The organism is Pectobacterium sp. S5 (assembly GCF_051707265.1).
GTDB lineage: Bacteria > Pseudomonadota > Gammaproteobacteria > Enterobacterales > Enterobacteriaceae > Pectobacterium > Pectobacterium polare.
In genome coordinates, this window is the sequence record NZ_JAULSZ010000009.1 from 1 (window position 1) to 57,671 (window position 57,671).

Consider the following 57,671-nt stretch of genomic DNA (forward strand, 5'->3'; position numbering starts at 1 on the left):
CTGACGGTTCCCCATAAATAAAGACAGGCATAGAAGGTTGTGATCTACTTAGTGTTCCACCAAAAAGTAAGGTCACGCCTCTATGCCTGCTTCACAAGTTTGCCATAAATTTTTTAGCCAGTCCCTGAACTCACTTCATCAGTACCGTAAAAATGCTCTGCTCGATATGACCGTCGCACTGACGCGTGGCGCATCGCTCTCTCTTACCAGCATCGGCAGGTATCTGCCAGGACCGGCACGGGTTAAGCACAAGATTAAGCGTGTTGACCGGCATCTCAACAGTAACCTGATGTTTAGCGATGTCCCCGCTGTTTATCAGAAGCTTGTATCCCGCCTCACCAGCAGCCTTTCATTATGCGTTATTGCCGTGGACTGGAGCGGYTATCCGTCATCGGAGCTCAGCGTTTTGCGGGCGAGTCTACTGTGCGATGRAAGAGCTATCCCKCTGATGAGTAAAGTCATTTCCTCTCAATACCAGAACAACGCTACCGTTCAGAACGACTTTCTCGATCAGATGGCTGCCGCCATCGGCAAAGATAAGCAGGTCATTGTTGTGACTGATGCAGGCTTTCGCAGCAGTTGGTTTCATCACATTCGCTCTCTGGGCTGGCATTTTGTCGGACGTGTCAGAGGTCGCCTTTACTTTCAGATAATCGGGGATGAGGAATGGAAAATGGCGCGGGATATTACGTCAAGAGCGAAGTCATGCTATCTGGGATTTGGGCGACTGGCACGCAACGCCAGCCGTGACTGCCTCGGGCATTTCTATACCGTGCATAAGCGGGCAACGGGCAGGAAAGGCAACCAGAGCTTCCCTAAAACGGACAAGATGTATCGTAAAAGCGCGCGTGAACCGTGGCTGCTTTTTACCAGCCTGATGGGATATAAACCACGTGAGATAGTTAAAATTTACAGTCGCCGTATGCAGATAGAGCAGAATTTCAGGGATGAGAAAAGTGAGCGCTATGGATTGGGGCTTAGGGCAAGTAAAAGTCGGGGCGAAAAGCGAATATCAGTGCTTTGCCTGATAGCGACACTCTACAGCATCATCATGTGGCTGACGGGTTATTATCTTGAAAGCAAAGGAATAAATAGATGGTTTCAGGCGAACARTGAGAAATCTCGGAGGGTGTTGTCGTATCTGACATTGAGTGAAAATGTCATCCGTCAATCACCGAGGATCCTGTCGGGGATGAACCCCGACAGGGTATACGACGATATGGCGAGAGCCTATCGAAACATCATCATGGTGTATTGATGATGTTTCTGGGGATCTCTCAGNTATCAGTGCTTTGCCTGATAGCGACACTCTACAGCATCATCATGTGGCTGACGGGTTATTATCTTGAAAGCAAAGGAATAAATAGATGGTTTCAGGCGAACAGTGAGAAATCTCGGAGGGTGTTGTCGTATCTGACATTGAGTGAAAATGTCATCCGTCAATCACCGAGGATCCTGTCGGGGATGAACCCCGACAGGGTATACGACGATATGGCGAGAGCCTATCGAAACATCATCATGGTGTATTGATGATGTTTCTGGGGATCTCTCAGCACTGATGTGGCCTTTTGCGATCTTAACGTACCAACGGCTGCATTATTCCAGCGCTTTAGCCATCTGCTGTAGCCAAGCATCCACGCCGGTGCTCGGCACATTCAACTGACGGTAGGTCGCGGTTGCAACAGGATAGCCGCCGACGTCTTCCTGACTATTCACGAAGCCACCTTTACGCTGTTTGAAATTCTCCACGATACGTTTATCAACGGCATCACGATCTTTAGGTCGTGCGCCTGCGCTTTGCAGTACCTGATTGGTGACGGCGCTGGCCGGTGATGCTGTTAAGCCCGCAGGCCAAATAGGGGACACTTTGAGTAAATTAATCCCGCTGCCTGACGTTTGCGGTGCGGCTTTGCCCTTGGCATCGTACGCGAGGTTATCTGACATCCAGACATCGCCGGAGGTGTTGCTTCCTACCAGTCCTAAACCTGCTTTGGTATTGACACCGTAGTGCATCACGTTACCCGCAACGGAGACTCGTGGGCTGGCGGGCATGGTTTTCCCTTCCCACTCTTTCGCTACTCCACCGACGCGAAGACCCCAGATGCCGGGGTTATAGATCAGGTTATTGACCATGACGCCCGTAGAGCCAGCCTTGAACCAGGCGTTGCGCTCGTTGTTGTGCGCATAGAGGCTGCCCACGATCGATACGTCGGTCACGTTATCGTGAACCAGCGTCCCCATCGAGTGAATACCTTTGGTGTGAGCCGAATCGTATAGGCCTTCAGCAACGATATTATTCGACAGTGTGATGCGGTGCGCGGTGCCCTGCGGCCCGTCATAGCGTGGGCCGGAAATAGACAGGTTTTCGTCCGTACCCCAGGCGAAACTAGAATGGTCGATCACGACGTTGTAGGCATCTTTGCCGTTGATGGAAACATCGCGTTCAAAGCCGCTTTTTTTACCCGTACCGGCATCGCCGATGCGGAAACGAATATGCTGCATCAGCACATCATGTGTGCTGATTCCCATTCCGCCGCGAATGATGGTGATACCGGGAGAGGGAGCGGTCTGGCCGGCGATGGTGACAAACGGCTCTGCTAACCGGAGGTCACTTTTATTCAGGTCGATAATGCCGCCAACCTCAAAAACGATAATGCGCGGCCCTTTGGCGGCCAGCGCTTCCCTGAGTGAGCCTGCACCGGAAGAAGCCAGCGTTGTGACGCGAATAATACGTCCACCGCTGCCTGCAACGGTATCCGTTCCGAATCCTTTCAACTCTGGTGCTGCCGGTGTGGCGGCGCTAGCCATCGGTATGCCGACACTGAATACTAATCCAGTGCTGAACAGTGCGGCGAACAGAAGAGAACGTTTCATTTCATTTCCTTGAATATTAACGATAAAAATGAGCGAGCCCTTAGGACTCGCTCAAGTGCAGCCCGAACGATAAACCGACGGGCGTTAAGCTTGTTTGCAGGCTCCGGTTAGCACAGGACAATGAGGGACGGAGCCTGCAATTCGCTTATTTACCTTTCACGCTTTGCAACTAGTTGCAATTTGCTGCTGTCAGCACGGCAAGGTTTTTGTTCACGCCGGCATAGTTCGCCAGTTTGTCCTTCACGCACTGTGGAGAAACTGGAGAGTAGCTGTAAGGAACAGAAGCGAACGTACCGGTGCTTTTCCAGTCTTCCGCATTCACGTAGGGCTTGGAATCTTTATCCCAGGTGATGTTGTATTTAGCGAAGTCGGCTGGGCTCATGACGTTGTTATTACGCAGTTCCCAGGTACCGAAGTTGGAACCGTCATAACGTGAGGTCACTGGGTTTTTCGCATTCTCGAACCAGTTACGTTCGATCAGCGCAATCCCTTTCTGACGCACGTTCAGGCCAGAACTGGTGATGCCAGTATACAGGTTGTTATACGCGTGAACTTGGCCGCCACGTTGCAGCGGAAGGCGAGCGTTAACGTCGTCGTAAATATTGTGATGGTAAGTCAGGTCACGGCCCGTATCGCTGCTGCTGAAGCCGCTCAGCCCCACTTTTTTGATGCCATGAATGTAGTTGTACGAGATGGTCACGTTGGTCGAGGCTTTCTTAATATCAATCGCGGATTCGAATGTCGTGTCACCGTCTTTTGTACCTGCGCATTCAAAGTTTTTCGCGAAGATCTCGTTGTGGTCAATCCAGACGTTCGGCGTGTTATCGATACGAATGGCATCGCCATCCTGCGCGCCGCCCGGCATGTAACCAAAACGCATATTGCGTATGACGATATCGGATGATTTTGTCAGCCAGATCCCGAAGTTGGCGGACGATCCGTTAGTTCCAAGGATGGTAATCCCTTTGGTGAACTCTTTGATTTCTACACCTCGGGCATCCTTACTCCACTGGCCGCAGATGTTGGCCTCAGCGGCTTTGATCAGCGCGTCTTCATTACCGTTATAGGTGATGACGAGCGGGTAAGCGCCGCCTTTGACTTTCTTACCGTTTGCGTCCTTTTTCGCTTCTTCGATGATATCAATAATATCTTGCATGGAGCGCGCTGTTTTTTTCACGGCACCGGCAACGTCACCACCGTCAGTGGTGGCATAACCCCCCGTATTTGCCGCCATCGTTGGTTGGGCCGCAAGCAATAACAGCCCAGCGGCTGCAGAAGGCAGTAGGTATTTCATTAGGGTACTCTCCTTGGAATTGAATTTTTGTTTGGGCATTTATGATCCACATAGCCCAGATTATATTATTTTGGTGTTTCAATAAAAATGAAATCAAGGTTTATTGAAATCCCAATTAATTCTTACCATAAAAGTAAAAGAATTCAATATTTCGATATTAAATATATAGGGTGAATAACGTCGTAAATCCAAAAGACTAATAAGTGCCTATTTTAAATGATAATATTTTTTTTCATTTTTTCTAAAATCAGGTAATTGAGAGTTTTATGAAAAATAAAATCATATTTCGTTTTATTACTCGTTGTTGGATGCGATTTGATAGAGGTGATAACTGTGAGCGACATCAATAAATAAGTAAAATTTCCTCGTTGAGAGGATGGCGTCAGAAATAGTTGATGCCGATCAAGTTATTAATTAATCACGTGTTGATGGGCTTTTTTTATTTCTATCGATTAATCCTTAATTAAAGGATGGTTTTTTTATTAATAAATCAAACTATTAATTTATTAAATAAATAATTAGCTTGATATTTAATTTGTGCATGCGCTTTAGGAATACATATCCATTCTCATGCGTGGGTTCCATAAAAAACAAGCGAGCTCTTAGAGCTCGCTTGGGGAGAACCATGCTTCTGTATGAAGAGTCACGGCCACGGGATATTCAGGCTTATTGCTTCCTGTCTTGCTGCGACGGAGAAAGCCTGACCGCGTTTATTTGCAGTTAGCTGCTGTCAGTACTGCCAGGTTTTTACCGACGCCAGCATAGTTTGCCAGTTTATCCTTCACACACTGCGCAGAAACGGGAGTGTACTTATAGGAGACGGTAGGGAATTTGCCTGTGGTCTTCCAGTCATCCGCATTGATGTGAGGAGAGGACGGTTTGCCCCAGGTGATTTTGTATTTAGCGAAGTCTGCCGGTTTCATGATGTTGTTGTTACGCAGATCCCAGGTACCGAAGTTGGAACTGTCGTTACGTGCCGTCACTGGGTTCAGCGCATTTTCGAACCAGTTGCTTTCGATGAGGGCTTTCCCTTTCTGACGGACGTTAAAGCCTGAACCGGTGATGCCGTCATACAGGTTGTTGTACGCATGAACCAGACCACCACGCTGTAGTGGCAGGCGTGAGTTAACATCGCGGTAGATATTGTGATGGTAAGTCAGGTTACGCGCTGTCGTATCCGAGCTACTTGAACCGCTCAGGCCGACTTTCTTGATGCCGTGGATGTAGTTATAGGACACCGTGACGTTCGTTGACCCTTTCTTGATATCAACCGCTGATTCAAAGGTGGTGTCATCGTCTGGCGTGCCTTTACACTCAAAGTTCTTGGCAAAGATCTCGTTGTGGTCGATCCAGACATTCGGTGAGTTATCGATACGAATGGCATCGCCGTCTTGCGCGCCGCCCGGCATATAGCCAAAGCGCATGTTACGTACCACGACGTTAGAAGAATTCACGATCCAAACACCGAAGTTGGCGGATGAGCCATTGGTGCCCTGAATCGTAATGCCTTTGGTGAACTCTTTGATTTGTACGCCGCGAGCGTCTTTACTCCACTGGCCGCAGATATTCTTTTCAGCCGCTTTGATTAATGAATCTTCATTACCGTTATAGGTGATGATGAGCGGATAAGCACCGCCTTTGACTTTCTTGCCTTTTGAATCCACTTGCGCGGCTTCAATAATATCCACAATCTCTTTCATAGAGCGTGCCGTTTTTTTCACAGCACCGGATACTTCCCCACCATCCGTGGTGGCATAGCCGCCCGTATTTGCGGCCATCGCGGGTTGAGCAGCGAGTAATAACAACCCAGCGGCTGCCGTAGGCAATAGATATTTCATTATGACTGTCTCCTTGGAATAGAATTTTCATGGGCATTTATCGATCCCTATGCCCGATGTAACAGGTACACATTTTTCAACAAAAATGAATGTCAATTTTGGTGAAAAACCAAGGGAGTGTGGTCAAAAAATAAGTTCAGTTCAAGGGTGAAATGTTAAATGTATCAGGGCTGAAACATTTTGTAATACTGATGATTGGATAATTTGGATTTTATAAGAAACGATTTTCTTTTAAAGTAACCGAAAATCATAAGGTTATTTTTTTTTGGTAGAGAATAAATGCACTCAGGTTTCTTTATTGATTGGTTTTTAATTTGTTATTTTTCCTGTAGTAATCGCTGCCGCTAACGTAAGAAAGCCATCTTAAGTCAAAATATACTATCACAGGCATATTCAATATTGTTTACGTGATGAATCAATTTTATCGTGAATTTTAGTTTGTTAAAAAATAATTATTATTAGTCGCTATATGGCATTTCTTTATGTGATAAGCAAAAAAATAGACCTCATTATTCATTGCGGTTTATTAGCTAAATGATCATTAGCATGACGTCTATTTTCATGAAGGCCACGCTGACAATCTTGTGTGGATCTCTTAAAAATGAGCGAGGCCGAAGCACTCGCTCAGGAAGAACCCGACGCAGAATGAATGCGTCGGGCTTAGCGCGTTTATTTACAGTTGGCTTCTGTCAGTACTGCCAGGTTTTTACTTACGCCTGCGTAGCTTGCCAGTTTATCCTTCACGCACTGTGCAGAAACTGGGGTGTATTTGTACGGAACGGCCGGGAATTTACCGGTGCTCTTCCAGTCATCCGCATTGATGTGCGGGGTAGATGGTTTACCCCAGGTGATCTTGTATTTAGCAAAATCAGATGGGCTGGTAATGTTGTTGTTACGGAGTTCCCAGGTACCGAAGTTGGAATCGTCGTTACGTGCGGTCACTGGGTTGAGTGCATTTTCGAACCAGTTACTTTCGATCAGCGCGATCCCTTTCTGACGGACGTTAAAGCCTGAACCTTTGATACCGTCATACAGGTTGTTATAAGCATGCACTTGGCCACCACGTTGCAGCGGCAGACGTGAGTTAACATCGCTGTAAATATTGTGATGGTAAGTCAGGTTACGACCGGTATCCGTGTTGCTTGAGCCGCTCAACCCTACCTTTTTCACGCCATGGATATAGTTGTACGACACGGTGACGTTGGTTGAGGCTTTCTTGATATCAACCGCTGATTCAAAGGTGGTGTCGTTGTCTGGCGTACCAGCACATTCGAAGTTCTTGGCGAAGATCTCGTTATGATCGACCCAAACGTTCGGTGTGTTATCGATACGGATGGCATCGCCATCTTTGGCACCGCCAGGCATATAGCCGAAACGCATGTTACGTACGACAACGTTGGAAGAGTTAACCATCCAGATACCGAAGTTAGCGGAAGAACCGTTGGTACCGAGGATGGTGATCCCTTTGGTGAACTCTTTGATTTCTACACCGCGTGGATCTTTGCTCCATTGGCCGCAGATGTTAGCTTCAGCCGCTTTGATTAGCGCATCTTCATTACCGTTATAGGTAATGACGAGCGGGTAGGCGCCACCTTTGACCGCTTTACCGCTTGAGTCCTTTTTCGCGGCCTCAATGATATCGACGATCTCTTGCAGAGAGCGTGCGGTTTTTTTCACAGCGCCGGAAACGTCGCCGCCGTCAGTGGTGGCATAACCTCCCGTATTTGCCGCCATTGTCGGTTGGGCAGCGATCAGCAACAGCCCAGCGGCTGCAGAAGGCAGTAGGTATTTCATTATGTACTCTCCTTGACATAGAATTTTTTTGGGTATTTACCACTACACACCCTGTGTAATAAAAAGGCTGTTTCAACAAAAATGAAATTAAGGTTTGTCTATAAAGCCGAGCTAAGTGTTAACAGAAAAAATAAACAATACAAGATGGGGCGTTAAATATATTAATTAAATAACAGAGGACAGCTGAGAGGATTTGTGTCTATTACTTTTAAATAGAAACCAATTTCCATTTAAATTATTTAAAATCATATGCTTATGTTTTTTGATATTTATTGTTTCAATCTGGATTCTTTATTTTTTATCCATTCTACATGCATGGCTTATTCGCTGCATTAGCAATTGTGATCGGCATCAAAAATATCACTTTAAAGCTAATCTTCTTAGCTCTTCTGTCTTTTTTTAAAAATATGAATTAATTCATAGGCGATTTTTTGTTTATTATTTTTTTTGTTAAAAATAATTTCAAGGTAATCGTTTACTGTGAGTAGAGATAATAAATAAGGCCTATTAATAAAGATTTTTACTGATGAAATAAATGATTTGTGATCGATATAATTATTATCATGCTAATTTCTTAAATGGCAAGAGCGATCCCTTTGTCTTTGATGGTAACGAGGGGTGGGTACCTGACGCGGATTTCATGTATGTTAGTACGGCTTTTCCGACTAACAGTGCAATGACTATGCTGCTAATTATCGATAACTACGACTCCTTTACCTACAACCTTTACCAATACTTTTGTGAGCTCGGCGCACAGGTTGTGGTGAAGCGTAATGATGAGCTGACGCTGCGTGAGATTGAACAGCTTGCGCCTAAGCGATTGGTCATTTCACCGGGCCCTTGTACGCCGGACGAGGCGGGCATTTCACTGGCTGCCATTCGTCACTTTGCCGATAAATTGCCTATTCTGGGCGTGTGTCTTGGTCATCAGGCGATGGGGCAGGCGTTCGGTGCGCGCGTGGTGCGGGCACGGCAGGTCATGCACGGGAAAACCTCAGCGATTGCGCATCGCGATATGGGGGTTTTCACGGGGTTGGCTCAGCCTTTGACGGTCACCCGTTACCATTCACTCATTATTGATTCCGCCTCACTACCCGATTGCTTTGAAGTCACGGCCTGGAGCGAACATGAAGGGAAGCGTGATGAGATTATGGGGATCCGCCATCGCACATTGCCGCTGGAAGGGGTGCAGTTTCACCCAGAGAGCATTCTTAGCCAGCAAGGGCATCAGCTTTTGGATAATTTCCTTAAAATTTAGCGATATAGAAAGTTATTCTCCTCAGTAGCCGATTTAATATTGCCTGTAATTGATTTTTTATGCATATTTATTGACTATATTTTCATTCCGACATGATGGACAGCAGAGTGAGGCAGCAAATGGCAGCAGAGCAGAAAGCAGTGACACGGGATACTCACGATAAAGTGATTTTGCCAGTTTATGCACCCGCGAAGTTTGTACCCGTGAAAGGTAAAGGGAGCCGCGTCTGGGATCAGGACGGCCGCGAGTATATCGATTTCTCCGGCGGTATTGCGGTTACGGCGCTGGGTCACTGCCATCCAGCATTGGTGAACGCGTTGCAGCAGCAGGGTGAAACGCTGTGGCACACCAGCAATATTTTCACTAATGAGCCTGCGCTACGCCTCGCCAGCAAATTGATTGATGCTACTTTTGCCGACCGCGTGTTCTTTGTTAACTCCGGTGCGGAGGCTAACGAAGCGGCCTTTAAGCTGGCGCGTCACTATGCGGTTAAACGCCATAGTCCGTATAAAACCAAGATCATCGCCTTCTACAATGCATTCCATGGTCGGACGCTGTTCACCGTCTCGGTCGGCGGACAGCCTAAATATGCCGACGGTTTCGGGCCTAAACCTGCCGATATTGTTCATGTTCCCTTCAACGATCTGGCTGCTGTTAAAGCGGTGATGGACGATCACACCTGTGCAGTTGTGCTGGAGCCGATTCAGGGTGAAGGGGGGATTACGCCTGCTACGCCTGAGTTTTTACAAGGCGTTCGCGATCTGTGTGACCAACACAAGGCACTGCTGGTGTTTGATGAAGTGCAGAGCGGAATGGGGCGTACTGGCAAACTATTCAGCTACATGCACTACGGCATTACGCCGGATATTCTCACAACGGCTAAAGCATTAGGCGGTGGTTTCCCAATTAGCGCGATGCTGACGACGGAAGAGATCGCATCGGCCATGACGGTTGGGGTACACGGCACCACCTATGGCGGCAACCCGCTGGCCTGTGCGGTGGCGGAAGCCGCACTGGATATTATCAACACGCCGGAAGTACTGTCAGGCGTGGCGGATCGCCACGATCGCTTTGTCAGTGAGCTTGAGAAAATCAATCAGCAGTACGGGGTATTCGAACAGGTTCGCGGTATGGGGTTGCTGCTGGGTGCAGAACTGAAACCGCAATGGCATGGTCGTGCGGGCGAGTTTCTGGCGGCGGCAACGGCTCAGGGGCTTATGGTGCTGATGGCAGGACCGAATGTGATCCGCTTTGTACCGTCGTTGATCATTGATGAAGAGGATATTGCGCAGGGGATGGCGAAATTCACTGAAGCCGTCGCGCAGGTCGTTAACGCAGCAAACTGATTAGACATAAAAAACGTAGGGAACGTTTTTCAACGTCGCTTGCGACGGCCCGTAGGGTGGCGAGCAGGAAGCTCTCCATAAAAAAAGCGTGAGGCCGAGGCTTCACGCTTTTTTATTGGTAGGGTACCGCGACAGGGGTTTAGCGAGTGCCGTAAACGACAATCGTTTTACCGTGTGCAGAGATCAGGTTCTGGTCTTCTAACATTTTCAGAATGCGGCCCACGGTTTCACGCGAGCAGCCAACGATTTGCCCAATTTCCTGACGGGTAATTTTTATTTGCATGCCATCTGGATGCGTCATGGCATCAGGTTGTTTGGCCAGGTTGAGTAGGGTTTGGGCAATACGGCCGGTCACATCAAGGAAGGCGAGGTTGCCTACTTTCTCAGAGGTAACCTGAAGTCTGCTTGCCATTTGCGCAGACAGACGCATGAGGATATCCGGGTTAACCTGGATGAGCTGGCGGAATTTTTTATAGGAAATTTCAGCCACTTCACAGGCGGTTTTTGCCCGAACCCAGGCGCTGCGTTCCTGACCTTCTTCAAACAGGCCGAGCTCGCCGATAAAATCGCCCTGATTGAGGTAGGAGAGAATCATTTCCTTGCCTTCTTCATCTTTGATTAGCACTGCGACAGAGCCTTTCACGATGTAGTAAAGCGTCTCTGCTTTTTCACCTTGGTGAATCAGCGTGCTCTTCGATGGATACTTGTGGATATGACAATGGGAAAGGAACCATTCGAGAGTTGGATCTGTTTGCGGTTTGCCGAGAACCATTCGCTATCATCCTCTGTTGTAATTCACTGCGCAAATTACAGGGGTCAGAGTTCCCTGTACGGCGTGTTTAACTGCTAAAAAAATAAAATTCAGTCTAGGCAGAATGACGTCAGGGAATATACTGAAACCTCTGTACCCTTTATTTTCCGGTTGCTGCCTTGCCGCACCGTAAACATGGCTGGGGTATGTCTGGCCAGGTCATCATCTTCTTCGTTTCTGGGTTTGTCCAGAAAAGGTCTATTCTATTTTCGTTTTAACACAGCTTTAAGGACGTGTCTTGTGTTGTCTCGCTTCAGCATGACAAAGCGCTGATTAACGCTGGTTTTTGTACAGTAACGGTATAAATTTTCAAAAAATTTTTAGTGGAGAGGCATCATGCAGGCACGGGTAAAATGGGTTGAAGGCTTAACGTTTTTGGGCGAATCCGCATCAGGACATCAGATATTGATGGACGGCAATTCCGGTGATAAAGCGCCGAGTCCGATGGAAATGGTGTTGATGTCCGTAGGGGGATGCAGCGCGATTGATGTGGTGTCTATTCTGCAAAAAGGCCGCAACGATGTAGCGGATTGTGAAGTGAAATTAACGTCAGAACGTCGGTCTGAAGCACCGCGTTTATTCACCCATATCAATCTGCATTTTATCGTGACGGGAAAAGGATTGACCGACAAAGTTGTCGAGCGAGCCGTCGCACTGTCGGCAGAAAAATACTGCTCAGTCGCACTGATGCTGGGCAAAGCCGTTGAGGTGACGCACAGCCACGAAATTAGAGTGCTGGCATAACCCCTGTCTCTGGGCACTAATTCTGGTCACTTAAGCCTGTTATTAGGGGGAAACACAGGGGGAGGTTCCCGTAGGGAGGCCTCACCCCTGTGGTCGCCCCGTGTATCTCGATGCTTATTCGATCGTTTTCCCTTCAATTAACCGCTGCACCAGCGGTGCCATGATTAATTCCATCGCCAATCCCATCTTCCCACCGGGAACGACCAGCGTGTTGATGTGGGAGATAAAGGAACCCTGCAACATGGCGAGCAGATAGGGATAATCAATATTATCCAATCCCTGAAAATGAATCACGACGAAGCTTTCGTCCAGTGAGGGAATCGATTTGGCGGCGAACGGGTTGGAGGTGTCCACGGTAGGCACACGCTGGAAGTTGATGTGTGTGCGAGAGAACTGTGGCGTGATATAGGTGATGTAATCTTCCATTGAGCGGACGACGGAATCCATCACAGCTTCACGCGAGTGGCCGCGCTCATTAACGTCACGAATCAGCTTTTGAATCCATTCCAGGTTGACGATCGGCACCACGCCGACGAGTAAATCGACATGCTGTGCCACGTCATTTTGCTCGGTGACCACGCCGCCGTGCAATCCTTCATAGAACAGGATATCGGTGGGTTCCGGCATTGGCTCCCACGGCGTGAACGTCCCAGGAACCTGATTATAGGGAATCGCTTCATCGTAGGTATGAAGGTATTTACGCGTCTGGCCGCGCCCGTGCAGGCCATATTCGATAAACGACTGTTCCAGCAGGCTGAAATCATTCGCTTCCGGGCCGAAATAGCTGATGTGGCGTCCTGAATCACGCGCTTTACGAATCGCCATATCCATTTCCGGGCGGGTATAGCGGTGAAAGCTATCGCCTTCCAACTGGGCTGCGCGCAGATCAAACTGCTGGAAAATCTTACGGAAGGCCAGACTGGTTGTCGTGGTTCCCGCTCCGCTGGAGCCGGTAACCGCAATAATCGGATGTTGATGTGACATAAAGTGCGTGACTCCGTGATCGCGATGCCCGCATAGACCGAAGGCCTGCGCGCATCCTCAAAAAAGACGTAATTATCATCATTGTTAGCATGTTTGGCGCGTTCTTTCACGACTTTCGGCGTGCTCAATAAGGGGCATGTCCTCCGGAATTGAGCTGATTACGCGGCATGATATTGAGGGTTTCATGTAACTCAGACCACACCAATACCACTTCGCCAGATTGGAGTTGGCCGCGGATATCTTCCACTTTCTGCGCCAGCGAACGCTCCTGTTCGCCGTAATCGGTGCCTTCCCGCAGGACGAAAGATTCGATGATGTTATCCAGCGTTTCTGGATCGAGCTGTTGCCAGGGAATAATCACGCTATGTTTCCTGATTCAAAGGGTTCCTGAGTAAAAACAGTTCCTGAAGAAAAAGAGCCGCTGGCCTGGTCCAAAAATGGGCTAAGCCAGTTGGGAATGCGCTGTTCCAGCCACATTTCCGGTTTCAGCAACGTTCCACCGACGAAGCCAACATGCCCACCATGTTCCGTTAGCTGATACTCAATATTAGACGGTAACTGCGACAGATCGGGAATCACCTCTGATGTCATGAAAGGATCGTCCTTCGCATGGATGATGAGCAGCGGTTTACGTATCTGAGGCAACAGTGGCAGAGCGCTGCAACGTCGATAGTAGTCGGCCGCATCGCGGAAGCCGTGGATACGTGAGGTAATGACGTCATCAAACTCTCGCAGCTGGCGGATTCGCTTCAACTGCGGCAACTGAATTGGCAATGTATCTGGATACGCCGCCAGCTTGCGGCCAGCGTTTTGTTTCAGCAGGCGCAGCAGGTAATGCTGATAGACGCGGGAGAAACCTTGTTCCATCCGACGGCTACAGGGTTCAAGCATCAGTGGTGCGGAAACAATGACGGCCGCGGACAGGGAGCAGGCTTCGCCTTGCTGCGCGAGCAGGTAGGCCAGCATGTTACCGCCGAGAGACACGCCGATGGCAGCGGTAGGCGCATTGCCCAGCGTCTCCTGCATCCAGCGCAGGAAATAGCTGGCATCGCTGGTTTCGCCGGAGTGGTAAATACGCTTCATCCGGTTGGGTTTACCGCTGCATCCGCGAAAATGCATGATGACGGCCAGCCAGCCACGCTGCTTACAGGCATGTAGCAGGCCGTGAGCGTACGGGCTATGGAAGCTGCCTTCCAGCCCGTGAAACAGCACCACGCGCGGTTTGTGTCGCGCCTGTTCAGGGGCTTCGCTCCAGGCCAGATCGACGAAATCACCGTCTGGTAATTCCAGTGACTGCCAGACTGGCGAGAATTGCGCATGACGGCGGATCAGACGCGGTAATAGCGTTTGCAGATGTGGATTATGAGCGCCGCTCAGCGGGCGAAAATGGTCATACATAAAGGATAGATAAATCTTGTTGTCGGCTCTTGTACGATCAATATCACACTGTTAGCTTCAATGCTGCCAGTTGGTACGACATTTGGGTCAGGAGCGCCCACAAATAATGGAACTGAGTTTATTTCTTTCGATGTTGGGGTTTTTGTGGGTAGCGGCCATCACACCGGGGCCGAATAATATGCTGTTGACCACCTCGGGCGCGAATTTTGGCTTTATGCGTTCACTGTGGCTGATGGTTGGCATCATGCTGGGCATGCAGAGCATTTTGCTGCTGGTGGCATTCGGTGTCGGTGGTTTGATTCTGATTTATCCTTCGCTGCATTTTATCCTGAAAGTCCTCGGCAGTGCCTATCTGCTCTGGCTGGCGTGGAAAATTGCCACGGCAGCTTACGAACGACTGGAAACGTCTGTTGCACCGCCCCAGCCGATCCGGCTTTATCAAGGGTGGTTGCTGCAATTCCTGAACCCGAAAGCGTGGCTCATGGCACTGGGCGCGGTTGCCAGCTTTAGTCTGGCGGGGGAAGGCTATAACCAGTCTGTGATCGCGATAAGCGTCGGGATTGTACTGGTCAATCTGGTGTCCGGTGTCATCTGGCTCGGATTTGGCACGATGATTGGACGACTACTGCGCAGTAAAAAAGCGTGGATTATCTTTAATGTGTCAATGGGGCTGCTGACCGCCGCCTGCGTGCTGTTGATTTGGCATTAAGGCTTCGTTGATAAGGTCGCGAGCGGTTTTTCGCTCGCGACTCTTTTTCAGGCAACTAATATCAAAATGAATCGCTCTGCATCATCTGCTCTAGCTGTTCCTGCGCATCTAGCCAGGACAGTTCCGTTTCTTCCAGCTCGATTTTGACTTTGGTTTGCTGTTGCAGGCAGTCGGTGAGTTCGGCTTTACGGCTGATGTCGTAGATGGCACTGTCCGCCAGTCGGGCTTCCAGCGTTGCCAGCGTTTCCCCCAGCTTTTCCATCTGCTGCTCAAGCTTGGTTATCTGTTTGCGCAGCGGCTGCGTTTGCGTTCTCAATTCGGCTTCGCGGCGTTTCTGATCTTTTCTGCCCTGTGCGCTGTTGGCGATATTCTCTTTTGGCGTTTCATCGGCCGCATTTTCCTGACGTTGCAGGCCGACCAGCCACTGCTGGTAGTCTTCCAAATCGCCGTCGAACGGTTCTACTTTCTGGTCGTGTACCAGATAGAGATCGTCCGTAGTAGAACGGATCAGGTGTCGATCGTGCGAGACGACAACCAGCGCACCTTCAAAATCGATTAATGCTTCAGTCAACGCCTGACGCATATCCAGATCGAGGTGGTTGGTCGGTTCGTCGAGCAGCAGGAGGTTCGGACGCTGCCAGACGATCAGTGCCAGTACCAGACGGGCTTTCTCGCCGCCGGAGAAGCGCTCGGTGATCTCTGTGACTTTGTCGCCCTGAAAACCGAAGCCGCCGAGGTAGTCGCGCAGTTGCTGTTCCGTTTCCCGCTCTGCCAGACGCACCAGATGCTGTAATGGCGATTCGTCCGCACGTAGAAACTCTAACTGGTGCTGGGCGAAATAACCGAGCTTCACACCTTTCGCCAGCCCAATTTCCCCTTTCAGTGGGGCGAGCGTGCCAGCAAGCAGTTTGATCAGTGTGGATTTACCCGCGCCGTTATGGCCGAGCAGCCCGATGCGGGAACCCGGCACTAAATTGAGTTTGATGGATTCCAGAATCAGCTTGTCGTTATAGCCTGCGCTGACCTTTTCCATCTTCATCAGTGGGTTGGGCAACGATTCCGGAGCGCGAAAGCTGAAGCGGAAAGGGTTATCGACATGCGCTGGTGCAATCATTTCCATGCGTTCCAGCATTTTTATCCGGCTTTGCGCCTGCTTGGCTTTGGTCGCTTGTGCGCGGAAGCGGTCAATGTAGTGTTGCAGATGCGCGACGCGCTCCTGCTGATGTTCATAGAGCGATTGCTGCTGTGCAAGACGGGTGGCGCGCTGGCGTTCAAACGAGGAGTAGTTACCCGTGTACTCGTTGAGCGACTGCTGCTCGATGTGCAGAATCTTAGTTACCACTGGATCGAGGAAATCGCGGTCGTGCGAGATCAGAACCAGCGTGCCGGCGTAGTTTTTCAGCCACTTTTCCAGCCAGATGACCGCATCCAGATCGAGGTGGTTGGTCGGTTCATCCAGCAACAGCAGATCTGAACGACAGATCAGCGCCTGTGCCAGATTCAAACGCATCCGCCAGCCACCGGAAAAGGCGCTGACTGGCTGTTGCAGCTGTGACTGAGAAAATCCTAGCCCATTGAGCAGGCTTGATGCTCTGGCCTGAATCGTCCAGGCCTGAATCGCATCGAGCTTGCCGTGCAGCGTGGCAATGGCGTTGCCGTCATTCTCTTCGTTGGCGGTCTGCAACGCGGCTTCCAACTGGCGAAACTCACGGTCGCCGTCAATCACGTAGTCCAGCGCGGGTTTGTCCAACGCAGGCGTTTCCTGATTGACCCAGGCCAGTGACCAGTTTTGCGGGAATGTTGCGGTGCCACCGTCGGCGCTGATTTCGCCTTTCAGTAATGACAGCAGCGTAGATTTACCACAGCCGTTTTTGCCAACCAGACCGACTTTCTGGCCGGGATTAACCGTTGCTGTCGCGTTATCGATCAGAACGCGTACACCACGTCGAATTTGCAGCGAAGAGAAAACAATCATAAAGCGCCGTATGTTCAGAGTATGTTAAATTATGGACATATCAGGACACGCGGTGTCCCGTTTTTAGTCGTTGCGCTGCATGGTAACGGAAAACGATTATTATGACGACGCTTTGGAGGGGAATGATGTCGCAGCCACCGAAGATTTTGCTGCTGTATGCCCATCCGGAACCACAGGACTCGGTAGCGAACCGGATCTTATTGCAACCGGCGCAGCAGTTGGCGAATGTAACCGTGCACGATCTTTACGCACACTATCCTGACTTTTTTATCGATATTCATCATGAACAACAGCTGCTGCGTGAGCATCAGGTCATTGTTTTCCAACATCCGTTTTATACCTACAGCTGTCCGGCGCTGCTGAAAGAGTGGCTCGATAGGGTGTTATCTCGCGGCTTCGCGAATGGGATTGGCGGGAATGCGCTGGCGGGGAAATACTGGCGCTCGGTGATTACGACTGGTGAGCCGGAAGATGCCTACCACGCTGATGGGAGCAATCGCTACCCGATGGACGATTTGCTACGCCCGTTTGAGCTGACGGCAGCAATGTGCCGTATGCATTGGATGCATCCCATGATTATTTACTGGGCGCGTCGGTTACAGCCCGATGTGTTGTTGAGTCAAGCCAAAGCTTACGGTGAATGGCTATCCTCCCCTTTACCTGAAGAGGAACGCTAGTATGGAGAGTTCTTCGCTCCTGACCGCCGGAGTCTTGTTTTTGTTTGTGGCGGTAGTCGCCGTACCGATCGCTGCCCGAATAGGGATTGGCGCCGTATTGGGCTATTTGATCGCTGGGATCGCCATTGGCCCTTGGGGGCTTGGCTTTATCCGTGATGTGGAAGCCATTCTGCACTTCTCGGAGCTGGGTGTCGTTTTTCTGATGTTCATCATCGGTCTGGAGTTGAATCCCTCCAAGCTCTGGACGCTGCGCCGCTCGATCTTTGGCGTTGGGGCGGCTCAGGTCGGACTGAGTGCGCTGATTTTAGGCGGAGCCCTGTATCTGACGGATTTCTCGTGGCAGTCCGCGCTGATTGGTGGCGTGGGGCTGGCGATGTCGTCAACGGCCATGGCGCTGCAACTGATGCGCGAAAAGGGCATGAACCGCAATGAATCGGGGCAACTAGGTTTCTCCGTTCTGCTGTTTCAGGATTTGGCCGTTATCCCTGCGCTGGCGCTGATTCCGATTCTGGCTGGTGTGCAGGGGGATTTCGGCGATTGGGAGCGTATTGGGCTGAAGGTCGCCGCGTTTCTCGGCATGCTAATCGGTGGTCGCTATCTGGTGCGTCCGCTGTTCCGCTTTATTGCGGCATCCGGCGTGCGCGAAGTATTCACCGCCGCCGCGCTGTTGCTGGTGCTCGGCTCTGCGCTGTTTATGGAAGCGTTAGGGCTTTCTATGGCGTTAGGCACCTTTATCGCCGGTATTCTGCTGGCAGAAAGCGAATATCGACATGAATTAGAAATTGCCATTGAGCCGTTCAAAGGCTTGCTGCTTGGGCTGTTCTTTATCTCTGTAGGCATGGCGCTGAATCTCGGGATCCTCTATACCCATATCGTGAAGATTATGTTTGCGGTATTGGTGCTGGTGGCCGTGAAAGCGGCCGTCCTGTATTTCCTTGCGCGAATTAATCGTATGCGTCGCTCCGAGCGCTTGCAGTTTGCCGGGGTGCTGAGTCAGGGCGGTGAGTTCGCTTTCGTCCTGTTTTCCGCTGCGGCTTCATTCAACGTATTGAAAGGTGAGCAACTGCCGCTGTTGTTGGTGACGGTGACGCTATCAATGATGACGACGCCGCTGCTGATGCAGTTGATCGACCGCATTCTGGTACGTCGTTACAACGTGCAGGATGTGCCGGATGAGAAACCGTATGTCGAGGATGACGAACCACAGGTGATCGTGGTGGGCTTCGGGCGTTTCGGGCAGGTGATTGGTCGCTTATTAATGGCGAACAAAATGCGGATTACGGTTCTGGAGCGCGATATCAGCGCCGTGAGCCTGATGCGCAGCTATGGTTATAAGGTTTATTATGGCGATGCCACGGAGCTTGAGCTGCTGCGCTCGGCGGGCGCGGATAAAGCACGTTCAATCGTGATCACCTGTAATGCGCCGGAAGATACGATGGAGATTGTGCATCTTTGTCAGCAACACTTTCCAAATCTGGAGATTCTGGCGCGGGCACGTGGGCGTGTTGAAGCTCATGAGCTATTACAGACTGGCGTACGATACTTCTCGCGCGAAACCTTTTCCAGCGCGCTGGAGCTAGGGCGAAAAACGCTGGTGACGCTGGGTATGCATCCGCATCAGGCGATGCGTGCGCAACAGCATTTCCGCCGTCTGGATATGCGCATGCTACGTGAGCTGATGCCGCAACTGACGGGGGATGTCGCGCAAATCTCTCGTGTGAAAGAGGCACGCCGTGAGCTGGAGGATATTTTCCAGCGGGAAATGCTGCGTGAGCGACGTCGGCCCAGTGTGTGGGATGAGGACGACGAGTAAGAGCCAATAACGCCTATCGGAATAGGTTCTGGGTTCTAGAACGGAGATGAATTGGAGTTATCATGCGTAAACGCTTTATTGCAGGGGCCGTGTGCCCGACGTGTCAGGCTCAGGACACGCTTGCCGTTGGACGGGAAGATGATGTTGAGGTTGTGGTGTGCGTGAAGTGCGGATATCGCCAGAGTCAGGCAGATGAGCCCACGGCCGCACCCGCCTCGCAGGCTAGCGATATTATCGGGATCTTCCGGCCAGAATGAGGGGTGAGTGTCGTGGTGGCATTGTCACCAACCGCTGACGTTTTTTGATTCCAGACGGTACATAGGGACATTTTTCAGCTACAATTTGCGCCAGTTTGATTTCCAACGGTAGGAGATATCATGAAAGTAGCAAAAGATCTGGTGGTCAGCCTGGCCTATCAGGTACGTACAGAAGACGGTGTGTTGGTTGATGAGTCTCCGGTGAGCGCGCCGTTGGACTATCTGCATGGTCACGGTTCCCTGATTTCTGGTCTGGAAAACGCGTTGGAAGGCCGTGAGGCTGGCGCGAAGTTTGATGTGAACATTGGTTCCAGCGACGCTTACGGCAACTATGATGAAAATCTGGTTCAGCGCGTACCGAAAGATGTCTTTATGGGCGTTGACGAGCTGCAGGTTGGCATGCGTTTCCTGGCTGAGACCGATCAGGGTCCAGTGCCAGTTGAAATCACCGAAGTTGAAGACGACCACGTTGTTGTCGACGGCAACCACATGCTGGCAGGCCAAAACCTGAGCTTCAACGTTGAAGTTGTTGCTATCCGCGAAGCGACGGAAGAAGAGCTGGCGCACGGTCACGTTCACGGCGAACACGATCATGAACACGGCGACGGCTGCTGTGGTGGTCACGGCCATGATCACGACCACGATCACGGTCACCAGCACGGTAAAGGCGGCTGCGGCGGCAACGGTGGATGCGGCTGCCACTAATTAGTCGTAGCGCATAAAAGAAACCTCAGGTTGATGAAGATCACCTGAGGTTTTTTTATTTATTTACTTTTATATCGGGATCTGGCCTGTATCGAGCGCCGGCATAACGGTGCGCTAATCTCAGTAATGCGGCGGCGGCGTTTCTTCTGCCTGTGATGCGACGAGTGAGGTTTGCTGGCTACGCAGTCGGTCGGTGAGTAGACGGATATGTTCACGCAGGCGGCTAATTTCCCGCTCGTGTTGAATAACCGTTTGGTTAAGCTCTTCTATGGTTAATTCCTGAAAAGCCTGTCGGCTTTCCAACTGTTCGAGCCGTTCTTCAAGTGCTGATGGTGACATCGGTATTCCCCTTACTTCTTGTTACCCGTGAGTTTGTCAGAAAGCGGAAACTTCTGGTAGTAAAAACGGTCGCAGTAGGGCGCAATGCACTATCTGGAATGGGGCATATCGTTGCCAGAAGGCCTTAGGACGACACAAATGATGTCAGAAAAGCTTCCTGACGTTTTTTATCAAAGGATTGTCGCGTGCGTCGTTGTGTTGTCTTCGTCCGCACAGTTATAGTAGGCGCGAATTTATTTTAATGATGGCTGGAGCGCGTCGCTCCAGATGCTGGAGAAATGGATGAAATCACTGTTTAAAGTAACGCTGTTAGCAACAACGATGGCTCTGGCGCTGAACGCAGGCCAGGCTCTGGCGGCAGACAAAGCGCAGGCATCTGACACCACTGCGGCAGCCAAATTCAAGAACGATGAGCAGGCAGCGGCTTATGCGTTAGGTGCATCTTTAGGGCGTTACATGGATAACTCTCTGAAAGAGCAAGAAAAATTAGGTATCAAACTGGATAAAGATCAGCTGATTGCTGGCGTTCAGGATGCCTTTGCTGATAAGAGCAAGCTGACTGACGAAGAAATCGAGAAAACGCTGCAAGGCTTTGAAGGTAAAGTGAAAGCTGCGGCTGAAGCCAAGATGAAGCAAGATGCGAAAGATAACGCTGATAAAGGCACCAAGTATCTTGAGTCCTTCGCTAAAGAAAAAGGCGTGAAGAAAACTGAATCTGGCCTTCTGTATCAGGTTGAGAAAGAAGGTAGCGGCAACGCGCCGAAAGACAGCGATACCGTAGTGGTTAACTACAAAGGTACGCTGGTTGACGGTAGCGAGTTCGACAACTCCTACAAACGTGGTGAGCCACTTTCTTTCCGTCTGGACGGCGTGATACCAGGTTGGACTGAAGGTCTGAAGCACGTTAAGAAAGGCGGCAAAATCAAGCTGGCTATCCCACCAGCACTGGCCTATGGCGAAAACGGCGTGCCTGGCATTCCGGCTAACTCTACGCTGGTGTTTGACGTTGAACTGCTGGACATTAAATCTGAAGCTGACCTGAAAGCAGCGGATGATGCGAAAGCTGAAAAACCAGCAGCCGAAGCGAAAGCGGCTAAATAAGCATCGCGATAATGGCGATATAACCGCAGGCTTAGACCTGCGGTTTTTTTTGTTTTTCACTATCACTTCCCTGCGATTGAATCCTTTTCCCGTTAACCGTGACGGTACCTATCTGTCATCCACAATCTGCTACCCATCATCAGCACAGCGTGCGTAGTACCTTCGCCAACGTCTTGACCGCAGCTTCCAGTTCATGCGGTGCGTGGGCAGCAAATCCCATGAGGAAACCGGCTTTATGCTGGCCCGACGCATACAGTGCTGTCAGCCCGAGCAGATCGATACCGGCCCGACGCGCGGATTCCACCGCGTCGTGTTCAGAGATGTCACGGATGAAGATACAGGGCATTTGCATGCCTCCGGCCGGTACCCGTGGCTCCACAAAGTCAGCCAGATGCTGACGCACCAGCCGTGCCAGTACATCGCGGCGTTCCGCATAAACGGTGCGCATCGTGCGTACATAGGCACCGAAGTGGCCTCCTTCGATAAAACGCGCCAGCGTGAGCTGTGGAATGGGCGCGCTGTGTCCATCCATCAGCGTGCGGGCCACGGTCATTGGGGCAACCAGCTGTGGCGGCAGTACCATGTAGCCGATACGCAGGCCGGGAAACAGTGATTTGGTGAAGGTGCCGATATAGATCGTTCGATCGTGCGGGTCGAGCCCCTGCACGCAGGCGGTAGGTTTACCTGCATAGTGGAACTCGCTGTCGTAGTCGTCTTCAATAATCCAGCTCTGGTTCTGCCGGGCCCATTCAATCACGGCCAGCCGTCGATCCAACGTCAGCGTTGCACCGGTTGGGAACTGGTGTGAGGGTGTCAGGAATACCGCTTTAGCGGACACGTTGTGAGCGTTGCTTGCCTCAAGCAGGTGATCAATCTGCAAACCATCGGCATCTAATGGAATTGGTACACAGGCAAGTCCCGCCGCCTCGAATGCCTTGCGGGCGCCGTGGTATACGGGATCTTCAAGGAATATCGGGTCGCCAGCATCCAGTAATACCGTCGCACACAGGGTGAGCGCTTGCTGGGAACTGGTCAGCACCAGTACGCGATCGGGTGTAGCACGGGCTCCCCGTTCGAGATTGACATAATCTGCGATGGCACGTCTCAGCACTTCCATGCCCTGTGGCGGGCTGTGTAGCAGCGCCCGCGTGCCATATTCTTTTAGCACCTGTCGCTCTAGCCGTTCCCATGTCTGGAGGGGAAAGTTGCGGGTTTCCGGCACGCCGGGCGCGAACGCACGCGGGATGATGAAGTCGCGAACGCCACCATTCTGAAACATCGCGCTGCCGCGTTGACTGAGGCGCAGTTCTGCTTTGCTATCTCCCATTTTTCGGGCTTTGCCACGTCCCGGCAGACGCTTTGCCCGCGCTGACACGAAACTGCCGCTACCGACGCGACGTTCGATAAATCCTTCTGCATGCAGCTGGCTGTAAGCCGATTCGACCGTATCACGCGATACTCCCAGTGAGGTAGCCAGCGCGCGTGATGCGGGCAAGGGCTTGCCCACATCAAGAACGCCATCGAGGATTAACTGGCGAATCGCTCGCTGGATACGCGCGTGTAAGGGTAAAGCACCTTGCGCGGGGTCGCCAATCCAGGCTTTGACCGATTCAAGCTGGGCGTGTTTGAACAATTGGTCTGCCTCTTATCAAGAAAATGGTGGGGAACATCCGGCTATTTTAAATCTATAAATACGTTTCACAATCCATTCATCTTCTTCGTCAGGAGTGACGCTGATGTCGATATCCTCCAATACACAAACTCGCCACGACAGGCACGGCGGTTATCCCGACGCTGCCTCGGTTGACGACTTCCAGCTCAATCTGGCGGCAGTTCAGGCTCGCATCGCAGCAGCTTGTCAGCGAGCCGGTCGCGATCCTGCCACCGTGCGACTGCTGCCCGTCAGCAAGACCAAGCCCGAAAGTCGCCTGCGTATGGCCCATGCGGCAGGTTGTCGGATATTGGGTGAGAACAAGGTGCAGGAGGCGTTTCGTAAATGGGAAGCCATGCAGGATTTAACCGATTTACAGTGGTCGGTCATTGGTCACCTGCAAACCAACAAGGCTAAGCTGGTAGCACGCTTCGCTACCGAATTTCAGGCGTTGGACAGCCTGCGGCTGGCTGAAGCGCTGGATCGTCGCTTGCAGATTGAAGGACGTTCGCTGGATGTGTTCGTGCAGGTCAACACCTCCGGTGAGGCCAGCAAGTACGGTCTGTCCCCTGAAGATGTCCCCGCGTTCATTCAGGCGCTTCCCGCATTTTCTGCGCTACGCGTGCGTGGGTTCATGACGCTAGCGCTGTTCTCCAGCGAGGCCGAACGTGTACGCCAGTGTTTTATACGGCTGCGTCAGTTACGCGAGCGATTGCAGCAAAACCTTCCGGTCGGTATTGAGCTGGATGAATTATCCATGGGGATGTCCGGCGATTTTGAGATCGCGATTGAGGAAGGTGCCACCGTGGTGCGTGTCGGGCAGGCGATCTTTGGTGCACGGCCTCTGCCGGATAGCTACTACTGGCCTGATAGCGCCATTACCGAATCACATTGTTAAAAACTCCATGACTAACGCATAGGACGATGCCCATGTATGACGCTTCTCTTACTCTTACCGACTTCGACCCGTTGTTCTTCAGGCCTCATCCAGGGATTTGTCAGGGGCGGTGAGCACCACGCGAGCGAGTGCACCGGAACGTTGCGGCCGGTTGCAGAGGAAAAATTTTCCATCGTGCAACTGAGCAATGCGCGTCACGATACTTAGCCCGAGGCCGATGCCGCCATAGCGGCTATCCATGCGAACGAACGCCTTACTCAATTCACCGACTTTGCTTTCGTCGATCCCCGGCCCTTCATCCTCAACCTGTAGTTCAATATGTGACAGCGTGTTCAGGCTCACGGTGATCTGGCTGGCTTCCGGGCTATAGCGATAGGCGTTTTCTACCAGATTGCGTAGCAGTAGTTGGAGCAACGTCGCATCGCCGCGCAGAGTGATATCTTCTGGTGGCAATATCCATTTCAGCGTCTGCTGACGCTTTTGCAGCATCTCGCTCAGTTCATCCTGCATAGGAAAAATGACGTCTTTCAGGAACGCGACATTTTGGTGATGGCCCGCTGAAAACTCTTGCCCGACACGCGCAAGCAGCAAAAGCTGCTCCACCGTTTTCACCATTTTATCAATGCGTTTGATGAGAGAACTACAGTCAATCTGATGTTGCTGCTGGTGCAGTTCGAGGTGCAGTCGAATACCGGATAGCGGGGTTCGTAATTCATGAGCGACATCCGCAGTAAATTGCCTGTCGCGTTTTAACGTTTCGTCCAGACGTTGAAAAAGTTGGTTGATGGTATGGGTGACAGCAGCGATTTCTTTAATGTCACTCTGCTGCGGCAGCGGTTCCAGGTTTTCCGCTGTGCGATCCTGCAATTCTTCCTGTAGGCGGGAAAGCGGACGAGTGATCCAACTGACCGCCTGAAAGCACATGAGCAATGTCAGAATGACCATCACCAGACTTGGAATACTGAGCGAGGCAATCGCCTCATTGATCTCTTGATCGATCTGCATATTCTGGGCGCTGGCGCTCAGGGATTTATCAACCAGTAGGCTAATCTGCTCTTCGCTTTCGTGCCAAAGCCAGAATACGCTGATCATCTGACAGACGAGCAGGATACCGCCCAGTGCCAGCACCAAACGACGACGCATGCTGGTAACGGTGTCGGCATCGCTCTTCATGCTTGTTCGCCTTTAGTCAGCAGATAGCCAAAACCTCGCAGGGTTCGGATGCGGTCTTTCCCTATCTTGTGCCGCAGATTATGGATATGCACTTCCAGCGAGTTGGAGGACGGGTCGTCGTTCCAGGCGTAGATATCCTGATGCAGAACCTCGCGGTGTACCTGAGAACCGGCTTTCAACACCAAGCGGGACAGGATCGCAAACTCTTTCGGCGTCAGTACCACTGGCTTGTCGTCCAGTAACACCTGTTGATTGTTTAAATCCAACGTAATGTTGTCGACCTGTATCAAGCTGTTGCTTGAACCCTGATGGCGGCGAATCAGCGCGCGTACGCGCGCCTGTAATTCGGTCAGTGCGAAAGGCTTGGCAAGGTAATCGTCTGCGCCGACATCCAGCCCGCTGACGCGATCGTTGACCTTATCCCGCGCCGTTAAGATGAGTACGGGATGCTGGTAATGGTTCTTACGCCAGCGTGAGAGCAGGGTGAGTCCGTCTTCATCCGGTAAGCCAAGATCGAGAATAACCAGACTGTAATGCGCGCTGCTAATGAGCGCGTCCGCTTCTTTGGCGGTGCCTGCACAATCGCAGGCATAACCGTCATGACTCAACGCCAATAATAATCCTTCCTGCAACAGCTTATCGTCTTCAACAATCAATAATTTCATGTTGCCTTGTCCCTGCACGGATGAAGGATATCAAGTTGAGGCTGATATTCTTTCGTGGCGATAGTAAACATCCCCAGTATGGTATGGAAAAGATTATCTTGCGAGTAATCCAGCTGTTTCGCGTTCTGGCGCAGGCAGGTGTCCTGAATGCCTTGTTGCTGCTGGTAACCCGTTGATAACCACATCAACATCGGTACGTGCGTTTGCTGCTTCGGCGCAATTGAGTAGGGCATGCTGTGCAGGTAGATACCGTTTTCCCCTAACGATTCGCCGTGGTCGGACAGGTAAACCAGCGACGTATTAAATTTATCCTGATGCTGTTTCAGTAAATTGATCGCTTTATCCAGAACAAAATCGACATACAGGATCGTATTGTCATACGTATTGGTCAGCGCTTCCTGCGTACAGGTCTGAATCTGATTGGTATCGCACGTTGGCGTAAATTTCTTAAAGGCGTCAGGGTAGCGCTGGTAATAGCTTGGGCCGTGGCTGCCTATCGTATGTAATACGATAATCCCGTCGTTATCGAGTTTGTTAATATAATCCTCGACGCCGTGGAATAACGCTTCATCATGGCATTCGCCGTTGGTGCATAATCCCGGCAGCTTTAATGATGTCACATCAACCGTCGGCACACGTGTACAGGCATCCTTGCAGCCGCCGTCGTTTTCCTGCCAGAGCACATTAACGTTCGCCCGTTGTAATATATCCAGCAGCCCTTCCTGATGGCTGGCTACGTCACCATTAAAGCTTTGGCGCGGCATGTTGGAAAACATGCAGGGGACAGAGACGCCCGTTGATGTGCCACACGATGACGTGTTTTCAAAATAAACCACATTGTCTTTTGCCAGCAGCGGATTCGTTTCTTTCCCGTAGCCGCCCAGCGAAAAGTTTTGCGCCCGGGATGTCTCACCAACTACCAGAATAACCAGATTCTTTTTTGCCGTCGGGGACGGTGGGGCCGCTTTGTGGGCATCCAGACCAATTTGCTCCAGAGGTAAATTAGCCAGCACACTATGTTTATGGTAGGACAAGCTGGCCGCCACAATATTGCTGGGCGTAATCGCTTTTACCAACTCTTTGTTATTACGCATGAACGAGGCGTAATCTTTATAAAAGAATGCCGCGACGGATAAAATGGTGAATAACGAAATAATGACGCTAAGAAAGCGCATGCCAATATAGAGCGTTGTCGGCTTGGCGGGCTTTATTTTTATCCAGACGGCGAGCGCCGCAGGAATGACGCCAATAAAGAATACCCAGGCGACAAGCTGTGGCGTAAGCAGTGAAAAGGATTCACCAGCTGTTGTCTCCAAAATATTCTGGATCATGGTGCGGTCAATGATAATGCCGTAGTTCAGCATAAAGTATTGCGCAGCGGCACCCGTCAGCAGGAAGAGAACAATGACGGCCTTACGCAGATAAGGGACTGCCAGAAGTGTGAAAATGATATTCAGCACCGCGAAAATCACAACGGGCATGCTGAGAAAGAAAGGGATAGCAATCCAGTCTGTCATGTCCAACAGTTGCAGTGTCTGACGGTAGTAGGCAATGTTTTGGACCAGAGTAATAAAGGCAGAAAATATCAGCACGAACGTGATGCTACTCACGTGTGGTCTGCCCATCGGTATTGGATTTTTCATACACGTCTCTCGTGATTTCCATGATGGAGAGGAAAGAAGACGCTGACTCTAGCGGGGTTAAATTAATACAACCTTAAGAGGTAGTCCGTTAAATTCAGGGACGCGAGTGTGGACATTTGCTAGACTATGCCCCTTGTCAATACAAAATAAATAGACCCGTCATACTTCAAGCTGCTTGTGCGTTGGCCGCCCTTACTCACCTCAGTCACTTACTTGAGTAAGCTCCTGGGGATTTGCGCGGTTGCCGCGTTACAAGGCCATAAATGGGCCTTGCCCTAAAGGGTCAACGCAGAGCGTTGTTCAAAACGCTAACGTTTTGTCACGCAGCTCGAATTATTGAGGGGATAATGACGTTGAGGGTGGTGTCTGCCATGTCTAATTCGCTTGTATCTGGCGAATCTTATGAGCTTGATTTGCTGGATGAACGTCCTTTCAGTCAAACGGACTATGAGATCCTGAAATCGTATGAAGCGGTGGTTGATGGCTTGGCCATGTTGATTGGCGAGCATTGTGAGATTGTGTTGCACTCGCTTGAGGATCTTAAATGTTCTGCCGTGCGTATTGCCAATGGAGAACATACTGGTAGGAAGATTGGCTCGCCGATTACGGATCTTGCATTGCGTATGCTGCATGATATGGCAGGTGAAGATAGCAGCGTGTCGAAAGCCTATTTTACTCGCGCAAAAAGCGGCGTGTTGATGAAGTCAGTGACGATTGCCATTCGCAATCGCGATCAGCGCGTGATTGGGCTGCTGTGTATCAACATGAATTTGGATGTGCCTTTCTCCCAGATTGTGCAGACCTTCATTCCACCTGAAACGCATGATGCCGCCTCTTCCGTTAACTTTGCGTCATCTGTTGATGATCTCGTGGCACAAACGCTGGAATTTTCGATTGAGGAAGTCAATGCGGATCGCAACGTCTCCAATAATGCGAAAAATCGCCAAATCGTACTGAGCCTGTATGAGAAAGGTATCTTTGATATTAAAGACGCCATCAACCAGGTTGCCGAACGCCTCAATATCTCCAAACACACGGTCTACCTTTATATTCGTCAATTCAAAAGCGGCGACTTCAGCGGGCACGAACGTTAATGCTGAGTTACTGTTTGCTGGTGACTGGCCCGGCTTATGGCACACAGCAAGCAAGCAGCGCGTTGCAGTTTGCGCAGGCGCTGTTGGCTGAAGGGCACAAACTGAAAAGTGTGTTCTTCTATCGGGAAGGCGTGCTAAATGCCAACCAGCTGACGTCACCCGCTAATGATGAGTTTGATCTCGTACGCGCCTGGCAGCAGTTGGGTGCAGCGCATCAGGTGGCGCTGAATGTCTGTGTTGCCGCTGCATTACGCAGAGGTGTGACCGACGCACAGCAAGCGACTCAGCTCAACCTTGCTGGCGCGAATCTGCAACCCGGCTTTGTTCTGAGCGGGTTGGGTGAACTGGCGCAATCGGTGCTGACCTGCGATCGGGTTATTCAGTTTTAAGGTAGCGTTATGAAGCGAGTCGCATTTGTTTTTACGCATTCTCCACATGGGAGTGCTTCCGGGCGAGAAGGGCTAGATGCGCTATTGGCGATGTCAGCACTGACGGAAGAGATCGGCGTGTTCTTTGTTGGTGATGGCGTACTTCAACTGCTGCCGCATCAACAGCCGGAAAAGATTTTGATGCGTAATTACATCGCAACGTTTGGCGTGCTGCCGTTGTACGATATCGAATGTTGTTATCTGTGCGAGACTTCTGTGCGCCAGCGTGGGTTGAGTATAGAAACAGACTGGGTTTTGGATGTAGAGCTATTAGCGCCGCAAGCATGGCGTAGTAAGTTGGCCGATTATCATTCTATCCTTTCATTCTAGCGACGGATTTCTCCTTATATATGCTGCATACGCTCTCACGTTCTCCTTATCACGTTGACCTGGATGCACTTCTGCTCAGTTTGGGTCAGGGTGATGCGTTGGTCTTATTGCAAGACGGTGTTATCGCTGCGCTGGCTGGTGGAGATATCATTCAGCGTCTTCTTGATTCAGCGGTTCTTCTCTACGCGCTCCAGCCTGATACGGCGGCAAGAGGAATGACTGAACAAATTTCAAACAATGTGACACTCATTGACTATAATCAGTTTGTTCAACTGACAGTGGAACACCCGCAGCAACTCGCGTGGTAACGCCGAATTTTTGTATATTTCTTGACTCCTTCCACTGCCAGCCCTAAAATTCTGCGTCCTCATACTTTGCCTTGCGCAAACATGAGGCGATTTATTACGTGTTTACGAAGCAAAACCCAGGAGCTTTTTGAATGGCAACGATTAACCAGCTGGTACGCAAACCACGCTCCCTGAAGGCTGCTAAAAGCAACGTTCCGGCGCTGGAAGCATGCCCGCAGAAACGTGGCGTATGTACCCGTGTATATACTACCACCCCTAAAAAACCGAACTCCGCACTGCGTAAAGTATGTCGTGTTCGTTTAACCAACGGTTTTGAAGTTACCTCCTATATTGGTGGTGAAGGTCATAACCTGCAGGAGCACTCCGTGATCCTGATCCGTGGCGGTCGTGTTAAAGACCTGCCAGGTGTGCGTTACCACACCGTTCGTGGCGCGCTGGACTGCTCAGGTGTTAAAGACCGTAAGCAATCCCGTTCCAAATACGGCGTGAAGAAGCCAAAGGCTTAATGGTTCTCCGTTAAGTAAGGCCAAACGTTTTAACTTAAATGTCAAACTAAACTCGTAGAGTTTTGGACAATCCTGAATTAACAACGGAGTATTTCCATGCCACGTCGTCGCGTCATTGGTCAACGTAAAATTCTGCCGGATCCTAAGTTCGGATCAGAACTGCTGGCCAAATTTGTAAACATCCTGATGGTAGATGGTAAAAAATCTACTGCTGAAGCAATCGTCTATACCGCGCTGGAGACCCTGGCTCAGCGCTCTGGTAAAGATCATCTGGAAGCTTTTGAAGTAGCTCTGGACAACGTTCGCCCGACTGTCGAAGTTAAGTCGCGCCGCGTTGGTGGTTCTACTTATCAGGTACCAGTAGAAGTCCGTCCGGTTCGTCGTAATGCGCTGGCAATGCGTTGGATCGTAGAAGCTGCTCGTAAACGCGGTGATAAATCTATGGCTCTGCGCCTGGCGAACGAACTTTCTGATGCAGCAGAGAACAAAGGTACTGCTGTTAAGAAACGTGAAGACGTTCACCGTATGGCCGAAGCTAACAAGGCGTTCGCTCACTACCGTTGGTAATCCCTTCGTTGTAGTCATGCTAACCAAGCGGGCGCTAAAAATAGCCAACCCGCTTGGGTTAACTAAATTGAACGCCCTAGTAAACAGAGGATACAAATGGCTCGTACAACACCCATCGCACGCTACCGTAACATTGGTATCAGTGCGCACATCGACGCCGGTAAAACCACTACTACCGAACGTATTCTGTTCTACACTGGTGTAAACCATAAAATCGGTGAAGTTCATGACGGCGCAGCTACCATGGACTGGATGGAGCAGGAGCAGGAGCGTGGTATTACTATCACTTCCGCAGCGACTACTGCATTCTGGTCTGGTATGGCTAAGCAGTATGAACCGCATCGTGTAAACATCATCGACACCCCAGGACACGTTGACTTCACTATCGAAGTAGAACGTTCTATGCGTGTACTTGATGGTGCGGTAATGGTTTACTGCGCAGTTGGTGGTGTTCAGCCGCAGTCTGAAACCGTATGGCGTCAGGCAAACAAATATAAAGTTCCACGCATTGCGTTCGTTAACAAAATGGACCGCATGGGTGCGAATTTCCTGAAAGTTGTTGGTCAGATCAAAGCTCGTCTGGGCGCGAACCCTGTTCCGCTGCAACTGGCAATTGGTGCTGAAGAAGGTTTCACTGGTATTGTTGACCTGGTGAAAATGAAAGCCATCAACTGGAACGATGCCGATCAGGGCGTGACCTTCGAATACGAAGATATCCCGGCTGATATGCAAGAACTGGCTGAAGAGTGGCACCAAAACCTGATCGAATCCGCAGCAGAAGCTTCTGAAGAGCTGATGGAGAAATACCTGGGTGGTGAAGAACTGACTGAAGAAGAGATCAAAAAAGCTCTGCGTCAGCGCGTTCTGAACAACGAAATCATCCTGGTAACCTGTGGTTCTGCATTTAAGAACAAAGGTGTTCAGGCGATGCTGGATGCGGTAGTTGACTACCTGCCATCCCCAGTTGACGTACCTGCGATCAATGGTCTTTTGGATGACGGTAAAGACACGCCGGCTGAGCGTCACGCAAGTGATGACGAGCCGTTTGCTGCACTGGCGTTCAAAATTGCTACCGACCCGTTTGTTGGTAACCTGACGTTCTTCCGCGTGTACTCTGGTGTGGTTAACTCCGGTGATACCGTACTGAACCCAGTTAAATCAGCACGTGAGCGTTTTGGTCGTATCGTTCAGATGCACGCTAACAAGCGTGAAGAGATCAAAGAAGTTCGTGCGGGCGATATCGCTGCTGCTATCGGTCTGAAAGATGTAACGACGGGTGACACTCTGTGTGATCCAGACAACGTCATCATTTTGGAACGTATGGAATTCCCTGAACCGGTAATTTCCATCGCGGTAGAACCGAAAACCAAAGCTGACCAAGAAAAAATGGGTCTGGCATTGGGCCGTCTGGCTAAAGAAGACCCGTCTTTCCGCGTATGGACTGACGAAGAATCTAACCAGACCATCATCGCTGGTATGGGTGAGTTGCACCTCGATATCATCGTTGACCGTATGAAGCGTGAATTCAACGTTGAAGCGAACGTGGGTAAACCACAGGTTGCTTATCGTGAAGCGATTCGTGCGAAAGTTACCGATATCGAAGGTAAACACGCCAAGCAGTCTGGTGGTCGTGGTCAGTATGGTCATGTTGTTATCGACATGTACCCGCTGGAGCCGGGCTCAAATCCGAAAGGTTACGAGTTCACCAACGACATTAAAGGTGGTGTAATTCCTGGTGAATACATCCCTGCCGTTGATAAAGGCATTCAGGAACAGCTGAAAGCAGGCCCACTGGCTGGTTACCCAGTTGTGGATCTCGGCGTGCGTCTGCACTTCGGTTCTTACCATGACGTTGACTCCTCTGAGCTGGCGTTTAAACTGGCCGCTTCTATCGCCTTTAAAGATGGCTTTAAGAAAGCGAAGCCTGTTCTGCTTGAGCCGATCATGAAGGTTGAAGTTGAAACGCCGGAAGAGAACACTGGTGATGTCATCGGTGACCTTAGCCGTCGTCGTGGTATGCTGCGTGGTCAAGAATCCAACGTTACTGGCGTTGTGATTCACGCTGAAGTTCCGCTGTCTGAAATGTTCGGATACGCAACTCAACTGCGTTCTCTGACCAAAGGCCGTGCGTCTTACTCCATGGAATTCCTGAAGTACGATGATGCGCCTAACAACGTTGCTCAGGCCGTAATTGAAGCCCGTGGCAAATAAGCCTCAGGGTTAAAACAAAATCCCGTGCTCTCTCCATAGGGGGAGAGCATTTGAGTAAGGAATATCGCCGTGTCTAAAGAAAAATTTGAACGTACAAAACCCCACGTTAACGTCGGTACTATCGGCCACGTTGACCATGGTAAAACTACTCTGACCGCTGCAATCACTACCGTTCTGGCTAAAACCTACGGTGGTAACGCGCGTGCATTCGACCAGATCGATAACGCACCGGAAGAAAAAGCACGTGGTATCACCATCAACACCTCTCACGTTGAATACGATACCCCGTCTCGCCACTATGCGCACGTTGACTGCCCAGGACACGCCGACTATGTGAAAAACATGATCACCGGTGCTGCTCAGATGGACGGTGCGATCCTGGTTGTTGCTGCGACTGACGGCCCAATGCCTCAGACCCGTGAGCACATCCTGCTGGGTCGTCAGGTTGGCGTTCCTTTCATCATCGTGTTCCTGAACAAATGTGACATGGTTGATGACGAAGAGCTGCTGGAGCTGGTTGAGATGGAAGTGCGTGAGCTGCTGTCNCTGACCGCTGCAATCACTACCGTTCTGGCTAAAACCTACGGTGGTAACGCGCGTGCATTCGACCAGATCGATAACGCACCGGAAGAAAAAGCACGTGGTATCACCATCAACACCTCTCACGTTGAATACGATACCCCGTCTCGCCACTATGCGCACGTTGACTGCCCAGGACACGCCGACTATGTGAAAAACATGATCACCGGTGCTGCTCAGATGGACGGCGCGATCCTGGTTGTTGCTGCGACTGATGGCCCAATGCCTCAGACCCGTGAGCACATCCTGCTGGGTCGTCAGGTTGGCGTTCCTTTCATCATCGTGTTCCTGAACAAATGTGACATGGTTGATGACGAAGAGCTGCTGGAGCTGGTTGAGATGGAAGTGCGTGAGCTGCTGTCTCAGTACGACTTCCCAGGCGACGACACCCCAGTGGTTCGTGGTTCTGCTCTGAAAGCGCTGGAAGGCGAAGCTGAGTGGGAAGCAAAAATCATCGAACTGGCAGGCTACCTGGATTCTTATATTCCAGAACCAGAGCGTGCGATTGACAAGCCGTTCCTGCTGCCAATCGAAGACGTATTCTCCATCTCCGGTCGTGGTACYGTTGTTACCGGTCGTGTAGAGCGCGGTATCGTTAAAGTTGGTGAAGAAGTTGAAATCGTTGGTATCAAAGATACTGCGAAATCTACCTGTACCGGCGTAGAAATGTTCCGCAAACTGCTGGACGAAGGCCGTGCAGGCGAGAACGTTGGTGTTCTGCTGCGTGGTATCAAGCGTGAAGAAATCGAGCGTGGTCAGGTACTGGCTAAGCCGGGTTCAATCAAGCCGCACACTCAGTTCGAATCAGAAGTGTATATCCTGAGCAAAGATGAAGGCGGCCGTCATACTCCGTTCTTCAAAGGCTACCGTCCTCAGTTCTACTTCCGTACAACTGACGTAACGGGCACCATCGAACTGCCAGAAGGCGTAGAGATGGTNCTCCATCTCCGGTCGTGGTACCGTTGTTACCGGTCGTGTAGAGCGCGGTATCGTTAAAGTTGGTGAAGAAGTTGAAATCGTTGGTATCAAAGATACTGCGAAATCTACCTGTACTGGCGTAGAAATGTTCCGCAAACTGCTGGACGAAGGTCGTGCAGGCGAGAACGTTGGTGTTCTGCTGCGTGGTATCAAGCGTGAAGAAATCGAGCGTGGTCAGGTACTGGCTAAGCCGGGTTCAATCAAGCCGCACACTCAGTTCGAATCAGAAGTGTATATCCTGAGCAAAGATGAAGGCGGCCGTCATACTCCGTTCTTCAAAGGCTACCGTCCTCAGTTCTACTTCCGTACAACTGACGTAACGGGCACCATCGAACTGCCAGAAGGCGTAGAGATGGTTATGCCGGGCGACAACATCAAAATGGTTGTTACCCTGATCCACCCAATCGCGATGGATGACGGTTTGCGTTTCGCAATCCGTGAAGGCGGCCGTACAGTAGGCGCGGGCGTTGTTGCTAAAGTTATCGCTTAATCGCTGATAACGTTTGACGCGACACGCGATAAAAGGGCATCATTTGATGCCCTTTTTCTACGCTGTCATGGTAGAACCTATCTCATCAGCGATTGTGAGATATAATCATTGGTGAGATAGGCTCTGTAGATACGGCGTAAATACCGAATTATTCGTTTTACAGAACATCTTTCGGTTTGGTTGCTCCGTGGTTATGGGGCAAAGTTATTTGTCTGAATCATTGTGACAGGTTGGTTTATGAGTGCGAATACCGAAGCTCAGGATAGTGGGCGTGGCCTGGAAGTGATTAAGTGGCTAGTAGTAGGTGCCTTGCTGGTCGTTGCGATTGTTGGCAATTATTATTACCGCGAATTTAGTCTTCCTCTGCGTGCATTGGCTGTTGTTATCCTGATCGCCGCAGCCGGTGGTGTGGCCCTGCTGACCACAAAAGGCAAAGCAACCGTAACGTTTGCTCGCGAAGCGCGTACTGAAGTACGCAAAGTAATTTGGCCGACTCGTCAGGAAACGTTACACACCACGTTAATCGTTGCCGCGGTTACTGCCGTGATGTCACTGATTTTGTGGGGGCTGGATGGTATTCTGGTCCGTCTGGTATCGTTTATCACTGGCCTGAGGTTCTAAAAGATGTCTGAAGCTCCAAAAAAACGTTGGTACGTCGTTCAGGCGTTTTCTGGTTTTGAAGGTCGCGTAGCACAGTCTCTGCGCGAGCACATCAAACTCCATAATATGGAAGAGCTTTTTGGCGAAGTCATGGTTCCTACTGAAGAAGTAGTTGAGATCCGTGGTGGTCAACGTCGCAAGAGCGAACGCAAGTTTTTCCCTGGTTATGTTTTAGTACAGATGGTTATGGAAGATGCGAGTTGGCATCTTGTGCGCAGTGTACCTCGTGTTATGGGGTTCATTGGCGGCACATCTGACCGTCCTGCTCCAATCAGTGACAAAGAAGTGGATGCGATTATGAATCGTCTCCAGCAGGTTGGTGACAAGCCTCGTCCAAAAACGTTGTTTGAGCCGGGTGAAATGGTTCGCGTCAACGATGGTCCATTTGCCGACTTTAACGGCGTTGTTGAAGAAGTCGACTACGAGAAGAGCCGCCTGAAGGTGTCTGTTTCTATATTTGGTCGTGCGACACCTGTTGAACTGGACTTTGCTCAGGTCGAAAAAGGCTAATTGCCTGACAAGACTTGCTGAAAATAGCGACTTGCCTATGGCGCGAAATTGACCTATAATTTCGCGCCTTTTGTTTTTCAGTGGCCTTAACGGCGTCTGAAACGTAATACAAACCACGGGGAGCCTTTTACTAGGCGCTATTACCCAATCGAGGAAAGTTAAATGGCCAAGAAAGTACAAGCCTATGTCAAGCTGCAAGTTGCAGCTGGTATGGCTAACCCGAGCCCACCGGTAGGTCCGGCTCTGGGTCAGCAAGGTGTTAACATCATGGAATTCTGTAAGGCATTCAATGCTAAAACTGAAAGCCTTGAGAAGGGTCTGCCGACTCCAGTTGTTATTACCGTTTATTCTGACCGTTCTTTCACCTTCGTTACCAAAACGCCTCCAGCAGCTGTTCTGCTGAAGAAAGCGGCTGGTATCAAGTCTGGTTCTGGCAAGCCGAACAAAGACAAAGTAGGTAAAGTAACGAGCGCTCAGGTTCGTGAAATCGCAGAAACTAAAGCTGCGGACATGACTGGTTCTGATGTAGACGCCATGGCGCGCTCTATCGCAGGTACTGCTCGTTCCATGGGCCTGGTAGTGGAGGATTAATAAATGGCTAAGCTGACCAAGCGCATGCGCGTGATCCGTGACAAAGTTGATGTAACTAAACAGTATGACATCAACGAAGCTGTTGCTCTGCTCAAAGAGCTGGCCACTGCTAAATTCGTAGAAAGTGTAGACGTAGCTGTTAACCTCGGCATCGATGCACGTAAATCTGACCAAAACGTTCGCGGTGCAACCGTTCTGCCTCATGGCACCGGTCGTTCTGTTCGCGTAGCAGTCTTCACCCAAGGCGCAAACGCTGAAGCGGCTAAAGCTGCTGGTGCTGAGTTTGTGGGCATGGAAGATCTGGCTGACCTGATCAAGAAAGGCGAAATGGGCTTTGACGTTGTTATTGCATCTCCAGATGCAATGCGCGTTGTTGGCCAATTGGGCCAGGTTCTGGGTCCACGCGGCCTGATGCCAAACCCGAAAGTGGGTACTGTGACTCCTAACGTTGCTGAAGCAGTTAATAATGCTAAAGCTGGTCAGGTTCGTTACCGTAACGACAAGAACGGCATCATCCATACCACTATCGGTAAGGTTGATTTCGATTCTAACAAATTGAAAGAAAACCTGGAATCTTTGCTGGTTGCGCTGAAAAAAGCAAAACCATCTCAGGCGAAAGGCGTGTTCATCAAGAAAGTTAGCTTGTCTACCACTATGGGCGCTGGCGTTGCCATCGATCAGAGCGGTCTGAACGCTGCTGCGAACTAATAGCTTTTGTTCCGCTTTACTCGGGTGTGAGATTTACCTATAATTTTACGCCCGTTGTTCCTCAAGTGGAATAACGCAAGAATTTTTCGGTTGGAGCCTGGCCTATCCAGGCCTCCGTCCAAGACCGCAGGTGTTTCGTAAGAAACTTAATTCTCCTGCGTAGACGGTGACAGAGCCTAAATAACGTTTTTCTTTTTTATAAAGAATAATTTTTTACTGGATTCTGCTCACCGTGTTTCAACGCTTATCTCTAATTTTGGCGATAAGTGAAGTGAGTTCCGGAGAGTTTCTCCGGCTATATCCAGGAGCAAAAGCTAATGGCATTAAATCTTCAAGACAAACAAGCGATTGTTGCTGAAGTCAGCGAAGTAGCCAAAGGTGCGCTGTCTGCGGTTGTTGCGGATTCTCGTGGCGTTACCGTTGATAAAATGACCGAACTGCGTAAAGCAGGTCGTGAAGCTGGCGTTTACATGCGTGTTGTTCGTAACACCCTGCTGCGCCGCGTCGTTGAAGGCACTCAATTTGAATGCCTGAAAGACACGTTTGTTGGTCCGACCCTGATTGCATATTCTATGGAACACCCGGGCGCTGCTGCTCGTCTGTTCAAAGAGTTCGCGAAAGCGAATGCAAAATTTGAGGTCAAAGCTGCAGCCTTTGAAGGCGAGCTGATCCCGGCGGCTCAAATTGACCGTCTGGCAACGCTGCCGACTTACGAAGAAGCACTGGCACGTCTGATGTCGACCATGAAAGAAGCCGCTGCCGGCAAACTGGTCCGCACTCTGGCTGCTGTTCGCGATGCAAAAGAAGCTGCGTAATAGCGCTTTTTTTTCTACCGTACTTGCTAACGTATAAACTATTTCTGATTCTTAGGAACAATTGTTATGTCTATCACTAAAGATCAAATTCTGGAAGCAGTAGCAGCTATGTCTGTAATGGATGTTGTTGAGCTGGTTTCTGCTATGGAAGAAAAATTCGGTGTTTCTGCTGCTGCTGCTGTAGCTGTTGCTGCTGGCCCAGCTGAAGTTGCTGAAGAAAAAACTGAGTTCGACGTTGTGCTGAAAGCTATCGGCGCTAACAAAGTTGCTGTAATCAAAGCTGTTCGCGGCGCAACTGGTCTGGGCCTGAAAGAAGCCAAAGATCTGGTTGAGTCTGCACCAGCAGTGATGAAAGAAGGCGTGAGCAAAGATGACGCTGAAGCACTGAAAAAATCACTGGAAGAAGCTGGCGCAGAAGTTGAAGTTAAATAAGCCAACCTTTCAGGTTGCAGCCTGATTTATTAGGCTGATGGCTGGTGACTTTTTAGTCACCAGCCTTTTTGCGCTGTAGGGCATCAATGGGGTTTCACATTGTTTAGCCATTGATTTCCCCCAATATTTTTTTCTATTGACGACTTAATATACTGCTTTCCTGCATGGGCTCCATGCCTAAGCAAGAGTAACGAAATGGTTTAAGAGTAATAGAAAGACGTATTACGGAAAGTTCTCTATTTTCCGACCAACATAAATAGTGTTGCATGAACTGTCCTTGTTAGGGCAGACAGAGTGGTTCGACTTGTCAGCTAGCTGAGGAACCCTATGGTTTACTCCTATACCGAGAAAAAACGCATTCGTAAGGATTTTGGTAAACGTCCACAGGTTTTGGACATACCTTATCTCCTTTCTATCCAACTTGACTCGTTCCAGAAGTTTATCGAGCAAGACCCGGAAGGTCAGTACGGTTTGGAAGCTGCATTCCGTTCTGTTTTCCCTATAAAAAGCTATAGCGGTAATTCAGAGCTGCAATACGTTAGCTATCGCTTGGGCGAGCCAGTATTTGACGTTAAAGAATGTCAGATCCGTGGTGTGACGTTCTCTGCGCCGCTACGCGTAAAACTGCGCCTGGTGATCTACGAGCGCGAAGCGCCTGAAGGCACCGTTAAAGACATCAAAGAACAAGAAGTTTACATGGGCGAAATTCCGCTCATGACCGATAACGGTACCTTCGTGATCAACGGTACTGAGCGCGTAATCGTGTCTCAGTTGCACCGTAGTCCAGGTGTGTTCTTCGATAGCGACAAAGGTAAAACCCACTCTTCAGGTAAGGTGCTGTATAACGCACGTATTATTCCTTACCGTGGTTCCTGGCTGGATTTCGAGTTTGATCCGAAGGATAACCTGTTTGTCCGTATCGACCGTCGTCGCAAATTGCCTGCGACCATTATCCTGCGCGCGCTGGGTTATTCCACCGAACAGATTCTCGATCTTTTCTTCGATAAAATTGTCTATGAAATCAATGGCAATAAATTGCAGATGGATCTGGTTCCTGAGCGTCTGCGTGGTGAAACCGCATCGTTTGATATTGAAGCGAACGGTAAAGTTTATATCGAAAAAGGTCGCCGCATCACTGCACGTCATATCCGTCAGTTAGAGAAAGACGGTATTGAGCGCATTGAAGTGCCTGTTGAATATATCGCTGGCAAAGTACTGTCCAAAGATTATATCGACGAGAGCACCGGTGAACTGATCGGCGCAGCCAATATGGAGCTGTCGCTGGATCTGCTGGCTAAACTGAGCCAGTCTGGTCACAAACGTATTGAGACACTGTTCACCAACGATCTTGATCATGGTGCATACATGTCTGAAACCGTGCGCGTCGATCCGTCAAACGATCGTCTGAGTGCGCTGGTTGAAATCTATCGCATGATGCGTCCTGGTGAACCACCAACGCGTGAAGCAGCAGAAACGCTGTTTGAGAACCTGTTCTTCTCTGAAGACCGCTACGATCTGTCTGCGGTTGGTCGTATGAAGTTCAACCGTTCTCTGTTACGTGATGAGATCGAAGGTTCCGGTATCCTGAGCAAAGATGACATCATCGAAGTGATGAAGAAGCTCATTGATATCCGTAACGGTAAAGGCGAAGTGGATGATATCGACCACCTCGGCAACCGTCGTATCCGTTCCGTCGGCGAAATGGCAGAAAACCAATTCCGCGTTGGTCTGGTGCGTGTAGAACGTGCTGTAAAAGAGCGTCTGTCTCTGGGCGACCTCGATACGCTGATGCCACAGGACATGATCAACGCCAAGCCGATTTCGGCTGCCGTGAAAGAGTTCTTCGGTTCAAGTCAGCTGTCACAGTTTATGGACCAGAACAACCCGCTGTCCGAGATTACGCACAAACGTCGTATCTCCGCATTGGGCCCAGGCGGTCTGACGCGTGAACGTGCTGGCTTTGAAGTTCGTGACGTACACCCGACTCACTACGGCCGCGTTTGTCCTATCGAAACGCCGGAAGGTCCGAACATCGGTCTGATCAACTCCCTGTCCGTTTATGCGCAAACGAACGAATACGGTTTCCTTGAAACCCCGTATCGTCGTGTGCGTGAAAATGTGGTGACGGATGAGATCCATTACCTGTCTGCGATTGAAGAAGGTAACTTCGTTATCGCACAGGCGAACACCAATTTGGACGAAGAAGGCCGCTTCATCGACGAACTGGTTACCTGCCGTAACAAAGGCGAGTCCAGCTTGTTCAGCCGCGATCAGGTTGAATACATGGACGTTTCCACACAGCAGGTGGTTTCCGTCGGTGCATCCCTGATTCCGTTCCTGGAACACGATGACGCCAACCGTGCCCTGATGGGTGCGAACATGCAACGTCAGGCCGTTCCGACCCTGCGTGCTGATAAGCCGCTGGTTGGTACCGGTATGGAACGCGCTGTTGCGGTTGACTCCGGTGTAACTGCCGTAGCCAAACGTGGTGGTACAGTACAGTACGTCGATGCTTCTCGTATTGTAATCCGCGTTAATGACGATGAAATGTATCCGGGCGAAGCCGGGATCGACATCTATAACCTGACCAAATATACCCGTTCTAACCAGAACACCTGCATCAGCCAGATGCCGTGTGTGTCACTGGGTGAGCCGGTAGAACGTGGTGACGTTCTGGCAGATGGCCCGTCCACCGATCTGGGTGAACTGGCGCTGGGTCAGAACATGCGCGTGGCATTCATGCCATGGAATGGTTACAACTTCGAAGACTCCATCCTCGTTTCCGAGCGTGTGGTTCAGGAAGATCGCTTTACTACCATCCACATTCAGGAACTGGCCTGTGTGTCTCGTGACACCAAGTTAGGGCCTGAAGAAATTACTGCGGACATCCCGAATGTGGGTGAAGCAGCACTTTCCAAACTGGATGAGTCCGGCATCGTTTACATCGGTGCTGAAGTGACCGGCGGTGACATTCTGGTTGGTAAGGTAACGCCGAAAGGTGAAACCCAGCTGACGCCAGAAGAGAAACTGCTGCGTGCGATCTTCGGTGAGAAAGCGTCTGACGTTAAAGACTCTTCTCTGCGTGTACCAAACGGTGTTTCCGGTACGATTATCGACGTACAGGTCTTTACCCGCGATGGCGTGGAAAAAGACAAACGTGCGCTGGAAATCGAAGAAATGCAGCTGAAGCAGGCGAAGAAAGACCTGACTGAAGAATTGCAGATTCTGGAAGCTGGCCTGTTTGCACGTATCCACGCTGTGCTGGTTTCCGGCGGCGTAGAAGCTGACAAACTGGACAAACTGCCGCGCGAGCGCTGGTTGGAACTGGGTCTGACTGATGAAGATAAACAGAATCAGTTGGAACAGCTGGCAGAACAGTATGATGAGCTGAAGCACGAGTTTGAGAAAAAACTCGAAGCTAAGCGCCGTAAAATCACTCAAGGCGATGATCTGGCACCGGGCGTGCTGAAAATCGTTAAGGTTTATCTGGCCGTTAAACGTCAGATCCAACCGGGTGACAAGATGGCAGGTCGTCACGGGAACAAAGGTGTTATCTCCAAGATCAACCCGATCGAAGATATGCCTTACGATGAGAACGGTACGCCGGTCGATATCGTACTGAACCCGCTGGGCGTACCTTCACGTATGAACATCGGTCAGATTCTGGAAACCCACTTGGGTATGGCTGCGAAAGGTATCGGCGAGAAAATCAACGCCATGCTCAAACAGCACGAAGAAGTGACCAAACTGCGTGAGTTCATCCAGAAAGCCTATGACCTGGGCGACGATGTGCGTCAGAAAGTCGACCTGAGCACTTTCTCAGACGAAGAAGTTATGCGTCTGGCTGAAAACCTGAAGAAAGGTATGCCAATTGCAACGCCAGTATTTGACGGTGCAAAAGAGAAAGAAATCAAGGAACTGTTGCAGATGGGCGGTATCCCTACCTCCGGTCAGATTACCCTGTACGATGGACGTACCGGTGAGCAATTTGAGCGTCAGGTTACAGTGGGCTACATGTACATGCTGAAACTGAACCACTTGGTTGACGATAAGATGCATGCCCGTTCCACCGGTTCTTATAGCCTGGTTACTCAGCAGCCGCTGGGTGGTAAGGCGCAGTTCGGTGGTCAACGCTTCGGTGAGATGGAAGTGTGGGCGCTGGAAGCTTATGGTGCAGCTTATACCCTGCAAGAAATGTTGACCGTTAAGTCTGATGACGTGAACGGCCGTACCAAGATGTATAAAAACATCGTGGATGGCAATCATCAGATGGAACCAGGCATGCCGGAATCCTTCAACGTATTGTTGAAAGAAATCCGCTCGCTGGGTATCAACATCGAGCTGGAAGAAAAGTAATTCCAGCCCGTTGTATTGCTGGCATTCGTCATAGGGACACCTGAACGCTGTTTTTAACAACATAGTTCAGGTGTCTATCAGGTCTAACTCCGACAGGAGCCAATCCGTGAAAGACTTATTAAAGTTTCTGAAAGCGCAAACTAAGACCGAAGAGTTTGATGCGATCAAAATTGCTCTGGCCTCGCCAGACATGATCCGTTCGTGGTCTTTTGGTGAAGTTAAAAAGCCAGAAACCATCAACTACCGTACGTTCAAACCTGAACGTGACGGCCTTTTCTGCGCCCGTATCTTTGGGCCAGTAAAAGATTATGAGTGCTTGTGCGGTAAGTATAAGCGCCTGAAACACCGCGGTGTTATTTGTGAGAAGTGCGGCGTTGAAGTGACCCAGACTAAAGTGCGCCGTGAGCGTATGGGCCACATCGAGCTGGCTTCTCCGACTGCGCACATTTGGTTCCTGAAGTCACTGCCTTCCCGTATCGGTTTGCTGTTGGATATGCCGCTGCGTGATATTGAGCGTGTGCTTTATTTTGAATCTTATGTCGTGGTTGAAGGCGGCATGACCAACCTTGAGCGCCGTCAGATCCTGACTGAAGAGCAGTATCTGGATGCGCTGGAAGAGTTTGGTGATGAATTCGACGCGAAAATGGGCGCCGAAGCGATCCAGGCTCTGCTGAAGAATATGGATCTGGAGCAGGAATGCGAGCAGCTGCGCGAAGAGCTGACCGAAACCAACTCCGAAACCAAACGTAAAAAGCTGACGAAGCGTATTAAGCTGCTGGAAGCGTTCGTACAGTCTGGTAACAAGCCAGAGTGGATGATCCTGACCGTTCTGCCGGTACTGCCGCCAGATCTGCGTCCGTTGGTTCCGCTGGATGGCGGTCGTTTCGCGACTTCTGACCTGAACGATCTGTATCGTCGCGTGATCAACCGTAACAACCGTTTGAAACGTCTGCTGGATCTGGCTGCGCCGGACATCATCGTACGTAACGAAAAACGTATGTTGCAGGAAGCGGTTGATGCCCTGCTGGATAACGGCCGTCGCGGTCGTGCGATCACCGGTTCTAACAAACGTCCTCTGAAATCTTTGGCCGATATGATCAAAGGTAAGCAAGGTCGTTTCCGTCAGAACCTGCTCGGTAAGCGTGTTGACTACTCCGGTCGTTCTGTAATCACCGTTGGTCCATACCTGCGTCTGCACCAGTGTGGTCTGCCGAAGAAAATGGCACTGGAGCTGTTCAAACCGTTCATCTACGGCAAGCTGGAACTGCGTGGTCTTGCTACCACCATTAAAGCCGCCAAGAAAATGGTTGAGCGTGAAGAAGCCGTCGTATGGGATATCCTGGACGAAGTCATCCGCGAACACCCGGTACTGCTGAACCGTGCACCAACACTGCACCGTTTGGGGATCCAGGCGTTTGAACCGGTATTGATCGAAGGTAAAGCGATCCAGTTGCACCCACTGGTTTGTGCGGCCTATAACGCCGACTTCGACGGTGACCAAATGGCTGTACACGTACCGCTGACGCTGGAAGCCCAGCTGGAAGCGCGTGCGTTGATGATGTCGACCAACAACATCCTGTCCCCTGCGAATGGTGAGCCAATCATCGTTCCTTCTCAGGACGTGGTATTGGGTCTGTATTACATGACGCGTGACTGTGTTAACGCCAAAGGCGAAGGCATGGTGCTCACGGGTCCGAAAGAAGCTGAACGCGTTTATCGTGCCGGTCTGGCCTCTCTGCATGCGCGCGTTAAAGTGCGTATCACGGAAGAGATCAAGAGCATCGAAGGCGAAATCACGCATCAGACCTCGATTATTGATACGACTATCGGTCGCGCCATCCTGTGGATGATCGTACCGAAAGGTCTGCCGTACTCGATCGTTAACCAGCCTCTGGGCAAGAAAGCGATCTCCAAAATGCTGAACACCTGTTACCGCATTTTGGGTCTGAAACCGACGGTTATTTTCGCTGACCAGACTATGTACACCGGTTTTGCTTACGCGGCGCGCTCTGGTGCTTCCGTAGGTATCGATGACATGGTTATCCCGGAGAAAAAAGCCGAGATTATCGAAGAAGCAGAAACCGAAGTTGCCGAGATTCAGGAGCAGTTCCAGTCTGGTCTGGTTACCGCGGGCGAACGCTATAACAAAGTGATCGATATCTGGGCAGCGGCGAACGAACGTGTTGCGAAAGCAATGATGGAAAACCTGTCCGTTGAGGATGTGGTAAACCGTGATGGCGTAGTTGAGCAACAGGTTTCTTTCAACAGCATCTTTATGATGGCCGACTCCGGTGCGCGTGGTTCTGCAGCACAGATTCGTCAGTTGGCGGGTATGCGTGGTCTGATGGCGAAACCAGATGGTTCGATCATCGAGACGCCAATTACCGCAAACTTCCGTGAAGGTCTGAACGTACTCCAGTACTTCATCTCGACGCACGGTGCGCGTAAAGGTCTGGCGGATACCGCACTGAAAACAGCGAACTCCGGTTATCTGACTCGTCGTCTGGTTGACGTTGCGCAGGATCTGGTTGTGACCGAGGACGATTGTGGTACCCATGAAGGTATCATGATGACGCCGGTTATCGAGGGTGGTGATGTTAAAGAACCACTGCGTGAGCGCGTACTGGGTCGTGTAACGGCTGAAGACGTGATCAAACCGGGCACCGCGGACATTCTGGTTCCACGTAACACGCTGCTGAACGAGCAGTGGTGTGACATGTTGGAAGAGAACTCCGTTGACGCCGTTAAAGTACGTTCAGTAGTAAGCTGCGAAACCGACTTTGGCGTGTGCGCCAATTGCTACGGTCGCGATCTGGCTCGTGGTCATATCATCAACAAAGGTGAGGCTATCGGGGTTATCGCGGCACAGTCCATCGGTGAGCCAGGTACACAGTTAACCATGCGTACGTTCCACATCGGTGGTGCGGCATCGCGTGCGGCTGCTGAGTCCAGCATTCAGGTGAAAAACAAAGGTAGCCTGAAACTGAGCAACGTGAAGTTCGTTATGAACAGCAACGGTAAATTGGTTATTACTTCACGTAATACCGAACTGAAACTGATCGACGAATTCGGACGCACGAAAGAAAGCTATAAAGTGCCTTACGGTGCAGTGATGGCGAAGGGTGACGGCTCAGAAGTTGTCGGTGGCGAAACCGTCGCCAACTGGGACCCGCATACGATGCCAGTGGTGACCGAGGTAAGCGGTTTCATCCGCTTTGCTGATATGATTGACGGTCAGACCATTACGCGCCAGACCGACGAACTGACTGGTTTGTCCTCTATCGTGGTTCTGGATAGCGCAGAGCGTACCGGTAGTGGTAAAGACCTACGTCCAGCACTGAAAATTGTTGATGGCAAAGGTGAAGATGTACTGATCCCTGGTACTGATATGCCAGCTCAATACTTCCTGCCGGGTAAAACAATTGTTCAGCTGGAAGATGGGGTTCAGATTGGTGCCGGTGATACATTGGCGCGTCTCCCTCAGGAATCCAGTGGTACCAAGGACATTACCGGTGGTCTGCCACGCGTAGCCGACCTGTTCGAAGCCCGTCGTCCGAAAGAGCCGGCAATTCTGGCAGAGATCAGCGGTATCATTTCCTTCGGTAAAGAAACCAAAGGTAAGCGCCGTCTGGTAATTTCTCCGTTGGATGGCAGCGACGCTTACGAAGAGATGATTCCGAAATGGCGTCAGCTCAACGTGTTCGAAGGTGAAGTTGTGGAACGTGGTGACGTTGTTTCCGACGGCCCAGAGTCTCCGCACGATATCCTGCGTCTGCGTGGTGTACATGCAGTAACGCGTTATATCACCAACGAAGTTCAGGAAGTTTACCGTCTGCAAGGCGTTAAGATTAACGATAAACACATCGAAGTTATCGTTCGTCAGATGTTGCGTAAAGGCACCATCGTTAGCGCAGGTGGCACGGAGTTCCTGGAAGGCGAACAGGCAGAATTCTCTCGCATCAAGATTGCTAACCGCCAGTTGGAAGCGGATGGCAAGATTACGGCAACGTTCAGCCGTGATCTGCTGGGTATCACCAAAGCATCTCTGGCGACTGAGTCCTTCATTTCTGCGGCATCGTTCCAGGAAACCACTCGCGTACTGACCGAAGCCGCTGTTGCTGGTAAGCGTGATGAACTGCGTGGCCTGAAAGAGAACGTTATCGTAGGTCGTCTGATCCCAGCGGGTACGGGTTATGCGTACCACCAGGATCGTATGCGCCGCCGTCAGGCGGGTGAAGCGCCAGTCGTGCCTCAGGTGAGTGCCGATGAAGCTTCTGCTAACCTGGCTGAACTGTTGAACGCAGGCTTTGGTAGCAGCGACGACGAATAAGTCTTTTTGCGCTGCGCTATCATGCGGTAAATAACAGAAACCCCGACTATTATGGTCGGGGTTTTTTTATAGCTGCTTCCCTGCGGACGACCTGTCGCAAGCGATGTTAAAAATTTATGGAAGGCGTCCTTGCCTTCCACCCTAGCGGGCCAACGCTGTGCGTTGTTATAAAACGCTCCCTGCGTTTTATTTCTTCCTGAATTTTTTTATAGCGCACATCCCTGTGCACTACCTAAAGGCCGTCGCAAGCGACGTTAAAAATTTCTTCCTGAAATTTTTTGTTGTACAGTAGTGTAAAGTAAATAGAACGGAACCAACATGGACACCTCAACTACGCCAACACTCTCACAGCCTGGCGGCTCATTACCTCAGCAAGATGACTCACTTTCTTCTGGTAAAACCCTACAAACACAGTCAGTAAGCCATTCTCCACATCGAGCAAAACGCGCAGCATGGGGCAGTTTTGTGGGTGCTGTTGTTGACTGGTACGATTTCCTGCTGTACGGAATTGTTGCCGCTCTTGTATTTAATACCGAGTTTTTCCCACAAATTAGCCCGACGATGGGGACGCTGGCGGCATTTGGTACGTTCGGCGTTGGTTTCCTGTTCCGACCGCTAGGCGGCATGGTGTTTGGCCACTTCGGCGATAAGCTGGGCCGTAAACGAATGTTGATGATCACAGTCTGGATGATGGGCATTTCTACTGCGCTGATTGGTCTGTTGCCGTCGTTTGATTCGATTGGCTGGTGGGCACCCGTGTTGCTTGTGACGCTGCGTGCAATTCAGGGCTTTGCAGTTGGTGGCGAATGGGGTGGAGCCGCGCTGTTGGCGGTAGAAAACGCGCCGAAGAAAAAGAAAGCTTTTTACAGCAGTGGCGTACAGGTTGGCTTTGGGGTCGGGTTGTTGCTAGCCACTGGGTCGGTATCGGTGGTGAGCAATTTGACGACCAATGAAGAATTTACTACCTGGGGCTGGCGTCTGCCGTTCTTATTCAGCCTGATTCTGGTGGCTATCGCCTGGTGGGTACGTAACGGGATGGATGAGTCTCAGGAATTTGAGGCGAATAAAACGCTGGGTGAAAGAGCAAACAAATTGCGTTCGTTCCCTATCATGGAAGCACTTCGCCAGCACCCGAAGGCATTCCTGCTGATCATTGCGCTACGGCTTGGTGAGTTGCTAACGATGTATATCGTCACCGCGTTTGCCCTCAACTATTCCACGACCCATCTTGGTCTATCGCGAGATATCTTCCTGAATATTGGGCTGCTGGTGGGGGCGATCAGCTGTGTGTCTATTCCTTTCTTTGCCTATCTGGCGGATAGCTTTGGCCGCCGCCGTATCTATGTTACTGGCGCACTGATTGGCGCCGCGAGTGCGGTGCCATTCTTTATGGCGCTGGAAAGCCATAACACGCTGCTGATTCTGTTCTTTGCCATCATGCTGGCGAATATTGCTCACGACATGATTGTTAGCGTACAGCAGCCGATGTTTACCGAACTATTTGGTACGGCGTACCGCTATAGCGGGGCGGGTGTGGGTTATCAGGTCGCCAGCGTGGTTGGCGGTGGATTTACGCCTTTTATCGCCGTTCTGCTGGTGCAGTTTATGGATGGTTCATGGCATGCGGTGGCAGCTTATCTTGCCATTGGCTGCTTACTGTCGGCGATTGTCGGGATGCGGATGAAGGCAACATCGTCGGACGCCTTGCCTGACTAACCTCTTCACTTCACCCATCTCGCGTGCCGATACCGATGCAAAGTCTGTATCGGCACATCGTTACTGTTTTTTTTAGTCTACTGTTTTTTGCCGTGGCGCTATCTGAACCGATCAAGATCGCTTCTTTTCAGTCCGATATCCTTGAGTCCGTCATCGCTCATATTTTTTAGTATCTTCAACGTTTGCGCTCTTGCCCGCCAGGCTTTCCACAAGCGGTACGGCAAAATCAGCATGAGCCAAAACGGTGACTCGCGGAACGGTTTTTGTGATCGATTCTCATGAAATTCCATATTTTCCCCCTCGCCAGTGAATGATCGCTATGATGAGGCGAAAGGTATTTTCAATACAGATGCAAAAAATCCATTTTTTTAGCATACAGATTGTGTGATATTGCATCTGAATGGTGATTTTTAGTTGAATCTGTACTGGTTATCGATGTGAATCTTGATAGGGAATGATACTGATGACGCGTTATCAACACCTGGCTGGGCTGTTAGAGCAACGGATCGAACAAGGGTTGTACCAAAGCGGGGAACGCCTGCCTTCTGTGCGGGCGCTGAGTACAGAACATGGTGTGAGCATCAGTACCGTACAGCAAGCCTACCATCTGCTGGAAACCCGACAGTTGATTATGCCGCAGCCGCGTTCGGGATATTTTGTCGCGCCGCGTAAGGCAACGCCGCCCGTACCCGCGCTGACGCGTCCTGCTCAACGTCCAGTTGAGATCACGCAGTGGGAATCGGTGCTGGAGTTGGTGAATGTGCGTCTGGAAACCAATGTGCTGAAATTTGGCAGTGGAATGCCGGATGTGAGCCAGCCGACCATCAAACCACTGTGGAAAGAGATGAGTCGCCTCTGCCAATATCAGGATCCTCGGGTCTTACAATATGACAGCGTATATGGTGTGCCTGCATTGCGTGAACAGATTGCCCGCCTTACCGTCGACTGCGGCTGCCAGCTGACTCAAGATGATATTGTGATCACTACCGGATGTCAGGAAGCCTTATTTGTCGCCGTCCGCGCCGTTTGCCAACCCGGCGACATCGTGGCCGTTGAGTCACCGGCTTTTCCGGGCACGATGCAGATCCTCCGTGGGATGGATATCAAAGCGATCGAGATCCCGACCGACTCGGTGACGGGGATCAGCCTTGAAGCGTTAAGGCTGGCGCTGGATCAGTGGCCGATCAAAGCCGTGCTTCTGGTGCCGAGCTGTAACAATCCGCTTGGCTTCATCATGCCTGACGCCCGTAAAAAATCGCTGGTGACGTTGGCGCAGCATTTTGATATCGCGATTATTGAAGATGATGCCTATGGTGAGCTGGCCTATGAATATCCGCGTCCCCGTGCGATAAAATCATTTGATGAAGACGGGCGTGTATTGCTATGCAGCTCGTTTTCAAAGAATCTGGCACCCGGTTTGCGCGTCGGCTGGATCGCCCCGGGGCGCTATCTGGAACGTGTGATCCATACAAAATACATCAGCACCGGATCGACGGTGGTACAGCCCCAGCTAGCCGTGGCGGAATTTATTCGTAACGGACACTATCAGCCTCATCTACGCCGTATGCGCGCTCAGTACAAAGCGAATCTGGATACGTTTACCTGCTGGGTACGTGAGTATTTTCCATCCAATATTTGTGTAAGTCGTCCGCAAGGTGGCTTTCTGATGTGGATTGAGCTGCCCGAATATTTTGATTCGCTCAAGCTCAGCCGTGAGGTCAGAAAAGCGGGCATACAGATCGCCGCGGGTTCGCTCTTCTCCGCCTCAGGAAAATACCGCAATTGTCTTCGGCTCAATTATGCCAATCGCTTCACAGAAGAGATGAGGGAAGGGCTGCGCATCGTGGGCAGTGAAATCGCGAAGATGATGCACACTTTTCCTGACCAGAACGTAACCTGATTAATTTTAAGGAAGGGCCGATACGGGTAAGGATAAGCCCCGTATCGGCGGGTTGATGTGCAGAACCGATAAGTAGCAAACGGCTCCGGCCAGCAAGCTCTGTCATCATGCTCAGGCTTGCCAACGACGCTACTGTATTCTTCGTCGAAGGCCGTGACGATAGGTTGAATGTCATCTTGCGCGGCGCTCTCCTGAGAATATTGCCTTCCGTGTAATTCTCATTCCGGCCTGCGGGCCGCTTCGCAAATTAGGCCTATCGCCACGGTTTGCTACCGACCCAAATAACCGTCCCAGTCTTTCCATACGGGCTGGAGACCTGCACGTATGATGGCCTGCGCCACCTCTTCAGGGTGCCGCGAGTCATGCGGTGAAAACTGTTCCAGTTCAGGGTGGTCGTCGGCGTAGCCACCTGGCTGGGTCTTGGAAAATGCGCTGACGTTGTTAATCGCGATAGGAATGGCATGATCGCGAAAGAAAGGCGACTCACGCGTGGACAGCGACAGCTCAATATCCGGCGACAGCAACCGGAATGCGCAAATCACCTGCATGAGCTGCGCTTCATCCATGAGTGACGCCGGTTCAATGCCGCCTGCACAGGGGCGCAGGCGAGGGAACGAGATAGAATAACGGCTCTGCCAGTAGCGCTGTTGTAAGTGCAACAGGTGTTCCGCCACCATATAGCAGTCGGTGCGCCAGCTATTGGATAGACCGATTAAGGCACCCAGCCCGATCTTGTCGATCCCCGCACGACCGAGTCGATCCGGTGTGGCGAGCCGCCAGTGGAAATCCTGTTTTTGTCCTTTTAGGTGGTGCAACTGGTAGGTCGCCGGATGATAGGTTTCCTGATAGACCATGACGCCATCCAGACCTAGTGCTTTTAATTCGGCGTACTCGTCCTGCGACAAGGGCTGAACTTCAATCATCAGCGAACTGAAGAGCGGTCGGATCAGCGGAAAGACGCGACGAAAATAATCCATGCCTACTTTACGCTGGTGTTCGCCTGTCACGAGCAGCAGGTGTTCAAACCCCAGTTCCTTGATAGCGGCGCATTCCCGCAGGATCTCTGTCTCATCCAGCGTTTTTCGCTTGATGTGGTTGCTCATCGAAAAGCCGCAGTAGGTGCAATCGTTGGAGCACAGATTGGACAGGTACAGCGGAACATAGAAACTCACCGTATTGCCGAAACGCTGTCGGGTAAGCTGCTGCGCCCGCTGAGCTAGCGGTTCCAGATAGGCGCTGGCGGCAGGTGAAATAAGCGCCATAAAATCGTCACGCGTCAGGTGTGGTGCAGCAAGCGCTCGTTCAACATCGCGTGCGGTTTTACCGTTGATGCGCAGCGTTAGGTCATCCCAGTCGAGCTGTTCCCAGACGGTTTGAAAGTCGGCGTTCATCGCTCTGCCCCTTCCGTTTGCTGATGCAGAAAACCAGTGAGCGGGCTGGTGGCGCTGGCGACAAACTGCTTACTTCCCAGCCCAGCCTGACGAGCAAGCCCTCCGGCATCGACCGCCAGCCGGAATGCCTGTGCCATCGCCACGGGATCGCGTGCAACGGCGATGGCCGTGTTGACCAGTACGGCGTCGGCGCCCATTTCCAGCGCGTCGGCCGCATGGCTGGGCGCGCCAATGCCCGCATCGACAATCACTGGAATGCGAGCCTGTTCGATGATGATGCGAAGAAAATCACGCGTTTGCAGTCCCTGATTGGAGCCGATCGGTGCGCCCAGCGGCATCACCGCCGCGCAGCCGACTTCTTCCAGCCGTTTGCACAGTACCGGGTCGGCTCCGCAGTAGGGCAGCACCGTGAATCCCTCTTTTACCAGCTGTTCGGCGGCCTTCAGGGTTTCGATAAGGTCGGGCAGCAGGTATTTCACATCGGGGTGAATCTCCAGCTTCAGCCAGCGAGTGCCCAGCGCTTCTCGCGCCAGTCGGGCTGCAAAAATGGCTTCGTCTGCGGTTTTAGCCCCTGAGGTATTCGGCAGCAGCTTAATGCCGAGCTGGCGTAGCGGGGCGAGAATGGCGTCGTTGCCGCCGTTCAGGTCAACGCGCTTCATCGCCATGGTGACTAACTGCGAGCCAGAAGCCTTAAGTGCTGCCAGCATCAGTTCTGGCGTGGCGAATTTCCCGGTGCCGGTCAGCAGCCGTGAAGTGAATGTCGTATCGGCAATGTGCAGCATGTCATCCTCCCGCTATTGCCTGAAAAAGCAAAATATCATCACCGTCTTGCACCTGATGCTGTGACCAGTTGGCGTGCGGGATAATGGTCTGGTTGATGGCCAAGGCTGTGCCAGGCTGGAGCCGATTTATCTGGCTCAGCAGCGCCTCAACCGTGATGGCCTCTGGGCATTCAACGGGCTCGTCATTCAGCGTGATTTTCATGCCGAGCCTCCGCATACCGGGCAATGGGGGGCGCGCGTCAGTTGGAGCGTGTTCCAGCTCTGCTGTTTGCCATTGAACATTCTCAGCTTGCCGTCCAACGCAGACGGCATACCTGCCAGCAGCTTGATCGCTTCCAGGGCCTGAAGCGTGCCAATCACGCCGACCACCGGACCCAGCACACCTGCGGTACGGCAGTTGCGCTGGGGTTCGGACGTATCGGGATACAGGCAGGCGTAGCAGCCTGCGTGATAAGGCGGCGTGAAGACCGCGAGCTGGCCGCTGAAACCGACGGCACTCCCGCTGATGAGCGGCTTGCCTGCGCTAAAACAGGCGGCGTTAACCGCATGGCGAGTGGTCATGTTATCGCTGCAATCCAGCACCAGATCGACGCGGCTAACGGCGTGGCGTAACGCCTCACCGCTGAGCCTCTCGGTAATCGCAATCGCTTCTGAGTTTGGGTTTAACGCCTGTAGCTGACGCTGGGCTAGCACAGCTTTGGGTTTGTCTGTGTCGCAGGTGCGATACAGAATCTGGCGTTGCAGATTGCTGATATGCAGCGAGTCATCATCGGCAAGCAGCAGCGTGCCGACCCCTGCGGCTGCCAGATAGAGTGAAGCGGGCGCACCCAATCCACCCAGCCCAACCAGCAGAACGTGGGCGGCTTTGAGCTTCTCCTGACCGTCCGGGCCAATATCTTCCAGCATCAGTTGGCGGCTGTAACGCATGAACTCGCTATCGCTCAGTCCGGCAGACGTTGGATGGGGATTCGTTACCATGTCATTCCTCCCGTCCTTCAATCATCCTGAGCAGCGTCGCGGTTGCCTGCCGCCAGTCCGGTGCCTGCGTAATGGCGCTGACGACGGCAATACTGCCGACGCCCGTTTTCAGCACCGCAGGCACTCTGTCGATGCTGATGCCGCCAATCGCAACGGTGGGAAAACGGTCTTGCAGATCGGTGATGTGTCGCGTCAGTTCAGTCAGCCCTTGCGGTGCTGATGGCATGTCTTTGGTTTGGGTCGGGAAAATATGCCCCAGCGCGATGTAGGATGGGTTGATCGCCACCGCACGCGCCAGCTCACGATCGTCGTGCGTGGAGACGCCTAAGCGCAGGCCGGCTTTTTTTATCGCGGCCAGATCGGCGGTATCCAGATCGTCCTGACCCAGATGTACGCCGTATGCCTGATGTTTGACGGCCAATTTCCAGTAGTCATTGATGAATAGCTGCGCCTGATAGCGACGACCCAAGACGATCGCTTGGATCACCTCGGCTTCGGCTTGTTCATCTGACCGATCTTTGATCCTGAGTTGGATCGTTTTCACCCCGACGCCGAGTAGTCGCTCGATCCATTCCACGCTATCGACGACGGGATAAAGCCCCAGCCGCTGCGCCGTTGGGGCAAAAGGCGTTGAGTTCGTCATTTGCTTACCTCGGTTTGCAGGCTGGTGGCGCTGTGATAGAGCTCGCTGCCGCGTGAGCGGAATTCTTGCGACATCTGCTCCATACCGACTTCAATCGGTTTGGCTTCCGCTTCCTGTTTCGCCGCGTAGTCGCGTACTTCCTGTGAGATTTTCATCGAGCAGAATTTGGGGCCGCACATGGAACAGAAGTGAGCGACTTTACCGGATTCTTGCGGCAGGGTTTCATCGTGGTAGGCGCGAGCCGTTTGGGGATCGAGCGCCAGATTGAACTGGTCTTCCCAGCGGAATTCGAAGCGCGCTTTTGACATGGCATTATCACGGATCTGCGCGCCGGGGTGGCCTTTTGCCAGATCGGCGGCGTGAGCGGCGATCTTGTAGGTAATCAGCCCCTGCTTGACGTCTTCTTTGTTCGGCAAACCAAGATGTTCCTTCGGCGTCACGTAGCAGAGCATCGCACAGCCGAACCAGCCGATCATGGCAGCTCCGATGCCAGAGGTGAAGTGATCGTAACCCGGTGCGATATCGGTGGTTAACGGACCGAGCGTATAGAACGGCGCTTCGTGGCAGTGTTCCAGTTCTTCGGTCATATTGCGGCGGATCATCTGCATCGGCACGTGGCCGGGGCCTTCGATCATTACCTGAACGTCGTATTCCCAGGCGATTTTGGTCAGCTCGCCCAGCGTATGCAGTTCGGCAAACTGGGCTTCGTCGTTGGCATCCTGAATGGAGCCCGGACGTAAGCCGTCACCCAGCGACAGCGCAACGTCGTAAGCGGCACAAATTTCACAGATTTCACGGAAGTGTTCGTACAGGAAGCTCTCTTTGTGATGCGACAGGCACCACTTCGCCATAATGGAACCCCCGCGTGAGACGATGCCGGTCAGGCGTTTGGCGGTCATCGGCACGTAGCGCAACAGCACGCCGGCGTGGATGGTGAAGTAGTCCACGCCCTGTTCCGCCTGCTCCAGCAGCGTATCGCGGAACATTTCCCAGTTCAGGTTTTCCGCCACGCCGTTCACTTTCTCCAGCGCCTGATAAATCGGTACCGTCCCGATGGGCACGGGGCTGTTACGCAGAATCCACTCGCGGGTTTCGTGAATATAGCGACCAGTGGAGAGATCCATCACCGTATCCGCACCCCAGCGGGTAGACCAGACCAGCTTTTCCACCTCTTCTTCGATGGAGGAGGTCACTGCGGAGTTGCCTATATTGGCGTTAACCTTCACCAGAAAATTGCGGCCGATAATCATCGGCTCTGATTCTGGGTGGTTGATGTTGGAAGGGATAATGGCGCGGCCAGCGGCCACTTCCTGACGGACAAATTCCGGCGTGATGTTCTCCGGTAGAAGAGCGCCGAAACTTTGCCCCGGATGCTGCTGGCGCAGCACGTCAGTGCGAATACGCTCGCGTCCCATATTTTCGCGAATGGCGATAAATTCCATTTCGGGGGTAATCACGCCCTGTCGCGCATAGTGAAGTTGAGTAACGCGTTTGCCCACTTTGGCACGTAAAGGTCGTGGCAAGTGCTCGAAGCGCAGATGATCCAGACCGGCATCCGCCAGACGCTGTTGGGTGAAATCGGAGCTGACGCCAGATAGCGCTTCGGTATCGTGACGTTCTGCAATCCAGCTGGCGCGCAGCTTCGCTAGCCCAACGCGGACATCGGGTTGCGCAGCGGGATCGCCATAAGGCCCTGACGTATCGTAAACCGGGATTGGCTCATTGGGTTCGTATTGGGGGTTGTCTTTACTGCCACCAAGTAACGTCGGGCTAAGCTGAATCTCCCGCATCGGTACGTGGATGTCATCACGCGAGCCCGCAAGGTAGATACGATTGGAATTAGGGAAGGCGGTTCCCTGTAAGGTTTCAATAAACTGCTGGGCGGCGGCACGCTGTTCACGGCGACCCGATTTGGATGCTGTGGGTAGCTCTGGTTTTGCAGATAACGGTTCTTTAGACAAGGGTTCTGTAGACATAGCAAGTTCCTGTAAGACGTAAAGGGAAGATTGCTTGTCTGGAGCCGGAGGGAGTAATAATGATATTGAGCGTCAGAGCAGGTATGTGGGAATACACAGCCTTGGGCTCAATGAGGTGCATTACTCTTGTTCCCTTCGCAGGTATTAACCCGATCAGGTTCCGCGGATCCCGAATTAACGGTCTCAGCCTGTGCGCTCATAAGTTTCGTAAAACGATTGATTTCGTAAAACAAAACACGAGCACGCTAGGCACTCCGACAAGATATGCCCGTCTCTGAAACGGGCCAATAAAACCCCTACACTGTATGTCGGCAAAACGCGGATGTCAAAGCGTGCCGCTTTTGCTTTTACAATGTGTGATGATGTCCTGAAATAACGTCAAATGACCACTATTTGTCGTAAACCTGCTGGATCATGTTGTCTTCTAACGTAAAACGCTCTTCCA

Annotated in this window: 50 protein-coding genes, 3 pseudogenes and 1 riboswitch (1 of these 54 running past the window's edge); of the genes and pseudogenes, 31 read left to right on the top strand and 22 right to left on the bottom strand. The window is 51.3% G+C overall.

Going from position 1 to position 57,671, the window contains the following annotated elements:
* Window positions 1-82 precede the first annotated feature (82 nt).
* Window positions 83-1,258, top strand: coding sequence for an IS4 family transposase (locus tag QWJ20_RS21040; protein ID WP_433993381.1), 1,176 nt, complete (start codon window positions 83-85; stop codon window positions 1,256-1,258).
* A gap of 338 nt (window positions 1,259-1,596) precedes the next feature.
* On the opposite strand, the gene pelZ is transcribed toward QWJ20_RS21040, so the two are convergent.
* The 4 genes from pelZ to pelA form a co-directional block, all read right to left on the bottom strand.
* Window positions 1,597-2,874, bottom strand: coding sequence for a pectate lyase PelZ (pelZ, locus tag QWJ20_RS21045; RefSeq protein WP_433993382.1), 1,278 nt, complete (start codon window positions 2,872-2,874; stop codon window positions 1,597-1,599).
* Window positions 2,875-3,043: 169 nt separating this feature from the next.
* Complete coding sequence (gene pelC, locus QWJ20_RS21050) at window positions 3,044-4,168, bottom strand: pectate lyase PelC (RefSeq protein WP_095993019.1); 1,125 nt, start codon at window positions 4,166-4,168, stop codon at window positions 3,044-3,046.
* 710 nt (window positions 4,169-4,878) lie between these two features.
* A complete protein-coding gene (gene pelB, locus QWJ20_RS21055) occupies window positions 4,879-6,006 on the bottom strand; it encodes a pectate lyase PelB (protein ID WP_039484582.1) in 1,128 nt (375 codons plus the stop codon).
* A gap of 669 nt (window positions 6,007-6,675) precedes the next feature.
* Window positions 6,676-7,800, bottom strand: a complete 1,125-nt coding sequence (gene pelA / locus QWJ20_RS21060) for a pectate lyase PelA (protein WP_039484581.1) — start codon at window positions 7,798-7,800, stop codon at window positions 6,676-6,678.
* A gap of 682 nt (window positions 7,801-8,482) precedes the next feature.
* On the opposite strand from pelA, the gene QWJ20_RS21065 reads away from it, so the two are divergent.
* Together QWJ20_RS21065 and argD are read left to right on the top strand one after the other, a co-directional pair.
* On the top strand, window positions 8,483-9,058 hold the full coding sequence (locus QWJ20_RS21065) for an aminodeoxychorismate synthase component II (protein WP_174867111.1): 576 nt from the start codon (window positions 8,483-8,485) through the stop codon (window positions 9,056-9,058).
* A gap of 119 nt (window positions 9,059-9,177) precedes the next feature.
* Entirely contained in the window at window positions 9,178-10,404 is a 1,227-nt protein-coding gene (gene argD / locus QWJ20_RS21070; RefSeq protein ID WP_433993383.1) for a bifunctional acetylornithine/succinyldiaminopimelate transaminase, read from the top strand.
* A 139-nt stretch (window positions 10,405-10,543) separates the two neighbouring features.
* Here the strand turns inward: argD and crp are convergent, their stop codons facing one another.
* Complete coding sequence (gene crp / locus QWJ20_RS21075) at window positions 10,544-11,176, bottom strand: cAMP-activated global transcriptional regulator CRP (RefSeq protein ID WP_004090925.1); 633 nt, start codon at window positions 11,174-11,176, stop codon at window positions 10,544-10,546.
* Between the two features lie 375 nt (window positions 11,177-11,551).
* On the opposite strand from crp, the gene QWJ20_RS21080 reads away from it, so the two are divergent.
* A complete protein-coding gene (locus tag QWJ20_RS21080; protein ID WP_005969525.1) occupies window positions 11,552-11,959 on the top strand; it encodes an OsmC family protein in 408 nt (135 codons plus the stop codon).
* Window positions 11,960-12,073: 114 nt separating this feature from the next.
* Here the strand turns inward: QWJ20_RS21080 and QWJ20_RS21085 are convergent, their stop codons facing one another.
* The 3 genes from QWJ20_RS21085 to QWJ20_RS21095 form a co-directional block, all read right to left on the bottom strand.
* Window positions 12,074-12,943: a phosphoribulokinase gene (locus QWJ20_RS21085; RefSeq protein WP_010297039.1), complete on the bottom strand. Its 870-nt coding sequence runs from the start codon at window positions 12,941-12,943 to the stop codon at window positions 12,074-12,076.
* Between the two features lie 124 nt (window positions 12,944-13,067).
* On the bottom strand, window positions 13,068-13,304 hold the full coding sequence (locus QWJ20_RS21090; RefSeq protein ID WP_010277524.1) for a YheU family protein: 237 nt from the start codon (window positions 13,302-13,304) through the stop codon (window positions 13,068-13,070).
* Window positions 13,301-14,341, bottom strand: coding sequence for a hydrolase (locus QWJ20_RS21095; protein ID WP_433993384.1), 1,041 nt, complete (start codon window positions 14,339-14,341; stop codon window positions 13,301-13,303). Before QWJ20_RS21095 ends, QWJ20_RS21090 begins: the two co-directional genes overlap by 4 nt.
* A gap of 106 nt (window positions 14,342-14,447) precedes the next feature.
* On the opposite strand from QWJ20_RS21095, the gene QWJ20_RS21100 reads away from it, so the two are divergent.
* The gene (locus QWJ20_RS21100) at window positions 14,448-15,050 is read left to right on the top strand and encodes a LysE family translocator (RefSeq protein ID WP_095993015.1); all 603 of its coding nucleotides are present in this window, start codon (window positions 14,448-14,450) and stop codon (window positions 15,048-15,050) included.
* 61 nt (window positions 15,051-15,111) lie between these two features.
* On the opposite strand, the gene QWJ20_RS21105 is transcribed toward QWJ20_RS21100, so the two are convergent.
* The gene (locus QWJ20_RS21105; protein WP_249688343.1) at window positions 15,112-17,025 is read right to left on the bottom strand and encodes an ABC transporter ATP-binding protein; all 1,914 of its coding nucleotides are present in this window, start codon (window positions 17,023-17,025) and stop codon (window positions 15,112-15,114) included.
* A gap of 125 nt (window positions 17,026-17,150) precedes the next feature.
* Between QWJ20_RS21105 and kefG the strand changes: the two genes are divergently transcribed.
* From kefG to slyD, 4 genes are all read left to right on the top strand, one after another.
* Complete coding sequence (gene kefG / locus QWJ20_RS21110; protein WP_161973267.1) at window positions 17,151-17,702, top strand: glutathione-regulated potassium-efflux system ancillary protein KefG; 552 nt, start codon at window positions 17,151-17,153, stop codon at window positions 17,700-17,702.
* Between the two features lies 1 nt (window position 17,703).
* A complete protein-coding gene (kefB, locus tag QWJ20_RS21115; protein WP_095993011.1) occupies window positions 17,704-19,515 on the top strand; it encodes a glutathione-regulated potassium-efflux system protein KefB in 1,812 nt (603 codons plus the stop codon).
* Window positions 19,516-19,577: 62 nt separating this feature from the next.
* Complete coding sequence (locus QWJ20_RS21120; protein ID WP_095700760.1) at window positions 19,578-19,772, top strand: YheV family putative zinc ribbon protein; 195 nt, start codon at window positions 19,578-19,580, stop codon at window positions 19,770-19,772.
* A 120-nt stretch (window positions 19,773-19,892) separates the two neighbouring features.
* Window positions 19,893-20,477, top strand: a complete 585-nt coding sequence (gene slyD / locus QWJ20_RS21125; RefSeq protein ID WP_095700759.1) for a peptidylprolyl isomerase — start codon at window positions 19,893-19,895, stop codon at window positions 20,475-20,477.
* A 120-nt stretch (window positions 20,478-20,597) separates the two neighbouring features.
* Here the strand turns inward: slyD and QWJ20_RS21130 are convergent, their stop codons facing one another.
* Window positions 20,598-20,816 (bottom strand): protein SlyX, encoded by a 219-nt coding sequence (locus QWJ20_RS21130; protein ID WP_095993009.1) that lies wholly within the window; start codon window positions 20,814-20,816, stop codon window positions 20,598-20,600.
* 282 nt (window positions 20,817-21,098) lie between these two features.
* On the opposite strand from QWJ20_RS21130, the gene fkpA reads away from it, so the two are divergent.
* Window positions 21,099-21,917 carry an FKBP-type peptidyl-prolyl cis-trans isomerase gene (gene fkpA / locus QWJ20_RS21135; RefSeq protein ID WP_039484793.1) on the top strand — a complete coding sequence of 273 codons (819 nt, stop codon included), beginning with the start codon at window positions 21,099-21,101 and terminating at the stop codon, window positions 21,915-21,917.
* Window positions 21,918-22,056: 139 nt separating this feature from the next.
* Here fkpA and QWJ20_RS21140 read toward each other — a convergent pair whose 3' ends face one another.
* Window positions 22,057-23,550, bottom strand: coding sequence for a PLP-dependent aminotransferase family protein (locus tag QWJ20_RS21140; protein WP_433993385.1), 1,494 nt, complete (start codon window positions 23,548-23,550; stop codon window positions 22,057-22,059).
* Between the two features lie 103 nt (window positions 23,551-23,653).
* Between QWJ20_RS21140 and QWJ20_RS21145 the strand changes: the two genes are divergently transcribed.
* Window positions 23,654-24,466: a YggS family pyridoxal phosphate-dependent enzyme gene (locus QWJ20_RS21145; RefSeq protein WP_433993386.1), complete on the top strand. Its 813-nt coding sequence runs from the start codon at window positions 23,654-23,656 to the stop codon at window positions 24,464-24,466.
* Window positions 24,467-24,544: 78 nt separating this feature from the next.
* On the opposite strand, the gene pmrB is transcribed toward QWJ20_RS21145, so the two are convergent.
* Genes pmrB through eptA form a run of 3 tightly spaced genes read right to left on the bottom strand, consistent with a single transcriptional unit; the run spans window position 24,545 to window position 27,947 of the window.
* Complete coding sequence (pmrB, locus tag QWJ20_RS21150) at window positions 24,545-25,639, bottom strand: two-component system sensor histidine kinase PmrB (protein ID WP_433993387.1); 1,095 nt, start codon at window positions 25,637-25,639, stop codon at window positions 24,545-24,547.
* Window positions 25,636-26,304 (bottom strand): two-component system response regulator PmrA, encoded by a 669-nt coding sequence (gene pmrA / locus QWJ20_RS21155; RefSeq protein WP_433993388.1) that lies wholly within the window; start codon window positions 26,302-26,304, stop codon window positions 25,636-25,638. The genes pmrB and pmrA overlap by 4 nt, the downstream gene beginning before the upstream one ends.
* The gene (gene eptA / locus QWJ20_RS21160; RefSeq protein WP_433993389.1) at window positions 26,301-27,947 is read right to left on the bottom strand and encodes a phosphoethanolamine transferase EptA; all 1,647 of its coding nucleotides are present in this window, start codon (window positions 27,945-27,947) and stop codon (window positions 26,301-26,303) included. Before eptA ends, pmrA begins: the two co-directional genes overlap by 4 nt.
* A 371-nt stretch (window positions 27,948-28,318) precedes the next feature.
* On the opposite strand from eptA, the gene QWJ20_RS21165 reads away from it, so the two are divergent.
* The 19 genes and pseudogenes from QWJ20_RS21165 (at window position 28,319) to shiA (ending at window position 49,556) form a co-directional block, all read left to right on the top strand.
* Window positions 28,319-29,041, top strand: coding sequence for a helix-turn-helix transcriptional regulator (locus tag QWJ20_RS21165; RefSeq protein ID WP_010296984.1), 723 nt, complete (start codon window positions 28,319-28,321; stop codon window positions 29,039-29,041).
* Entirely contained in the window at window positions 29,041-29,430 is a 390-nt protein-coding gene (gene tusD / locus QWJ20_RS21170) for a sulfurtransferase complex subunit TusD (RefSeq protein ID WP_119889200.1), read from the top strand. The genes QWJ20_RS21165 and tusD overlap by 1 nt, the downstream gene beginning before the upstream one ends.
* A gap of 9 nt (window positions 29,431-29,439) precedes the next feature.
* Window positions 29,440-29,799, top strand: a complete 360-nt coding sequence (gene tusC, locus QWJ20_RS21175; RefSeq protein ID WP_039484535.1) for a sulfurtransferase complex subunit TusC — start codon at window positions 29,440-29,442, stop codon at window positions 29,797-29,799.
* 20 nt (window positions 29,800-29,819) lie between these two features.
* Complete coding sequence (gene tusB / locus QWJ20_RS21180) at window positions 29,820-30,107, top strand: sulfurtransferase complex subunit TusB (protein ID WP_119889202.1); 288 nt, start codon at window positions 29,820-29,822, stop codon at window positions 30,105-30,107.
* Between the two features lie 131 nt (window positions 30,108-30,238).
* Window positions 30,239-30,613 (top strand): 30S ribosomal protein S12, encoded by a 375-nt coding sequence (gene rpsL, locus QWJ20_RS21185; RefSeq protein ID WP_005969567.1) that lies wholly within the window; start codon window positions 30,239-30,241, stop codon window positions 30,611-30,613.
* 96 nt (window positions 30,614-30,709) lie between these two features.
* On the top strand, window positions 30,710-31,180 hold the full coding sequence (gene rpsG / locus QWJ20_RS21190; RefSeq protein ID WP_009111198.1) for a 30S ribosomal protein S7: 471 nt from the start codon (window positions 30,710-30,712) through the stop codon (window positions 31,178-31,180).
* Window positions 31,181-31,276: 96 nt separating this feature from the next.
* On the top strand, window positions 31,277-33,391 hold the full coding sequence (gene fusA / locus QWJ20_RS21195; RefSeq protein WP_039484528.1) for an elongation factor G: 2,115 nt from the start codon (window positions 31,277-31,279) through the stop codon (window positions 33,389-33,391).
* Between the two features lie 69 nt (window positions 33,392-33,460).
* A pseudogene (locus tag QWJ20_RS21200) lies at window positions 33,461-33,922 on the top strand (GTP-binding protein); the annotation flags it as partial.
* Between the two features lie 15 nt (window positions 33,923-33,937).
* Window positions 33,938-34,912, top strand: a pseudogene (gene tuf, locus QWJ20_RS21205) (elongation factor Tu); the annotation flags it as partial.
* Window positions 34,911-35,438: pseudogene (locus tag QWJ20_RS21210) on the top strand (EF-Tu/IF-2/RF-3 family GTPase); the annotation flags it as partial. The pseudogenes tuf and QWJ20_RS21210, both read left to right, overlap by 2 nt.
* A 237-nt stretch (window positions 35,439-35,675) precedes the next feature.
* The gene (secE, locus tag QWJ20_RS21215) at window positions 35,676-36,059 is read left to right on the top strand and encodes a preprotein translocase subunit SecE (protein ID WP_095701239.1); all 384 of its coding nucleotides are present in this window, start codon (window positions 35,676-35,678) and stop codon (window positions 36,057-36,059) included.
* Window positions 36,060-36,062: 3 nt separating this feature from the next.
* Complete coding sequence (gene nusG / locus QWJ20_RS21220; protein WP_005970339.1) at window positions 36,063-36,608, top strand: transcription termination/antitermination protein NusG; 546 nt, start codon at window positions 36,063-36,065, stop codon at window positions 36,606-36,608.
* Between the two features lie 162 nt (window positions 36,609-36,770).
* Window positions 36,771-37,199 (top strand): 50S ribosomal protein L11, encoded by a 429-nt coding sequence (gene rplK, locus QWJ20_RS21225; protein WP_005970337.1) that lies wholly within the window; start codon window positions 36,771-36,773, stop codon window positions 37,197-37,199.
* 3 nt (window positions 37,200-37,202) lie between these two features.
* Entirely contained in the window at window positions 37,203-37,907 is a 705-nt protein-coding gene (gene rplA / locus QWJ20_RS21230) for a 50S ribosomal protein L1 (RefSeq protein WP_095701240.1), read from the top strand.
* A gap of 317 nt (window positions 37,908-38,224) precedes the next feature.
* Window positions 38,225-38,722 (top strand): 50S ribosomal protein L10, encoded by a 498-nt coding sequence (rplJ, locus tag QWJ20_RS21235; RefSeq protein ID WP_012772934.1) that lies wholly within the window; start codon window positions 38,225-38,227, stop codon window positions 38,720-38,722.
* 66 nt (window positions 38,723-38,788) lie between these two features.
* A complete protein-coding gene (gene rplL / locus QWJ20_RS21240; protein WP_005970331.1) occupies window positions 38,789-39,154 on the top strand; it encodes a 50S ribosomal protein L7/L12 in 366 nt (121 codons plus the stop codon).
* A gap of 327 nt (window positions 39,155-39,481) precedes the next feature.
* On the top strand, window positions 39,482-43,510 hold the full coding sequence (gene rpoB / locus QWJ20_RS21245; RefSeq protein ID WP_095701241.1) for a DNA-directed RNA polymerase subunit beta: 4,029 nt from the start codon (window positions 39,482-39,484) through the stop codon (window positions 43,508-43,510).
* Between the two features lie 106 nt (window positions 43,511-43,616).
* The gene (rpoC, locus tag QWJ20_RS21250; RefSeq protein WP_095701242.1) at window positions 43,617-47,840 is read left to right on the top strand and encodes a DNA-directed RNA polymerase subunit beta'; all 4,224 of its coding nucleotides are present in this window, start codon (window positions 43,617-43,619) and stop codon (window positions 47,838-47,840) included.
* 318 nt (window positions 47,841-48,158) lie between these two features.
* On the top strand, window positions 48,159-49,556 hold the full coding sequence (gene shiA / locus QWJ20_RS21255; RefSeq protein WP_433993390.1) for a shikimate transporter: 1,398 nt from the start codon (window positions 48,159-48,161) through the stop codon (window positions 49,554-49,556).
* 98 nt (window positions 49,557-49,654) lie between these two features.
* On the opposite strand, the gene QWJ20_RS21260 is transcribed toward shiA, so the two are convergent.
* The gene (locus tag QWJ20_RS21260) at window positions 49,655-49,846 is read right to left on the bottom strand and encodes a DUF1127 domain-containing protein (RefSeq protein ID WP_095701244.1); all 192 of its coding nucleotides are present in this window, start codon (window positions 49,844-49,846) and stop codon (window positions 49,655-49,657) included.
* A gap of 173 nt (window positions 49,847-50,019) precedes the next feature.
* Between QWJ20_RS21260 and QWJ20_RS21265 the strand changes: the two genes are divergently transcribed.
* A complete protein-coding gene (locus QWJ20_RS21265; RefSeq protein WP_039514148.1) occupies window positions 50,020-51,456 on the top strand; it encodes a PLP-dependent aminotransferase family protein in 1,437 nt (478 codons plus the stop codon).
* A gap of 269 nt (window positions 51,457-51,725) precedes the next feature.
* Here the strand turns inward: QWJ20_RS21265 and thiH are convergent, their stop codons facing one another.
* The 7 genes from thiH to rsd all read right to left on the bottom strand — a co-directional run.
* Window positions 51,726-52,847, bottom strand: a complete 1,122-nt coding sequence (gene thiH, locus QWJ20_RS21270) for a 2-iminoacetate synthase ThiH (RefSeq protein WP_433993391.1) — start codon at window positions 52,845-52,847, stop codon at window positions 51,726-51,728.
* The gene (locus QWJ20_RS21275; protein ID WP_433993392.1) at window positions 52,844-53,629 is read right to left on the bottom strand and encodes a thiazole synthase; all 786 of its coding nucleotides are present in this window, start codon (window positions 53,627-53,629) and stop codon (window positions 52,844-52,846) included. The genes thiH and QWJ20_RS21275 overlap by 4 nt, the downstream gene beginning before the upstream one ends.
* Before the next feature lies 1 nt (window position 53,630).
* Window positions 53,631-53,831, bottom strand: coding sequence for a sulfur carrier protein ThiS (gene thiS, locus QWJ20_RS21280; protein ID WP_174867133.1), 201 nt, complete (start codon window positions 53,829-53,831; stop codon window positions 53,631-53,633).
* Window positions 53,828-54,607, bottom strand: a complete 780-nt coding sequence (locus QWJ20_RS21285) for a HesA/MoeB/ThiF family protein (RefSeq protein ID WP_433993393.1) — start codon at window positions 54,605-54,607, stop codon at window positions 53,828-53,830. Before QWJ20_RS21285 ends, thiS begins: the two co-directional genes overlap by 4 nt.
* A gap of 1 nt (window position 54,608) precedes the next feature.
* The gene (thiE, locus tag QWJ20_RS21290) at window positions 54,609-55,250 is read right to left on the bottom strand and encodes a thiamine phosphate synthase (RefSeq protein WP_433993394.1); all 642 of its coding nucleotides are present in this window, start codon (window positions 55,248-55,250) and stop codon (window positions 54,609-54,611) included.
* The gene (gene thiC, locus QWJ20_RS21295; protein WP_433993395.1) at window positions 55,247-57,226 is read right to left on the bottom strand and encodes a phosphomethylpyrimidine synthase ThiC; all 1,980 of its coding nucleotides are present in this window, start codon (window positions 57,224-57,226) and stop codon (window positions 55,247-55,249) included. The genes thiE and thiC overlap by 4 nt, the downstream gene beginning before the upstream one ends.
* 113 nt (window positions 57,227-57,339) lie before the next feature.
* Window positions 57,340-57,493: riboswitch (TPP riboswitch) on the bottom strand.
* A gap of 122 nt (window positions 57,494-57,615) precedes the next feature.
* A protein-coding gene (gene rsd / locus QWJ20_RS21300) for a sigma D regulator (protein ID WP_433993396.1) crosses the window boundary here: on the bottom strand, window positions 57,616-57,671 show its end. Its footprint extends 406 nt past the window's final position; the window shows 56 of its 462 coding nt (coding positions 407-462); the start codon falls outside the window, past its right edge; its stop codon occupies window positions 57,616-57,618.

Bases quoted from the DNA above. Each gene is read 5' to 3' on its own strand.
- pelZ (WP_433993382.1), bottom strand. From the start codon at position 2,874: ATGAAACGTTCTCTTCTGTTCGCCGCACTGTTCAGCACTGGATTAGTA.
- pelC (WP_095993019.1), bottom strand. From the start codon at position 4,168: ATGAAATACCTACTGCCTTCTGCAGCCGCTGGGCTGTTATTGCTTGCG.
- pelB (WP_039484582.1), bottom strand. From the start codon at position 6,006: ATGAAATATCTATTGCCTACGGCAGCCGCTGGGTTGTTATTACTCGCT.
- pelA (WP_039484581.1), bottom strand. From the start codon at position 7,800: ATGAAATACCTACTGCCTTCTGCAGCCGCTGGGCTGTTGCTGATCGCT.
- QWJ20_RS21065 (WP_174867111.1), top strand. From the start codon at position 8,483: ATGCTGCTAATTATCGATAACTACGACTCCTTTACCTACAACCTTTAC.
- argD (WP_433993383.1), top strand. From the start codon at position 9,178: ATGGCAGCAGAGCAGAAAGCAGTGACACGGGATACTCACGATAAAGTG.
- crp (WP_004090925.1), bottom strand. From the start codon at position 11,176: ATGGTTCTCGGCAAACCGCAAACAGATCCAACTCTCGAATGGTTCCTT.
- QWJ20_RS21080 (WP_005969525.1), top strand. From the start codon at position 11,552: ATGCAGGCACGGGTAAAATGGGTTGAAGGCTTAACGTTTTTGGGCGAA.
- QWJ20_RS21085 (WP_010297039.1), bottom strand. From the start codon at position 12,943: ATGTCACATCAACATCCGATTATTGCGGTTACCGGCTCCAGCGGAGCG.
- QWJ20_RS21095 (WP_433993384.1), bottom strand. From the start codon at position 14,341: ATGTATGACCATTTTCGCCCGCTGAGCGGCGCTCATAATCCACATCTG.
- QWJ20_RS21100 (WP_095993015.1), top strand. From the start codon at position 14,448: ATGGAACTGAGTTTATTTCTTTCGATGTTGGGGTTTTTGTGGGTAGCG.
- QWJ20_RS21105 (WP_249688343.1), bottom strand. From the start codon at position 17,025: ATGATTGTTTTCTCTTCGCTGCAAATTCGACGTGGTGTACGCGTTCTG.
- kefG (WP_161973267.1), top strand. From the start codon at position 17,151: ATGTCGCAGCCACCGAAGATTTTGCTGCTGTATGCCCATCCGGAACCA.
- kefB (WP_095993011.1), top strand. From the start codon at position 17,704: ATGGAGAGTTCTTCGCTCCTGACCGCCGGAGTCTTGTTTTTGTTTGTG.
- QWJ20_RS21120 (WP_095700760.1), top strand. From the start codon at position 19,578: ATGCGTAAACGCTTTATTGCAGGGGCCGTGTGCCCGACGTGTCAGGCT.
- slyD (WP_095700759.1), top strand. From the start codon at position 19,893: ATGAAAGTAGCAAAAGATCTGGTGGTCAGCCTGGCCTATCAGGTACGT.
- QWJ20_RS21130 (WP_095993009.1), bottom strand. From the start codon at position 20,816: ATGTCACCATCAGCACTTGAAGAACGGCTCGAACAGTTGGAAAGCCGA.
- fkpA (WP_039484793.1), top strand. From the start codon at position 21,099: ATGAAATCACTGTTTAAAGTAACGCTGTTAGCAACAACGATGGCTCTG.
- QWJ20_RS21145 (WP_433993386.1), top strand. From the start codon at position 23,654: ATGTCGATATCCTCCAATACACAAACTCGCCACGACAGGCACGGCGGT.
- pmrB (WP_433993387.1), bottom strand. From the start codon at position 25,639: ATGAAGAGCGATGCCGACACCGTTACCAGCATGCGTCGTCGTTTGGTG.
- pmrA (WP_433993388.1), bottom strand. From the start codon at position 26,304: ATGAAATTATTGATTGTTGAAGACGATAAGCTGTTGCAGGAAGGATTA.
- eptA (WP_433993389.1), bottom strand. From the start codon at position 27,947: ATGAAAAATCCAATACCGATGGGCAGACCACACGTGAGTAGCATCACG.
- QWJ20_RS21165 (WP_010296984.1), top strand. From the start codon at position 28,319: ATGTCTAATTCGCTTGTATCTGGCGAATCTTATGAGCTTGATTTGCTG.
- tusD (WP_119889200.1), top strand. From the start codon at position 29,041: ATGCTGAGTTACTGTTTGCTGGTGACTGGCCCGGCTTATGGCACACAG.
- tusC (WP_039484535.1), top strand. From the start codon at position 29,440: ATGAAGCGAGTCGCATTTGTTTTTACGCATTCTCCACATGGGAGTGCT.
- tusB (WP_119889202.1), top strand. From the start codon at position 29,820: ATGCTGCATACGCTCTCACGTTCTCCTTATCACGTTGACCTGGATGCA.
- rpsL (WP_005969567.1), top strand. From the start codon at position 30,239: ATGGCAACGATTAACCAGCTGGTACGCAAACCACGCTCCCTGAAGGCT.
- rpsG (WP_009111198.1), top strand. From the start codon at position 30,710: ATGCCACGTCGTCGCGTCATTGGTCAACGTAAAATTCTGCCGGATCCT.
- fusA (WP_039484528.1), top strand. From the start codon at position 31,277: ATGGCTCGTACAACACCCATCGCACGCTACCGTAACATTGGTATCAGT.
- secE (WP_095701239.1), top strand. From the start codon at position 35,676: ATGAGTGCGAATACCGAAGCTCAGGATAGTGGGCGTGGCCTGGAAGTG.
- nusG (WP_005970339.1), top strand. From the start codon at position 36,063: ATGTCTGAAGCTCCAAAAAAACGTTGGTACGTCGTTCAGGCGTTTTCT.
- rplK (WP_005970337.1), top strand. From the start codon at position 36,771: ATGGCCAAGAAAGTACAAGCCTATGTCAAGCTGCAAGTTGCAGCTGGT.
- rplA (WP_095701240.1), top strand. From the start codon at position 37,203: ATGGCTAAGCTGACCAAGCGCATGCGCGTGATCCGTGACAAAGTTGAT.
- rplJ (WP_012772934.1), top strand. From the start codon at position 38,225: ATGGCATTAAATCTTCAAGACAAACAAGCGATTGTTGCTGAAGTCAGC.
- rplL (WP_005970331.1), top strand. From the start codon at position 38,789: ATGTCTATCACTAAAGATCAAATTCTGGAAGCAGTAGCAGCTATGTCT.
- rpoB (WP_095701241.1), top strand. From the start codon at position 39,482: ATGGTTTACTCCTATACCGAGAAAAAACGCATTCGTAAGGATTTTGGT.
- shiA (WP_433993390.1), top strand. From the start codon at position 48,159: ATGGACACCTCAACTACGCCAACACTCTCACAGCCTGGCGGCTCATTA.
- QWJ20_RS21260 (WP_095701244.1), bottom strand. From the start codon at position 49,846: ATGGAATTTCATGAGAATCGATCACAAAAACCGTTCCGCGAGTCACCG.
- QWJ20_RS21265 (WP_039514148.1), top strand. From the start codon at position 50,020: ATGACGCGTTATCAACACCTGGCTGGGCTGTTAGAGCAACGGATCGAA.
- thiH (WP_433993391.1), bottom strand. From the start codon at position 52,847: ATGAACGCCGACTTTCAAACCGTCTGGGAACAGCTCGACTGGGATGAC.
- QWJ20_RS21275 (WP_433993392.1), bottom strand. From the start codon at position 53,629: ATGCTGCACATTGCCGATACGACATTCACTTCACGGCTGCTGACCGGC.
- thiS (WP_174867133.1), bottom strand. From the start codon at position 53,831: ATGAAAATCACGCTGAATGACGAGCCCGTTGAATGCCCAGAGGCCATC.
- QWJ20_RS21285 (WP_433993393.1), bottom strand. From the start codon at position 54,607: ATGGTAACGAATCCCCATCCAACGTCTGCCGGACTGAGCGATAGCGAG.
- thiE (WP_433993394.1), bottom strand. From the start codon at position 55,250: ATGACGAACTCAACGCCTTTTGCCCCAACGGCGCAGCGGCTGGGGCTT.
- thiC (WP_433993395.1), bottom strand. From the start codon at position 57,226: ATGTCTACAGAACCCTTGTCTAAAGAACCGTTATCTGCAAAACCAGAG.